Annotated in this window: 45 protein-coding genes and 1 other RNA gene (1 of these 46 cut by a window edge); 23 read left to right on the top strand and 23 right to left on the bottom strand. The window is 33.9% G+C overall.

From position 1 onward, the window contains the following. The 6 genes from ACSV4D_RS14855 to ACSV4D_RS14830 all read right to left on the bottom strand — a co-directional run. Positions 1-890 (bottom strand): hypothetical protein (locus tag ACSV4D_RS14855; RefSeq protein ID WP_439228868.1); only part of this gene is annotated, 890 nt, incomplete at its 3' end. Positions 891-907: 17 nt separating this feature from the next. Next, positions 908-1,126 (bottom strand): PRTRC system protein C, encoded by a 219-nt coding sequence (locus ACSV4D_RS14850; protein WP_439228867.1) that lies wholly within the window; start codon positions 1,124-1,126, stop codon positions 908-910. A gap of 18 nt (positions 1,127-1,144) precedes the next feature. Continuing rightward, on the bottom strand, positions 1,145-1,681 hold the full coding sequence (locus tag ACSV4D_RS14845) for a PRTRC system protein E (protein WP_439228866.1): 537 nt from the start codon (positions 1,679-1,681) through the stop codon (positions 1,145-1,147). 3 nt (positions 1,682-1,684) lie between these two features. Next, positions 1,685-1,888, bottom strand: a complete 204-nt coding sequence (locus ACSV4D_RS14840) for a hypothetical protein (protein ID WP_373390521.1) — start codon at positions 1,886-1,888, stop codon at positions 1,685-1,687. Then, complete coding sequence (locus tag ACSV4D_RS14835) at positions 1,875-2,969, bottom strand: DUF932 domain-containing protein (RefSeq protein WP_439228865.1); 1,095 nt, start codon at positions 2,967-2,969, stop codon at positions 1,875-1,877. The genes ACSV4D_RS14840 and ACSV4D_RS14835 overlap by 14 nt, the downstream gene beginning before the upstream one ends. Before the next feature lie 42 nt (positions 2,970-3,011). Continuing rightward, positions 3,012-3,404, bottom strand: a complete 393-nt coding sequence (locus tag ACSV4D_RS14830) for a single-stranded DNA-binding protein (protein ID WP_439228864.1) — start codon at positions 3,402-3,404, stop codon at positions 3,012-3,014. A gap of 665 nt (positions 3,405-4,069) precedes the next feature. Between ACSV4D_RS14830 and ACSV4D_RS14825 the strand changes: the two genes are divergently transcribed. Next, positions 4,070-4,261 carry a hypothetical protein gene (locus ACSV4D_RS14825; protein WP_439228863.1) on the top strand — a complete coding sequence of 64 codons (192 nt, stop codon included), beginning with the start codon at positions 4,070-4,072 and terminating at the stop codon, positions 4,259-4,261. Then, the gene (locus ACSV4D_RS14820; protein WP_439228862.1) at positions 4,245-5,801 is read left to right on the top strand and encodes a recombinase family protein; all 1,557 of its coding nucleotides are present in this window, start codon (positions 4,245-4,247) and stop codon (positions 5,799-5,801) included. Before ACSV4D_RS14825 ends, ACSV4D_RS14820 begins: the two co-directional genes overlap by 17 nt. Here the strand turns inward: ACSV4D_RS14820 and ssrA are convergent. Together ssrA and ACSV4D_RS14810 are read right to left on the bottom strand one after the other, a co-directional pair. Then, positions 5,756-6,153: a transfer-messenger RNA gene (gene ssrA / locus ACSV4D_RS14815) on the bottom strand. The genes ACSV4D_RS14820 and ssrA overlap by 46 nt on opposite strands. A 94-nt stretch (positions 6,154-6,247) precedes the next feature. Then, positions 6,248-7,456 carry a serine hydrolase domain-containing protein gene (locus tag ACSV4D_RS14810; RefSeq protein WP_439228861.1) on the bottom strand — a complete coding sequence of 403 codons (1,209 nt, stop codon included), beginning with the start codon at positions 7,454-7,456 and terminating at the stop codon, positions 6,248-6,250. Between the two features lie 215 nt (positions 7,457-7,671). Here ACSV4D_RS14810 and ACSV4D_RS14805 point away from each other — a divergent pair, with 215 nt between their 5' ends. Continuing rightward, positions 7,672-8,880 (top strand): NAD(P)-dependent oxidoreductase, encoded by a 1,209-nt coding sequence (locus ACSV4D_RS14805; protein WP_439228860.1) that lies wholly within the window; start codon positions 7,672-7,674, stop codon positions 8,878-8,880. A gap of 120 nt (positions 8,881-9,000) precedes the next feature. Here ACSV4D_RS14805 and fumC read toward each other — a convergent pair whose 3' ends face one another. The 3 genes from fumC to arsC all read right to left on the bottom strand — a co-directional run bounded on the left by fumC (position 9,001) and on the right by arsC (position 13,845). Next, entirely contained in the window at positions 9,001-10,386 is a 1,386-nt protein-coding gene (gene fumC, locus ACSV4D_RS14800; protein ID WP_439228859.1) for a class II fumarate hydratase, read from the bottom strand. A gap of 527 nt (positions 10,387-10,913) precedes the next feature. Then, a complete protein-coding gene (locus ACSV4D_RS14795) occupies positions 10,914-13,409 on the bottom strand; it encodes a TonB-dependent receptor domain-containing protein (protein WP_439228858.1) in 2,496 nt (831 codons plus the stop codon). Positions 13,410-13,485: 76 nt separating this feature from the next. Further along, positions 13,486-13,845, bottom strand: a complete 360-nt coding sequence (gene arsC / locus ACSV4D_RS14790) for an arsenate reductase (glutaredoxin) (protein WP_439228857.1) — start codon at positions 13,843-13,845, stop codon at positions 13,486-13,488. A gap of 97 nt (positions 13,846-13,942) precedes the next feature. Between arsC and ACSV4D_RS14785 the strand changes: the two genes are divergently transcribed. Continuing rightward, positions 13,943-14,866 (top strand): lysostaphin resistance A-like protein, encoded by a 924-nt coding sequence (locus ACSV4D_RS14785; protein WP_439228856.1) that lies wholly within the window; start codon positions 13,943-13,945, stop codon positions 14,864-14,866. A 2-nt stretch (positions 14,867-14,868) separates the two neighbouring features. Beyond that, positions 14,869-15,918: an AMP-binding protein gene (locus tag ACSV4D_RS14780; protein ID WP_439228855.1), complete on the top strand. Its 1,050-nt coding sequence runs from the start codon at positions 14,869-14,871 to the stop codon at positions 15,916-15,918. Positions 15,919-15,920: 2 nt separating this feature from the next. On the opposite strand, the gene ACSV4D_RS14775 is transcribed toward ACSV4D_RS14780, so the two are convergent. From ACSV4D_RS14775 to ACSV4D_RS14755, 5 genes are all read right to left on the bottom strand, one after another. Further along, on the bottom strand, positions 15,921-16,619 hold the full coding sequence (locus ACSV4D_RS14775; protein ID WP_408078926.1) for a Crp/Fnr family transcriptional regulator: 699 nt from the start codon (positions 16,617-16,619) through the stop codon (positions 15,921-15,923). Between the two features lie 190 nt (positions 16,620-16,809). After that, on the bottom strand, positions 16,810-17,364 hold the full coding sequence (locus ACSV4D_RS14770) for a DUF1697 domain-containing protein (protein ID WP_408078928.1): 555 nt from the start codon (positions 17,362-17,364) through the stop codon (positions 16,810-16,812). Positions 17,365-17,382: 18 nt separating this feature from the next. After that, positions 17,383-18,018: an HAD family hydrolase gene (locus ACSV4D_RS14765; protein ID WP_439228854.1), complete on the bottom strand. Its 636-nt coding sequence runs from the start codon at positions 18,016-18,018 to the stop codon at positions 17,383-17,385. Positions 18,019-18,033: 15 nt separating this feature from the next. After that, complete coding sequence (locus tag ACSV4D_RS14760) at positions 18,034-18,681, bottom strand: HAD family hydrolase (protein WP_439228853.1); 648 nt, start codon at positions 18,679-18,681, stop codon at positions 18,034-18,036. Positions 18,682-19,305: 624 nt separating this feature from the next. Then, on the bottom strand, positions 19,306-20,322 hold the full coding sequence (locus ACSV4D_RS14755; protein ID WP_439228852.1) for a M28 family peptidase: 1,017 nt from the start codon (positions 20,320-20,322) through the stop codon (positions 19,306-19,308). A gap of 227 nt (positions 20,323-20,549) precedes the next feature. On the opposite strand from ACSV4D_RS14755, the gene rocD reads away from it, so the two are divergent. The 17 genes from rocD to lepB all read left to right on the top strand — a co-directional run bounded on the left by rocD (position 20,550) and on the right by lepB (position 37,522). Beyond that, positions 20,550-21,800, top strand: coding sequence for an ornithine--oxo-acid transaminase (rocD, locus tag ACSV4D_RS14750; protein WP_439228869.1), 1,251 nt, complete (start codon positions 20,550-20,552; stop codon positions 21,798-21,800). A gap of 7 nt (positions 21,801-21,807) precedes the next feature. After that, on the top strand, positions 21,808-22,770 hold the full coding sequence (locus tag ACSV4D_RS14745) for an arginase (protein WP_408078936.1): 963 nt from the start codon (positions 21,808-21,810) through the stop codon (positions 22,768-22,770). Positions 22,771-22,999: 229 nt separating this feature from the next. Beyond that, the gene (locus tag ACSV4D_RS14740) at positions 23,000-24,172 is read left to right on the top strand and encodes a molybdopterin molybdotransferase MoeA (protein WP_439228851.1); all 1,173 of its coding nucleotides are present in this window, start codon (positions 23,000-23,002) and stop codon (positions 24,170-24,172) included. Positions 24,173-24,179: 7 nt separating this feature from the next. Further along, positions 24,180-24,749, top strand: a complete 570-nt coding sequence (locus ACSV4D_RS14735; RefSeq protein ID WP_439228850.1) for a molybdenum cofactor guanylyltransferase — start codon at positions 24,180-24,182, stop codon at positions 24,747-24,749. Positions 24,750-24,754: 5 nt separating this feature from the next. Further along, positions 24,755-25,555 (top strand): uroporphyrinogen-III C-methyltransferase, encoded by an 801-nt coding sequence (gene cobA, locus ACSV4D_RS14730; protein WP_439228849.1) that lies wholly within the window; start codon positions 24,755-24,757, stop codon positions 25,553-25,555. Continuing rightward, the gene (locus ACSV4D_RS14725) at positions 25,555-25,791 is read left to right on the top strand and encodes a MoaD/ThiS family protein (protein ID WP_439228848.1); all 237 of its coding nucleotides are present in this window, start codon (positions 25,555-25,557) and stop codon (positions 25,789-25,791) included. The genes cobA and ACSV4D_RS14725 overlap by 1 nt, the downstream gene beginning before the upstream one ends. Before the next feature lie 30 nt (positions 25,792-25,821). Next, positions 25,822-26,874: a molybdopterin-synthase adenylyltransferase MoeB gene (gene moeB, locus ACSV4D_RS14720; protein WP_439228847.1), complete on the top strand. Its 1,053-nt coding sequence runs from the start codon at positions 25,822-25,824 to the stop codon at positions 26,872-26,874. 55 nt (positions 26,875-26,929) lie between these two features. Then, the gene (locus ACSV4D_RS14715) at positions 26,930-27,361 is read left to right on the top strand and encodes a molybdenum cofactor biosynthesis protein MoaE (protein WP_439228846.1); all 432 of its coding nucleotides are present in this window, start codon (positions 26,930-26,932) and stop codon (positions 27,359-27,361) included. A gap of 2 nt (positions 27,362-27,363) precedes the next feature. Next, on the top strand, positions 27,364-28,278 hold the full coding sequence (moaCB, locus tag ACSV4D_RS14710) for a bifunctional molybdenum cofactor biosynthesis protein MoaC/MoaB (RefSeq protein WP_439228845.1): 915 nt from the start codon (positions 27,364-27,366) through the stop codon (positions 28,276-28,278). Next, a complete protein-coding gene (gene moaA / locus ACSV4D_RS14705; RefSeq protein ID WP_439228844.1) occupies positions 28,265-29,272 on the top strand; it encodes a GTP 3',8-cyclase MoaA in 1,008 nt (335 codons plus the stop codon). The genes moaCB and moaA overlap by 14 nt, the downstream gene beginning before the upstream one ends. Positions 29,273-29,969: 697 nt before the next feature. Next, positions 29,970-30,800: a 1,4-dihydroxy-2-naphthoyl-CoA synthase gene (locus tag ACSV4D_RS14700; protein WP_439228843.1), complete on the top strand. Its 831-nt coding sequence runs from the start codon at positions 29,970-29,972 to the stop codon at positions 30,798-30,800. A 104-nt stretch (positions 30,801-30,904) separates the two neighbouring features. After that, entirely contained in the window at positions 30,905-31,867 is a 963-nt protein-coding gene (gene menA, locus ACSV4D_RS14695; protein WP_439228842.1) for a 1,4-dihydroxy-2-naphthoate octaprenyltransferase, read from the top strand. Positions 31,868-31,964: 97 nt separating this feature from the next. Further along, positions 31,965-32,642 carry a metal-dependent hydrolase gene (locus ACSV4D_RS14690; protein ID WP_408078957.1) on the top strand — a complete coding sequence of 226 codons (678 nt, stop codon included), beginning with the start codon at positions 31,965-31,967 and terminating at the stop codon, positions 32,640-32,642. 123 nt (positions 32,643-32,765) lie between these two features. Beyond that, positions 32,766-33,965, top strand: a complete 1,200-nt coding sequence (locus ACSV4D_RS14685) for a tetratricopeptide repeat protein (RefSeq protein ID WP_439228841.1) — start codon at positions 32,766-32,768, stop codon at positions 33,963-33,965. 37 nt (positions 33,966-34,002) lie between these two features. Beyond that, entirely contained in the window at positions 34,003-34,416 is a 414-nt protein-coding gene (locus ACSV4D_RS14680; protein ID WP_408078961.1) for a hypothetical protein, read from the top strand. A 74-nt stretch (positions 34,417-34,490) separates the two neighbouring features. Next, positions 34,491-35,534 (top strand): o-succinylbenzoate synthase, encoded by a 1,044-nt coding sequence (locus ACSV4D_RS14675; RefSeq protein ID WP_439228840.1) that lies wholly within the window; start codon positions 34,491-34,493, stop codon positions 35,532-35,534. A gap of 365 nt (positions 35,535-35,899) precedes the next feature. Next, positions 35,900-37,522 (top strand): signal peptidase I, encoded by a 1,623-nt coding sequence (lepB, locus tag ACSV4D_RS14670; protein WP_439228839.1) that lies wholly within the window; start codon positions 35,900-35,902, stop codon positions 37,520-37,522. A 149-nt stretch (positions 37,523-37,671) separates the two neighbouring features. Here the strand turns inward: lepB and ACSV4D_RS14665 are convergent, their stop codons facing one another. The 5 genes from ACSV4D_RS14665 to ACSV4D_RS14645 all read right to left on the bottom strand — a co-directional run bounded on the left by ACSV4D_RS14665 (position 37,672) and on the right by ACSV4D_RS14645 (position 39,763). Beyond that, a complete protein-coding gene (locus ACSV4D_RS14665; protein WP_439228838.1) occupies positions 37,672-37,893 on the bottom strand; it encodes a hypothetical protein in 222 nt (73 codons plus the stop codon). 23 nt (positions 37,894-37,916) lie between these two features. Continuing rightward, a complete protein-coding gene (locus tag ACSV4D_RS14660) occupies positions 37,917-38,297 on the bottom strand; it encodes a DoxX family protein (RefSeq protein ID WP_439228837.1) in 381 nt (126 codons plus the stop codon). Positions 38,298-38,308: 11 nt separating this feature from the next. Continuing rightward, complete coding sequence (locus ACSV4D_RS14655; protein ID WP_439228836.1) at positions 38,309-38,728, bottom strand: VOC family protein; 420 nt, start codon at positions 38,726-38,728, stop codon at positions 38,309-38,311. Positions 38,729-38,821: 93 nt separating this feature from the next. Then, the gene (locus tag ACSV4D_RS14650; RefSeq protein ID WP_408078971.1) at positions 38,822-39,259 is read right to left on the bottom strand and encodes a VOC family protein; all 438 of its coding nucleotides are present in this window, start codon (positions 39,257-39,259) and stop codon (positions 38,822-38,824) included. 234 nt (positions 39,260-39,493) lie between these two features. Beyond that, a complete protein-coding gene (locus ACSV4D_RS14645) occupies positions 39,494-39,763 on the bottom strand; it encodes a hypothetical protein (RefSeq protein ID WP_439228835.1) in 270 nt (89 codons plus the stop codon). Between the two features lie 203 nt (positions 39,764-39,966). Between ACSV4D_RS14645 and ACSV4D_RS14640 the strand changes: the two genes are divergently transcribed. Next, a complete protein-coding gene (locus tag ACSV4D_RS14640; RefSeq protein ID WP_439228834.1) occupies positions 39,967-40,944 on the top strand; it encodes a GlxA family transcriptional regulator in 978 nt (325 codons plus the stop codon). Positions 40,945-40,950: 6 nt separating this feature from the next. Here the strand turns inward: ACSV4D_RS14640 and ACSV4D_RS14635 are convergent, their stop codons facing one another. Next, the gene (locus ACSV4D_RS14635; RefSeq protein ID WP_439228833.1) at positions 40,951-42,183 is read right to left on the bottom strand and encodes a cation:proton antiporter; all 1,233 of its coding nucleotides are present in this window, start codon (positions 42,181-42,183) and stop codon (positions 40,951-40,953) included. Between the two features lie 50 nt (positions 42,184-42,233). Further along, positions 42,234-42,453: the 3' portion of an APC family permease gene (locus tag ACSV4D_RS14630; RefSeq protein ID WP_408078979.1), read on the bottom strand. The gene runs 1,523 nt beyond the window's last position; the window shows 220 of its 1,743 coding nt (coding positions 1,524-1,743); its start codon lies beyond the right edge, outside the window — the gene reads right to left on this strand; its stop codon occupies positions 42,234-42,236.

Raw genomic sequence — 42,453 nt, 5'->3', positions numbered from 1 at the left:
CTTGCATTTCGAAATACATTTTCATTTGGATATTGCTCTAAAAGGGCATAGGCTTCTTGAGCTAATTTTAAACAATCTTGTTCAAAAACGGTCGTACTTTTAAAGCGGTTCAATCGTTTTTTGAAAAAAGTTAAATTGGCAGTATTGAAGATTTTTTGTTCCATTTTGTCGCCAATCGATTCTGCTTGTTCGAATTCACTCAAATAAATGGATGTTTCTTCGGAATCATCATCAGTTAGTTGCCATTCTTTTAACATCTCGTATTGATAATAAAGAAAACTATTTTCCTGTCTATAATAAGGTATGTTGACACTATGATAGAGATAACTACAAACCGATAATAAAAGCTGTGCACTGTGTTTTCGTTTATTGTTTTTTAACAAACGGTAAAGCGGTACTACTGGAATATAATAAAGTGTAGAGTTAGTATTGTATCGTTCTTCACTTGTAAAAAAAGTTTTTTGGTTATCCTGTACGAGTTTGATTTCTTCCCAATCCCTCACCTTATCTTTTAGTTTTTCTTTGGTGTCCCATAAAGCCAAAGCGATATTGTATGGATAACCAAAAGGTTGGGTGTGAATGGGGTTAATATTATAATGTGTTGCAAGTTGGGAAAGAGATTGGTAAAAATCTCTTTCCGTGTTTGCTGTTTTCTTACAAGCTTGTGCAGTTTTCGTTTCTGCCAAAACTGGCAGGAATGAAGTTCTTAAAAAACCATTGGCAACATTGGTACTGGTACGGACTGCTGTTTGTCCTTGCGGATTTCGTTTGCATCCTTTGTTCGTTTCATCCAGTTTGCGAACTCTCCTAATTGACGGTGTAGTTGCTTTTGTTTGGATTCTTTGGGTAGCTGTATCGTACCCGCTATGATATGTGATTGCATAAGTCATTTTTTATAATTTTTGGTTTAACCTTTTGTCCCTATAGTACTTTCAAAGCGGTATTGTACCATATCATCCTTTATTACAGGTGTGCTAATTTTTGCAGTTGTAAGGATGGGATAAGTATTCGAATAAAAGTTTAACACGGCTTGTACACTCCATTTTGGTTCGGGGTCTGTGAGTTTGATTTCTTGTCCTTTATCGTTAAACAGAAATACTCTTTCTAATTGTGTGGCTAATAACATAATGATTCAATTTAGACGTTAAACATTTTCTTGCTCTGCTCCGAAAAGACTAGGCGAAGCGAATTTATCGGATAGTTCTTTTTTACGTTTGTGTATGGCTTCGGCATATTCAGGATAATCGTTAGGATTAGGTACTTTCATCCAGGCATCACGGGGTTTGCCATCGTTGTCCAATTCATCCGCCTTTGCCATAGCTTCTTTGTATTTCTTTTCTTTTTCGTCCTTTGCTTTTTTCTCCTTATCGGTTTTTTCCTTTTCCATTGCCGATTGTTTTTGGGCATTTTCCAATTGCTTCATATAGGCTTCCATATTGACCATTAAACCCGAAGCAGTTTGTAAGGGTACTGCAATACTTTCAAAAAATCCCTCGTCTAGTTCTTCTGCTGTCCCTCTAAGATTAAGAGGTGGGATTAGTTGTTTGGCATTGTCTCCGCATTGTTCGTTTTGCAGTAGAATAGAAACGACAAGTTTGTTTTCTACTGCTCTTGATATAGTTAGCTGTAAATCGCCAGTGATTTCTAATTCTGCTATCTGATTGAAAAAATTAGTATTCATCTTTTAAATTTTTAAAGTGTTGTTTAATCCGTTTTTAATTGCTGTTAACTTTTCGTGCATATCCAGCCAATAGGCTTTTTGTCTTTCATTGAAATCTGAAAAATCGTTACCCTCTTGTTGGTAGTCTTTGTATTCTGCCGTTATTTTGATAGCTTCATCAAGGTCGGTTACCTCAATAGCGTAACCGTTCAAATCAATTACTTCCATTCATCAAAAAATTTATGTTGATAGCGTTCGCACCAATTTTTGCAAATGAGCTACATAGTTCGAATGCTTTTTGGGACTTTATCTGTGCCGTACCACCTAATACAATGGATTGTAATTTGGCTTCATCATCCTTATAATTGCGTACATTTTGGTAGTATCCAGTAACAGCGTTATAAGCTCCAAATAATGTCCCTTTTGTAGTTTCCATCTGTTGGGTCTCATTAGTCATGGCATAAGCAAAAGCACTTTCAACAGTATTTTTGAACACGGTCGATATTTCGTCTTCATTCCCTTTTTTGATATGCTCTAGGGTTTCTTTATTGGGACAAAGTGCCAACTGTATCAATTTTTCAACCTCCTTATCACTTACTTTTACTTTTGCCCAGTCATTGAAGATGTTTTCTAATTGGTTGCTGAACTCGTTTGCCAATCCCATTACTTTGTGGGCATTGTCCAAACGTTGTTTAGCTCCCGAAGTATGGCGAATGCGTACCACGTTACTCATATTGCGAAGTGAAGCGTTAAGTGTATTTTGGCAAACAATTCGAACAGGGGTAAAGGCTGCGGTAATACTTCCGCTACCATCGTGCGAAGTGGTGAGAAAAATATATTTTTCTGTTACATCATCGCCATTACCCACACGGATATAATCAGGCAGTTTTGCAGTTATGAAAATACGCTCTCCATTTCCTAAAGCTCCTGCGGTCTCGTATAAGATTCCGTCAGTTCCTCCAACAATAGCATCAAAAAAACTAAAAGCCTCCCGATTCTGTACGATATGGTAATCTTTGCCCACCACACCCAAAACGGTGTTGTTATCAGTGCGTATAGTAGCAAAATAATTAGGTACGTTTAGTTCGTTGTCTCTAATTTCTATGCTGTTTGTATTTTCAATAATTCCTGAACCTTTAGTGTATAGCGGACTTTTGATTACCTCATAATCCAGTCCTGCATGTTGGATTGCTTCTACACTTGTGGGATAATCTTGTACAATTTGTCCTAAACCGTGCCATGCTTTTTCCTGAACGCTTAAAAAAGAATAACGTCTAGTTTCTTCATTGAAATTTAAATTATGTGCCATGATATTGAGATTTTAAAATTTGAAAAGATTAAATGAATTGTGTTAGAATGGTAAATCGTCTCCAGTCTCCTGATTTGGAGTTTTGGTTTTCTGTTCGTTGGTGCTTGTCTGAACGTTTTCTGTTTTCTTACCGCCTCCATGCAATTTGATAGTTGAAGTATGGAAATTTAAACTTGCTCTTAATTCTCCGTTATTGGCTGTCCACGGTCTTGTACTAACTCTACCTGTAAGTTCTACCAAAGTACCTTTAGTGAGTACCTTCGCCACGTTTGGGCTTATCCAGTAGGAGCAATCAAAATAGGTAGTTTGTTCTATGCGTTCGCCTTGTTTGTTACGATAGCTGTCGTTAGTAGCTACTGAAAAGTTGACTACTTGTTTTTCTTTTGAAGTTGTGCGTACTTCCGCATCCCTTGTCAGTCTTCCGATGATGTTCATAATCTTTACTTTTTAGAGTTAAATTTTATTTTATTTATTCGGTAATGAGAGGAGGAGCTGTTTCGTTTCACTCTATTACCATTTCTAATGCTTTTGTTTTCCATTATTGACATTTTTTTTTATTCGTCTAAAGAGTCGGAGTATGCTTTGTTTCGTTTCAGGAGCATAAAAGGTTAGTGTTTAGCAGGAGCAAGGTTTTGTCAAACAAATACAACCCGGATGGGTGGAGATTTTTTGGCAAACCCGTAGAGCTTGACCTTGTTCCTGCGTTAAGAACACTAGAATACCTTTGCTCTTGAAATAAAATAAAGCATGCAGATTCTTGATTAAAAAAGACGTGGAAGTGATGAAATGATATTGAATGAAATCAAAAAAGTTGTATTGATTAGGTTGGGTTTTTAAATTTTGTGGCTACAAAAGCCATGTAAAAGGATCTTGAAAAATACTGTTTGGGAGAAGATTTGGATTTTTCAAGATGCTTTTATTAGGGATCCGATTAAGCTCTTTTGTGAAGGAGCGGAGCGCATGAATAAATGTGCTTTGAGGATTTGAGTCTATGTCTTATATGCCAGAAGTAGCCAAAATAAGACTTAATAAGCCATGATTTCCTGTTAGATTATGTAACTGTTAAATTTATTTATGAATACATATATAAATAATTAACAATGCAAAATATTTTTTTGCGTGGAAAGATATGGAGGATAAAGATGAGCGAAAATGATAAAGTATTGATAGATGGAAAGATAAAAGAGTTAAAAAAGGATTTTGAAGAGAAAAGGGAACAAAATTTTGTAAATTTACTAATTGAAATTATTGTTGCCATAACATTAAATGAGTTAAATGAAAAGAGCGATTAGATATTTAAGATTTAGTCAGTTGGGACAAAGTAATGGTTCTATTGAAAGACAAGAACTTTATACTGATCAATGGTTGAAATTTAACAATGTTGAATTGGTTGACACCTTTATTGATAGAGGTAGAAGTGCAAAGACATTTGATAGACCAGATTTTATAAAACTTCAAGAGTTTATTTCGAAACATTTTAAAAGTGTTGACTATCTTTTGGTGGATCAGATGGATAGGTTCAGTAGGGATGCTGGTGAGGCAATGAGTATGGTGAAAACACTTCAAAGAAAATACAATATTCAGGTAGTTAGTGTAACTGAAGGAATCACATTTGATTATGATACACCGGGAAGTTTTTTCAGAGCAGGTTTGCAACTTCTGCTTGCTGAAGAGGATAATATTAATAGAAGTATCAAAATTAGAGGAGGGCTTTATACCGCAAGAGCAAAAGAGGGGCGTTATATAGGTATTAAACCTCCGTTTGGATATGTGAAATTAGGAGAAGGAAAAGAACGAAAATTAGTTATTGATGAGACAGAGGCTAAAATTGTAAAATTTATTTACGATGCTTTTTTACATGATACACCACTTTACATAATAAAAGAAAAAGCTCGTGCTCTTGGTTTTCCTAAAAGAGGAAATACGGCTGTCGAAAGAATTTTGGCAAATCCTGTTTATGCAGGAATGTTACAAGTACAAGGTTATAAAGAATATCCTGGAGGAATATTTCCCGCGATTCATGAAGCAATTATAGATACTGCAACTTGGCAGCTTGTACAGAGTAAAATGAAGAAACCAGAAAAGATTAGAACTGTTTTAGATGAAGATCTTCCTCTTAGGGGTATTCTAAAGTGTCATTGTGGTAATTATTTGACAGGAGCTCCGTCAAGAAGTAAATCAGGAAAATATTTTCATTATTACAAATGTAAATTTTCGAAGCATAATAATATTAGTGCAATAAAAGCTCATAAACAGCTTTTAGAAATTTGGGAATTAATGAGTCTTCCCAAAAATAGATTGTTAGAGATAAAACAGTCAACAAATAAAGCTATAGAAGAAAATTTGAAAGCTAGTAAAGACAAAATAATAGAGAAGAAACTTATTCTTGAAGAAACTCAGCAAAAGATGTTTTCGGTTGAAGAGAAATGGATTAAAAATGAAATATCCAAGGATACTTATGACAGGTGGTATTCTTCTTATAGTAATACTATTTTTTCTTGTAAAAGTGCAATTGAACGACTGGGTAAGTTTGAAAGTAATGCTTATACAATTTTACAGAAAAATTTAGATATGCTAGGGGATATGAAAAATATATACTTACAAGCAGATATTATTCAAAAAAGAGAATTTGTAAAACTGGTGTTCGACAGCAATTTATACTATCAGGATGGTATCTATCGAACACCTACAATGATTGATGTATTATCTTGTAATCACTTGTTAATGAAGGAAAAAGGATTGCTTTTGTATGATAAAAAAAGGGATGATTTTCCAATCATCCCATCCAGTGGAGTCGCCGGGAATCGAACCCGGGTCCAAACAAGCAACTAAAGAGCTTTCTACACGCTTATTTCCTGATTGAATTTTCGATAGTTTGCCAGGCCAGAAACAGCCACAAACTACTTAGCTTCTTAATTTTCGAAAACCACCCGAAGCTTATGGAAATCTAGGTCTATTTTTACGGTTCCCCTGTACTGACCGCCATAAACCAAGGCTTTCAAGGAGAATCCAGCTTCCCTACCTTGTAGGGACGTGGCGTAATCGTACTATAATTCGGATTATGCAGCTAAAGCGTAGTTATTTTCGCCGTGTAAAAGTTCGAGATCTTATATTTACGAGCAAGGTCTCAATGCTCGACGTGCTTACTGTTCAATTCGACTTGCTGTCAAAACCAGTCGACCCCAGTTTCTTTTGGACTCAAAAAGAAAAAATTTGAGTGCGCGAATATACAATTTTTATACTAATATCACTATTGATCAGGTTTGTTAATACAAAAATTATTCCTCTTTTTCGTCGTTGCCTAATTTGAATGGATAATCACCAAATAAAGGAGCTAGTTTTCTAACCTGATAAGTTTTTGTAGTGAACTTATTTGAGAGCGCAATGATAGTTACATGTTCTTTTAATAATGTTATATAAGAAGAAGTATTACCATGCCACCATCCGTTATGAAAATAGAAATTTTGTCCGGTTTCCCAATTAATCATTCTAATCCCAAGTCCGTAATTTTTTTCGCCTTTATATTCCTGACTAAAAGGAGTATAAACCAATTTTAATAGTTCAGGACTTAAAAAATCAGGTGAATTTCGGGCAAGGTCAAATTTTAATAAATCTCTTGGTGTTGAATAAATATTTTTATCTCCATAAACAGCATCCAGATAATCTTTACCTATTTCTATTTTATTACCTTTATAGGAAGTCACAGCGGTATCTTTATCTTTTTCATAATCAAAAACATAGGTGTGATTCATTCCCAATGGTTTAAAAATCATGCGTTGCATAGCATTTTTATAACTAAGACCGGTTTTCTTTTCTATAATAAGTGCCAATATGGCATAATTAGTGTTGCAATAACTAAATCTGCTGTCGGTTCTGGACTCTAATCCAATTTTTTTGGTTGCCATTAAATCAAGAATATCCTGATTAGTCAAAATTTTATGTCTGTCCCAGACCCCATCATTTTTATCGGTAAAATAAGCATAGTTGCGCATTCCGCTACGATGATTTAAAAGTGTTTTAATGGTTACTTCCGGAAAAGGAAAAGTAGGCAGGATAGTATTTACTTTCTGATCCAGACTAATTTTTTTAGCATCTATTAATTTTAAAATTGCTGAAGCAGTTAAAATTTTACTCACAGATGCTAAATGAAGCGGGGTAGTAGCTGTTATAGGTCTTTCATCACGAAAATCAGCCATACCATCATATTTTTCAAAAATAATCTGTCCATTTTGAGCCACAAGAAAACTGCCGTTCATACTGTTGTTACGCCAGTTTTTATTGTAAAAATTTTCTATTGCATTTTTTTTAGAATTGGTATATTGTGCCGTTAACTTAGGGAGTTTTTTTGCAGGAGGCTCCATGTGAGGCATGGTGTCTTTTGGCTTTTCATCAGAAAGCACAGCTTCTTTGTTCTTTTGTTTACAAGAATTCAAAATTAAAAGAAGAAGCAGTATTTGTAGTATATTTGTCTTTTTTACAGAAATCATTATTTTAAGGGTATAGGGGCAAATATATAGAATCAAATGCTTTTGTTCTTTGTTTTTTTTAATGTTAACAGAATTTTTTGAAACTTTTTAAATGTCCTTTTTTCTATGTTTTTGGGATTCAGCTTCTAATGTTTTTTTGTTGTTTTTTTGTAAAATAAATCTCCTGCGTAATTAGGAAGTAAAATAATGTCTTGAAATTAAAGGTATAACAGTATATGAAATTTGGAATAATAAAAGAAAGTAAAAATCCTCCTGACAGAAGAGTAGTATTTTCTCCCGATGAATTAGTAAAGATCAAATCACTTTACCCCGAAATTACAATTGTAGTTCAAAGTTCGCCTGTAAGGGTATTTAGTGACTTAGAATATCAAAATGCAGGAATTGAGGTGGTGTCTGATATTAAAGATTGTGATGTGCTATTGGGAGTAAAAGAAGTTCCTGTAGAAAATTTGATTCCCAACAAATCGTATTTCTTTTTTTCGCATACTATCAAAAAACAGGTTCATAACAGAGGATTATTACGAGCCTTATTAGAAAAAAATATTGATTTCTATGACCATGAAACACTTGTAGATGCAAAAAATAATCGCCTTATTGGTTTTGGTCGCTATGCAGGAATGGTAGGTGCTTACAATAGTATTCGCGCTTTTGGGCTAAAATTTGAATTATATAAATTGCCTAAAGTGGAAACTCTTTCCGGGAAAGAAGATTTAATCCGTCATTTAAAAAGAATAGTTTTACCGCCAATAAAATTTGTTGTTACCGGAACGGGAAAAGTAGGAGGAGGAGTAAAAGAGATTTTGGATGCTATAAAAGTAAAACCGGTTACGGTGGATAATTATTTAACTAAGAATTATACGCAGCCTGTTTATGTTCAAATTGATGCTTTAGATTACAATAAAAGAAAAGACGGAGCTGTGTTAGAAATAGCCGATTTTTTTCAAAATCCTAAGGAATATGAAAGTAATTTTGAACGTTTTACAAAGGTTTCGGATATTGTAATTACAGGACATTTTTATGCGAATGAAGCGCCAAAGATTCTGACACAGCAAATGCTGCAATCCAAAGACTGTAAAATAAAAGTTGTTGCTGATATTTCCTGTGATTTAAACGGACCTATAGCCAGTACATTGAGATGCTCTACTATCGAAGAACCTTTTTATGGTTATTTACCCATAGAAAATAAGGAAGTTGATCTGTTTCATCCTGCAGCAATAGTGGTTATGGCAGTGGATAATCTGCCTTGTGCCTTACCTAAAGATGCCAGCGAAGGTTTTGGCGAAATGTTTCTGGAAAAAGTGATGCCTGCTTTTTTTGACGATGACAAAGATGGTGTTTTAGCTCGCGCAAAAGTAACTGAAAACGGTAAATTAACTCCTAGATTTAGTTATTTACAGGACTTTGTTAGTAATGGTGAATTGTAAATTGTAAATTGTTAATTATAAATGAAAAGAGCTTTCTATAAAAATGTAGAAAGCTCTTTTTTATGATAAAAACCTTAGGTGATTTACTTAACAACTAATAATTAATAATTCACCATTAACTCAAACCATATCTTCGGGTTTTACCCAGTTATCAAAATCTTCAGCAGTTACATACCCCAAACGAATGGCTTCTTCTTTAAGAGTGGTTCCGTTTTTATGTGCGGTTTGTGCGATTTCGGCGGCTTTGTAGTAACCAATTTTAGTGTTTAATGCAGTAACTAACATTAGTGAATTGTTTACTAATTCTTTTATACGTTTGTAATTAGGTTCAATCCCTTGGGCACAATGTTCATCAAAAGAACTGCAGGCATCTCCTAATAATCGCGCCGATTCCAGAAAGTTAGCGGCCATCATGGGTTTGAAAACATTCAGTTCATATTGTCCCTGCATACCGCCTACACTTATGGCTATATCATTTCCCATCACCTGAGCACAAACCATTGTTAAAGCTTCGCATTGCGTAGGATTTACTTTTCCCGGCATTATGGAAGAACCAGGTTCGTTTTCAGGAATCAGGATTTCGCCAATTCCAGAGCGTGGTCCCGAAGCCAGCATTCGGATATCATTGGCAATTTTGTTTAGAGAAACTGCCAGTTGTTTCAGTGCGCCATGTGATTCTACAATAGCGTCATGAGCGGCTAAGGCTTCAAATTTATTTTCGGCTGTTATAAATGGCAGTTCTGTAAACTGAGCAATATAATGGGCTACTTTCACATCATAACCTTCGGGTGTGTTTAATCCTGTTCCTACGGCAGTTCCTCCCAAAGCAATTTCCGATAAATGAGCTAAGGTGTTTTTAAGTGCTTTTAAACCGTGATTCAATTGCGCTACATAGCCCGAAAGTTCTTGTCCTAAAGTGAGCGGAGTGGCGTCCATCAAGTGTGTACGTCCTATTTTTACAACGTTTTTAAATTCTTTTGCTTTGGCATCTAATGTATTTCGCAATTTTTCAACTCCCGGAATAGTTGTGTTTACAATTGCTTTGTAAGCGGCAATATGCATGGCAGTAGGGAAGGTGTCATTAGAAGATTGTGATTTATTCACATCGTCATTGGCTTTGATGAATGGTTCTCCTTCGCCAATTTCAAATCCTTTCAGTACTTGTGCTCTGTTAGCAATCACTTCATTTACGTTCATATTGCTTTGTGTTCCGGAACCGGTTTGCCAAATAACCAACGGAAATTGATCGTCTAATTTTCTTTCTAAAATTTCATCGCATACTGTGGCAATGGCATCTCTTTTTTCGGTGCTCAAAACCCCTAAATCACAATTAGTATAAGCTGCGGCTTTTTTTAAATATGCGAAACCCATTATGATTTCCTTTGGCATCGAAGCCGGAGCGCCTATTTTAAAGTTATTTCGGGAACGTTCTGTTTGTGCTCCCCAGTATTTATCGGCTGGGACTTGTACTTCGCTCAGTGTATCTTTTTCAATTCGGAATTTCATAATATTATTTACTTTTAATTTTTTAAAAAAAATTGCTTTTTGAAATGGAGTATCCTAGCCCTGATGGAAACGTCATCCTTTTATGTCTTTCTTTAAGACATAAAAGATACAGTGGACAGCAGGAAACAGCTTCCGGAAATCAAAATAAACCTTAAATGTACGGATAAATGTATTTTTATGAAAATTGAGTGTGGTTTTTATTGCTAAGAAAAAAATTAACTGTTACATTTGTGGCTACATTCAAAATTCCGGAAAACATGTTTGAATTTTCACAGTATTTAGGCTTTTTACTTTTCTTAACCATCCTTACAATGGGATTCTGGTTAATGTTCTTTCTAGTTAGTTTCGTATCCTATTGGGTAGGAGGTGCTACATGGGAAAGATTCAAAGAAAAGAGAGCAAAAAAACAACAGTCACTATAAGTATTGATTGTTAAATAAAAAAGGATTCGCTTTCACGAATCCTTTTTTTATGCAAAGCTGTTTAAAAAAAAAAGACTCGTTTTTGGCGAGTCTTTTTTAGTCGTATTATCCTGGGAATTCTCCGCCTCCGGCATCATCACCATTATTATTTTTAGGCATATTTTTATCTTTGTCTGTTTTCTTCATATTCAGACGATATGTAAACGACAGGTTAATTTGTCTTTTTCTCCATTGAAATTCACTGTATGACATCACACTTTCCAGATTAGTTTGTGATTTCATTCTTCTCGAATTAAAAACATCACTGATATTGAAAGCAATAGTAGCGTTGTCTTTTAAAATGTCTTTGCTAAAAGCAGTGTTCACCACATAATTTCCTAAACTTTTTCCCTGAGCGGTATTTCTTGGACCAAAATACATTCCGGATAATTGCCAGTCAATTTTGAACGGAAGTGTCAAACGAGAGTTTACTCTTGAAAACCAGGAGAAAGTTTCATTGTTTAAGTTTTGCGTTATTTCTTCATTATTTATGTTTGTATAAGTATAATTTCCTGTCGTTTTTGTATTAGCAAGATTGAAACTACTGTTGATTTTCCAAACCTTAAACGGACTGTAATTTAAAGTAAATTCGAAACCGAATTGCTGTTCCTTAGCTAAATTGATTGGGCTGCTTAATATTACCGGATTGTCTCCTACGTAATCTCCTGTTTCAGTACGTACAAAAGAGAATACATCTTTAGTATTTTCAAAATACATAGAAGTACTAAAAGTTACTTTTTCCCATTTTTTTAGATAACCCAAGTCAAATTTATCAGTAAATGATGGATCTAAATCAGGATTTCCTCTAAACAAATTGATATTACTGGAATAGTTAGTCGCAGGATTTAGGAAACGTCCTCTGGGTCTGGACAAACGTTTACTATAGCTTAAGGAAACACTACTTTCATCGGATATTTCATAGTTTACAAAGGCACTAGGGAAAAAATTGTTGTATTTCTTAGTATTGAAATTATTTGTGTCTAATAAATTAACATCGATTTGAGTGTCTTCCCAACGTAAACCAAATAAGTAAGAGAATTTGTTAACTTTAAAACCATATTGTGTATATAAAGCATTGATGCGTTCATTGTATTCTAAGGTGTTCGAAAGAAAACCTTCTATAGGGCTTCCTGTATCATCAGTATTCACGCTGTAATTACTATCCAGGTTGTTAAAGTTTCCTTTGTAACCTGCTTCAAACTGACTGCCTTCACCAATCGGTAATACGTAATCAGCCTGTATCTGATATTGTTTCTGTTTTTGATTGTTTAAAGTTTCATCAAAAGTAGCGGGATTTCCGCTATAAATGGTTTCGTCAGTAATTATTGAACTTTCATTATCTCTGTCAGTTGAATATGAAAAGTCTATCGTTAATTTATGACCTTCATCGTTGAAGTTTTTCAGAAAATTAGAAGCATATTCTAAATCTTTTCCATTGTCATCTCCTTCGCTTAAACGGTAGCGTGTTGATACAAAGTTATTATTTGCATCAAAGGAATTGTAGTTTACTAAATCATTATTTGAACCTCTGCTGTCTCGATAACTGATTGCATTAGTCCAGTAAGTATTAGGAGCCACAGTCCATTCTACTCCTGTTCTTGTAGAAATTCCTTTTCGGATACGTTCTGTATTTTTGTCTTCATAATTGTATCCAATGATTTCCTTAGTTTCTCTGTTTAAATTAGTCGAATTAGTAAAACCTGTTCCTTCACTTGTTCTGTAATCGTACCCTGTAGAAGTAAAGAAATTTAATTTTTCGGTTTTATAATTCAAATTAGCACTTGCCCCATAAGTTTCAGGATTTCCAATTGAAGCAATAAAACTTCCGTTGAAACCAAGGTTTTTTCCTTTTTTCAAAACAATGTTTAGAATTCCAGCACCACCTTCTGCATCATAACGTGCCGATGGATTAGTGATAACTTCAACTTTATCAATAGCGTCAGCCGGAATTTGGCGTAAAGCCTCAGCCATATTTAAAGAGTTAGAAGGACGACCGTCAATAAAAATACGTACGTTTTCGTTTCCACGTAAACTTACGTTTCCTTCCACATCAACAGTTACCGAAGGTACGTTTTCAAGTACATCGCTTACTGTTCCTCCTTTTACAATCATATCCTGACCTACATTGTAGACTTTTTTGTCCAGCTTAATTTCAACCGTTGATTTTTCAGCCCGAATAACTACTTCGTCTAATTGTGCAGCATCTTCAACAAGGGCGATTGTTCCTAAATCGGTATTTTTTTGAAGATCTTTTTGGTTGAATTCAATGGCTTTAAAAGAAATGAATTCTATTTTTATATTGTAAATTCCGGGAGTTACTTCGATAGAAAAATTACCTTTTGAGTTGGTAATTCCGCCAGTAATTGCTTTTGGATTTTTTGAATCTGTAATTGTTACTGTGGCGTATTCAAGAGGTTGTTTGCTTACTTTTTCAATTACAGTCCCTGAAATTTTTACTTTTTCTTTTGCAGGTTCCGTCACAGGATCTCCTGTTGAAGCAAAGCTGCTTAGGCAGGTAAAAAAGAAAGTGAGACTTAAAATGAATCTTAATGGTTGTCGCATTTTTATTTTTTTTTAATGTTTTTTGGTAGGAGTCTAAAAAAGGAAGATGGTTTAAGCTCTATATATTAAAATAATGTTAAAGTAAAGAGCTGTCTTTAAAAAAAGCGTCGATTTTATCAGTCTCGCGAGCTATAATTGCTTCATTTCCTCTGATAATAATCGGTCTTTCAATTAAAATAGGGTAATCAATCATTGCCTGAATAATTGCTTTATCGGTCATTTTGATGTTTTTAAAATTTTCAATCCAGACTTTTTCTTTTTGGCGTACTAACTCAACAGGCTTTAAATGGAGTTTTTTAAGTAAATCTTTAATTTGTTCTGCATCAGGTGTTTCTTCCAGATATTTGATGATTTTATACTCCTGATTTGTATTTTCTAAAAATGCCAGACAGTTTCTTGATTTTCCGCAACGCGGATTATGATAAACTTCAATCATTTGAATAGTTTGTTAAGATTTAAAATAAAAGAGGTATTTTCGAGGTACAAAAATAGCCTTTGAAAGTTTAATAGTATTACTTTAATTCATAAAATAAATGTTTATAGAGCAGGGAATTCATTCGGAAAATAGATTTTGGAAATATTTATTGGGTTCGTTACTCATTATATTTGCTTCTTTTATGGGGCAAATTCCTTTATTACTGGCTGTAATTGCAAAGATTTTTATCAGTGGGGAAAGCTATCCGGCAACGAATGCGGAAATAATGCATTTTTTTGAACCCAATCTCACTTTCTTTTTAATTCTGATTTCATTTGTATTTGCTTTTACAGCAATCTGGTTAGTTGTTAAATTTTTGCATAAGCAAACGTTACTGTCAGTGACTACTTCCAGAAAAAAAGTAGACTGGAACAGAGTCTTCTTTTCTTTTGGGATCTGGGCTGTTTTTTCAGTTGTGTCAACATTTATTTTTTATTTGTTCAATCCCACTTTGTATGTGCTGAATTTTAAACCCATTCCGTTTGCAGTTTTATTGCTGATTGCTGTTGCGCTGGTTCCTGTTCAGACCAGTACAGAGGAATATATTTTCAGAGGTTATTTAATGCAGGGATTTGGTAATCTGGCTAAGAATAAATGGTTTCCTCTAGTGATGACATCATTGATATTTGGTGGGATGCATCTTTTTAATCCTGAAGTTTCAAAAATAGGCAATATCATTTTTGTCTATTATATAGGAACCGGATTGTTTTTAGGAGTTATTACTTTAATGGATGAGGGAATGGAATTAGCCTTGGGGTTTCATGCAGCAAATAATCTCATTGGAGCTTTATTAATCACCTCTGACTGGTCAGCTTTTCAGACCGATTCCATTTTTAAAGATTTATCAGAACCTCAGACCGGCTATGATATTATTTTGCCGGTTGTAGTGGTTTATCCAGTGCTTTTATTTATATTTAGTAGAAAATACCGCTGGTATAACTGGAAAGAAAAACTCACAGGAAGCATCAATGTAAACCAATAATCATGAAAAAAGTTACCTATAAAAACATTCACAATTTTTTTAAATTCAACGGTGTCCATTTAAATAATAAGGAGTTACAAATTGCAGCTTATTACTTGATTAAAGAAGGCACTGAATATGAAAAATCAATGGGTGATTTTTTGCTGGACTGGTTTGATGAAAAATCTTATATTGATTTACAGACTTCCGGAACCACAGGAATTCCTAAACTTATCAGAAAAAATAAGCAGGCATTGGTAAATTCGGCATTAGCAACGGGGGATTTTTTTGGTTTAAAACCCGGAGATACTGCTTTATGTTGTTTACCTGTACAGTTTATAGCCGGAAAAATGATGCTGGTCAGAAGTTTTATTTTAGGATTAGCCATAGATGTGGTAGAACCAACTTCAAATCCGCTGGCAAACCTGAACAAAAATTATGATTTTGCAGCGATGGTACCACTTCAGATTGAAAATTCATTAACCGAACTACATAAAGTAAAAAAACTTATCATTGGCGGAGCTAAACTCAATGATTCTCTGGTAAAAAAGCTAGTAAATACTAATTCAACAGCTTATGAAACCTATGGAATGACCGAAACAATTACTCATATTGCAGCTAAAAAAGTGGGAGAACAGGCGTTTTCTGTCCTGCCTCATGTTAGTATTTATCAAAATGAAAAAGACTGTTTAGTTATTAATGCACCGTTAGTGAGTGAGGAGCATTTGTTTACAAATGATTTGGTAGAACTGCTTAATGAGAGACAATTTGTACTTTTGGGACGTATTGATAATGTGGTAAACAGCGGTGGAATAAAACTTATTCCGGAGCAAATAGAAGATAAACTTGCAGACAAAATTAACTCTGCTTTTTTCATAGGCGGTATTCCTGACGCAGTTTTAGGAGAAAAATTAGTATTAGTTGTCGAGGGAAAAAAACAAGAGATTGCTGAATCTGTGTTTGCTGTTTTAGCTAAATTTGAAAAACCAAAAGAAATATTTTTTGTTCCGGTATTTGAAAAGACAGCCAGCGGAAAAATAAAAAGAAAAGCAATTTTAAAGGCTCTGGAATAATTTTATTTATGTTCTATAATTTCAGATTTTAATTTATCTGCTTGTAGTATTCCAATTTTTTTATTGACAATTTTAATGGCGTTTTCTTTTTTCAGGCTGGACAGAATCCTTGTTACCTGTTCATCAGTAGTTCCGGCAAAATCGGCGATTTCTTTTCTTGAAAGATTGATATTGAGTAAATTGTTTGTATGACCAAATTTTTTAAGTAAGTACAATAAAATGTCAATTACACGTTCGCGAACATTCATTTGGGCAATTTTTTTGACTCTGTTTTCGCTTTTATTTAATTCTTCAGCGTAAAAAAGCATCATGTCATAAGTAAATTCCGGAATTGATTTTAGAATGGCATGCATGATATCATTGCTGAAATTACATAATACCGTATCTTCAATTGCTGAAGCCGCAATCAAGTAGCGGTTACTTGTTCCAAATCCTCTAAATCCTAAAGTATCTCCATCAGTAGTAAGGCGAACTATTTGTTCTTTACCGTAAATTCCCGTTTTTAAAACCTTTACTTTTCCTTTATAAATAAAATACAAGCCTTGAATAGGAGCACCTTCAATCATGAATTGTTGTCCTTTTTTACAGGTATAATTGGTTTTCTCCAATACAAAATCCTGCATTTTTTCCAGATGTAAATGTTTTTTTATAAAACAATTGCTGTTGATGCAACTGCTGCAATCAGTAGTAATTCCTCTCATTTGTGCATTATTTGATGAGTTGAACTCAGGTTTGAATGGAACAAATGTATTTAAAAAATAAGTATTAATACTTATTTTGAAGATTAAATTACTTGGTTTTAAGTGTTTTTATTGATTTGAAAATTGATGAGCTGCTTTTTATCAGAATCTTATTTTTTGGATTAAAAATCAATCATATTATTACTGTTGTTTACAATTGTTCCAACTCTTCATACATTTTTAATAATTGTGTAACCGTATTCCAATTCCGGATTGTAGCAGTAAGATTGAGCTTTTTTTCAATATATTTTTGATCCAGTCTGGTTTTTCCAGCAGAAACCGCATATTTGATGAAGATTTTATTTTGGTCAATATGAACTTCATCAGGTTTAACAGCACTCATTTTGAGGTCGTGAATACGGTCTTTATGCAATTCCATGGATACAAAAGCAACATAAAGTTTCTTAGTATCAGGATTGTTTTCCTGTAGAAAAAGATTGTTTTTTTGACAGGCTTCTAAATCTGATTTGTTAATCACCACAACAGGAACATCATGTCCAAAAGTCTTAAAAATCTCCTGTTTGATTTTGAAACCTACGGCGGCAGGGTTTTCTTCTTCGGTAGTTACAAATACATTTCCTGTTTGGATATAGGTTTTTACATTTGTAAACCCCATATTTTCAAGCATTTTTTGCAAAGCATCCATTTTTATCATGTTGTGCCCGGAAACATTAATCCCGCGAAGTAAAGCCAGATGTGTAGTCATTCTTAATATTTTAAATATTTATTGTAAAAGTAAATCAAGTTGGCTCATATCATCAAATAATGGAATATTCATTTGCTGTAAAGCGTCTAAATTAGCATGATTAGTAAAACCAAAAACGTCAAAACCTCCTGTTAAAGCTGCCTGAACTCCCGCCGGACTGTCTTCTATAACCACGCAGTCTTTAACTTTAAATCCCATAGTTTTAGCTGCATGCAGATAAAGTTCGGGATTGGGTTTCCAGCTGTTAATATCGTAGGCACTAAAAATATTTCCTTCGAACCTATCGATTAATTTAGTTGTTGTTAAGTTCAGTCTTATTTTATCAGCAGGACCATTAGAAGCTACAGCTATTGGAACATCAATTTTGGCTAGCAGTTCATGAATTCCTTTAATTGGTTTCAATTCTTTCTGAAAAGCATTAAAAGTACAGGTTCTGAATTCTTCTTCAAAAGTGTCAGGTAATTTTTTTTTGGCTAATTCAGCAATATAATCAAAACAAAATTGCAGGGATTTTCCTAAGAATAATTGGTGCGCTTCGGTTTCATCCAGGATTGCTCCGTGAATTTTAGCCATGTTTACTAAAGTGCCAATAGAAATGGCTTCGCTGTCTACCAGAACTCCGTCACAATCAAAAATGATACATTTGTATTTCATGTTTTTTTCCTTCAACTATAAAAGTTCAATTAATTCTAATGGGTGACTGATGATGGATTGAGCGCCTTCGGACAATAATTCTTCTTCCGGGCGGTATCCCCAAGTAACCCCTACAGCATACATCTTAGCATTTTTAGCGGTTTGCATGTCAATATCAGAATCACCAACATAAAGAACTTCTTCGGTAGTACATTCTAAATCATGACAGATTCTGATAGCTGCTTCGGGATTTGGTTTCTTGGTAGCCTCACTTTTCAAACCTGCTACGATGTCAAAATAATCAGGAAATAAAGTAAGACCAATTTTTTTAGTCAGTTCGTCAGCTTTATTCGATAAGATAGCCATTTTGATATTTCTGGATTTTAGTTCTTCTAAAAGTTCGACAATTCCTTCATAAACAATCGTTTTATTAGTACAATTGTCTCTATAGTGAAGCATCATGTCTTGAAAAAACTTTTCGATATTTTCTTCATTTCTATGTGATTCCGGAAGCGCTTTGGTGACTAAAACCCGAAGACCACTACCTATAAAATTATTAATCACTTCATAACTATGAGTAGGTAACTGATTTTCCTGAAGCACCTTATTTATAGAATCGGCAATGTCAATTAGAGAGTTTACAAGTGTTCCGTCCAGGTCGAATAGTACTGCTTTAAATTTCATTTTTTATTTAGTATCAATGTGCGTAATGATGCAAAGATAGAAAACAGAAAATAGAAGGCAGAATTTAGAATAAAGAAAGCGATGAATAGAAGCTAGAGAAAAGATTAAAGACTGTTACTTTATGTGAAATAATTCCTAAGACTTTCATTACTAACATTATGGGCTTTTTTTGTTAATAACTACTTTTAGTTATTCTCAATATCGAAATTCTTTTTATTAAATTTGAATATAACAAAGTATGTGATGTTACATATTACTAAACAAATGCATTATGAGCAGTACTAGAAAGACCATAATTAAGTTTACAAGCAAACGAGTTTGTTTCGAATATCTTTCAACGGTTACAAATTCTACAAATTCTAAAGAAATTCTACTTTCTAGCTTAAAAAGAGTAGTGGTGAAATTTCTAAAGTTTCTCTCAATAATTATTATTAAAAATATTCCTCAAATACATTTTTTATGGCTGTTAATTAAAAGCATATTTTTTCTTTTATTAATAGAAGCAATATAATATAACTGTTTGTCAGTTTAATTATTGGATTATCCAACCGTTTTAAGAATTAAACTTAGTGAACCTTTGTCTCTTCTTGGTGAATCTTTGTGTAATGAACTAATCTCGTAAAGTTATTTTTTATCAACCACAATTCGGTTTTCTCTATTGGCTAATTCCCAAATAATAGTAAAAGCAAGTTGGGCTCTCTTAGTTAATGCATCGTATTCGATTTTGTCAGGGGTATCTGTTTTTCGATGATAATCTGCATGAGTGCCGTTGAAAATAAAAACAGCGGGAATACCATTTTTAGCAAAATTATAATGGTCAGAACGGCGGTAAAAATTATTCGGATCGTTTAGTGCATTGTATTTGTAATCTAAATCGAGATGAATATATTTTTCATTTACTGTTTTGCAAATTTCATCCAGTTCACTCGAGAGTCTATCGGCACCAATGAGGTATACATAATTGTTAGAATTAGCATGGGCATCGTCACGGCGACCTATCATGTCAATATTGACATTAGCAACGGTATTTTTTAAAGGAAAAACAGGGTTTTCGCTGTAATATCTCGAACCGTGTAAACCGTGTTCTTCACCCGTAACATGAAGGAATAAAACGGAACGCTTTGGTCCATGTCCGTTTTTTTTAGCTAGTTGAAAGGCTTGTGCAATTTCCAATAAGGCTACGGTTCCGGAACCATCATCATCGGCGCCATTAAAAACAGCCCCGTTTTTAGTTCCCACATGATCGTAATGTGCGGAAATCACAACTACTTCATCTGGTTTTTCTGTTCCTTCAATATAAGCCCAGATATTTTCAGAATCGGGTAGATTTTCGTTTTTCTTCGCATTCAAAAATGCTGCTGGAATGTGTTGGTAATAATTTTTAGCTCCTTTTGGAAATGTAATTTTATCTTTTTGATACTGACTAATGAGATATTTTCCGGCTCTTTTTTGTCCAATAGATCCTGTTTCTCGTCCTTCCATAGAATCATTAGCTATAATGTACAGATGTGTTTTTAATTCATCAGGGGTAATGCTATTCGTGTATTTTGTTGGTTTGTAAATGTTTTTAGAGCTTATTTCTTTTGTTCCCTGGCATGAAGCCAAACAACTAAAGACAAGAAGGAGTAATGTTTTTTTCATGATATAAATGCGAGCCATTAAATCGGTCTTATTACAAATATCTGAAAATTAATTAAATAATGATACGGATTATTTTTCTACTTAAAAAAACTTTAATTTGTTGTTTCAGGATGTTTACAAATTCATGCTTAGCAAAGTAATTTTAGCTGATTTTGCTCTTAGGATAAGGTTTTGATAGGCAATAAAATATGCGTAATTTTGTAGACTTAGAATATAATATACATAACATGGAACAAATGCAACAAATACTATCTTCAAAATCAGAAGCCTTAATCAATAAAGAAAATAATTATGGTGCTCATAATTACCATCCATTACCAGTAGTTCTTGAAAAAGGAGAAGGAGTGTTTGTTTGGGATGTAGACGGGAAAAAATATTATGATTTTTTATCGGCCTATTCCGCAGTGAATCAAGGACATTGTCATCCTAAAATTGTTGGTGCAATGGTGGAGCAGGCGCAAAAGCTAACTTTAACGTCTCGAGCTTTTTATAATGACCAATTGGGAGTTTACGAAGAATATGTTACTAAGTATTTTGGTTTTGATAAAGTTTTGCCAATGAATACTGGTGCAGAAGCTGTTGAAACCGCTTTAAAATTGTGTAGAAAATGGGCTTATGAGGTAAAAGGAATTGCCGAAAATCAAGCTCAGATTATTGTTTGTGAAAATAATTTCCACGGTAGAACAACCACAATTATTTCTTTTTCTAATGATGAAACGGCTCGCAAGAGTTTCGGACCTTTTACCGAAGGTTTTATAAAAATTGAATATGATAATCTGGGTGCTTTAGAAAAAGTATTAGAATCCTCTAAAAATATTGCTGGATTCTTGGTAGAACCGATTCAGGGGGAAGCCGGAGTTTATGTGCCTAGCGAAGGTTTTTTGGCAAAAGCCAAAGCCTTATGCGACAAACACAATGTTTTATTTATTGCCGATGAGGTGCAAACAGGTATTGCACGTACAGGAAAATTATTAGCAGTTCATCATGAAAATGTTCAGCCAGACATCCTCATTTTAGGAAAAGCCTTGTCGGGTGGTGTGTATCCGGTTTCGGCTGTTTTGGCTAATAATAATATTATGAATGTTATTAAACCAGGACAACACGGATCTACTTTTGGAGGAAATCCTGTAGCTGCGGCGGTTGCTATTGCAGCATTACAAGTCATAAAAGAAGAAAAATTAGCCGAAAATGCTGAGCGTTTAGGAGTAATTTTGAGAAAAGGCTTGAACGAAATTGCTGCTAAGAATCCTTTGATAACCTTAGTAAGAGGAAAAGGATTATTGAATGCAATTGTGATTGATTGTGATGAAGAATCGGATTTAGCTTGGGAAATTTGTTTAAAATTCCGCGATTATGGTTTGCTTGCAAAACCAACTCATGGAAACAAAATCCGTTTGGCTCCGCCATTAGTAATCACCGAAAATCAAATACAGGACTGTCTTTCTATAATTGAAAAAGCATTAAACGATTTTAAATAAAAAAATTATGGATCGGGTTGTAAAGTTGATAAAAAACCGTTCGGATATTGGTGGAGGAACGCGTGGTTCTGATTTAGGAGTTGACGCATTAGAAATTGCTGCCATTAATCGGGGCAGCGAGTATTTTAATCAGTTTACTTATGAAGATATAAAAACGCATAACGAAACTATTTATGATAAAACCCGAAATGCATTTGCTAAAAGAATCGAATTTGTTTTAGAGCAATGTACGCGTGTTTCTTATACGATAAAGCGCACTTTGGAAGCTCATTTTTTACCCATTGTTTTGTCTGGAGATCATTCGTCGGCATTGGGAACCATAAGTGGAATAAAAGCGGTTTATCCGCATAAAACTTTAGGAGTTATCTGGATTGATGCTCACGCTGATTTGCATTCACCTTATACCTCTCCATCCGGAAATATTCATGGAATGCCTTTGGCGGCAGCCTTAGCAGTCGATAATTTAAAATGCCAGATTAACGAAGTCATTCCGGAAACCCAACAACATTGGGAAGAGATGAAAAATATAGGTGTTGAAGGAGCTAAGATTGATCCGGAGCATTTAATTTATTTTGGTGTTCGTGATACTGAAGAAGCAGAAGATCAGCAAATGACCGAAATGGCTATAAAGAATTTCAGAGTAGATGAGGTTCGTTATAAAGGTTTGGAGCTTTGTGTTGAAAGAGCTTTGTCACAATTAGCGAATTGTGATATGATTTATATTTCGTTTGATGTGGATTCGCTGGATTGTGACTTAATTTCTAATGGTACCGGAACGCCTGTTTCTAAAGGTTTTGACCAATATGAAGCAATCGCTATCATAAATCAGATTATTGCTTCGAGAAAAGTAATCTGTATTGAATTTTGTGAAATCAATCCACTTTTGGATACCAAAGGAAATAAGATGGCAGAGACTGCTTTTGAAGTTTTAGAACAAATAACATCAAGTTTGATTTTGCCTTTTGAGTAGGGTTTTAGCCGTTTTTGAACCACAAATAATAGTATTTATGTTCTAAGTGCTGTTTTAGTTTTAGTAAATTATAACAAAAAACAGTAAAATATTTGTTTTTTCGCAATTTATACGCTGTTAATCACAAATTGTATATTTCTGTTATTTTAAGTATTAATTTCGATACGTATTTTATATAATTACTTATATTTGCATAAGTATTTATACTTAGTTTTAAAAATTAAGTTTTATGATTCAAGTAGCCGAAGCATTAAAAATAATAGAAGAGAATAGTGTTCAAATGCCCATCTCAAAAATCAAAGTGAGTAAATCACTTGGTTATGTTTTGGCTGAAGCTGTTTATGCTCCCATAAATATGCCTCCTTTCCGTCAGTCGGCGATGGATGGATACGCATTTACTTACAGTGAATTGGCACAATTTGAAGTGGTAAATACGTCCCAAGCAGGCGATTTTTTAGAGGATAAAATCCAAAAAAATCAAGCGGTTCGCATTTTTACAGGCGCTTTTGTTCCTGATGATACAGATACTGTGGTCATGCAGGAGCATACAAGAGTAACCGATAATTTGTTACAAATTGAAAAAATGCCATTGCCTGGTGCTAATGTAAGAGCTAAGGGCGAGCAAATTAAAAAAGGCGAGTTAGTACTTGATGCTAATACCGTAATTACTCCTGCAGCTATTGGTTTTTTAGCCTGTTTGGGGATTAATAAAATCAAAGTATATGAAAAGCCTAAAGTAGCTATTTTGGTTACTGGAAACGAATTGGTTTCAGCCGGAAAAAAATTACCCAAAGGGAAAATTTATGAAAGCAATTCGGTAATGCTGGAAGCGGCTTTAAAAACAATCGGAATTAAAAAGACCACGGTTTTTAAAGTAAAAGATAGTTTGAAAAAGACAAAAATGGTCATTGAAAGTTGTCTTTCTAATTTTGATGTGGTCTTGATTTCGGGAGGAATTTCGGTAGGAGATTACGATTATGTCAAAGAAGCTTTATTGAAAAATGGTGTAACCGAGTTGTTTTATAAAATCAATCAAAAACCAGGGAAACCTTTGTTTTTTGGTCGGAAAGAAAACAAATTAGTGTTTGCTTTACCTGGAAATCCAGCTTCGTCATTGACTTGTTTTTATGTGTATGCTATACCGGCTTTAAAAAAGTTAATGGGATTTGAAGCAGTGCATTTGCCGGAAACAAAAAGAAAAATAAATACAGCTTTTAAGAATACATCCGGAAAGACTTTGTTTTTAAAGGCCTTGTATGATGATGAAAAAGTAACGGTTTTAGAAAGTCAAAGTTCAGCAATGCTAAATACTTTTTCTATTGCCAATGGCTTGATAGTGGTTCCGGAGAATGTAACTGCACTTGAAGCCAATGATGAAGTAACGGTTTTGCCTTTTAATTGATTTAAAAATGGAAAAACTAACCTTATCCATTCTTTGTGGCGGTAAAAGTAGCCGAATGCAATCGGAAAAAGGATTGGTGCTTTTTCAGGAAACGCCATTTATTGAGCATATTATTAAAGCGGCTTTGCCTCTTGTTGATGAAATACAATTAGTGACCAATACATCTCATTATGATTATTTGTCCTATAAAAAAATAAAAGATATTGAATTAGATAAAGGACCGGTTGGCGGAATTTATTCGGCTTTGGTTCATTCAGATTCAGAAAATAATTTAATATTAAGTTGCGATATTCCGCTGATTTCAACGGAATTATTATCCGAATTGGTAATAAAGCATCAATCGAATTTTGAAGTTTCTGTTTTTTCAGATGCCAATAAAATTCACCCTTTAATTGGAATGTATTCGAAAAGAATTATTCCAATTTTGAAAAAGGCTATTGAAGAGAATGATTTAAAAATGATGCACTTGTTAGAAAAAGTAAATCATCAGATAATAAAAGTTGCAGGAGAACGAAATGAGCAGTTTAAAAATGTGAATTCGCTCGCGGAATTAAAGGAATTGAATACCAAAAATTGAAGATTATGAAAAATGCTAACACACCAAGGTTGACAATTGTAGGAGCTGGTCCTGGCGATGTGGAATTGATTACCATAAAAGCCATAAAAGCCATTGGAGATGCTGATGTAATCCTTTATGATGCATTAGTAAATGAGGATTTATTGCAATATGCGGCAGAAGGAACAGAGATTGTTTTTGTAGGAAAGCGTTTTGGTTGTCATGCGTACACTCAGGATCAAATCAATGAATTGATTGTAGTAATGGGTAAAAAGCACGGTCATGTAGTACGATTAAAAGGTGGAGATCCGTTTGTTTTTGGCAGAGGAAGTGAAGAAATTGAATTTGCTCAAAAACACGGTTTGTTAACGGCCATTGTTCCAGGGATTTCTTCTTCTTTAGGAGTTCCTGCTTCTAATGGAATTAGTTTAACACAACGCGGAATTTCAGAAAGTTTTTGGGTGATTACCGGAACTACTTCGGCACATAAATTATCTACAGATGTTAGTTTAGCCGCTCAATCATCTGCAACTGTAGTGATTTTGATGGGGATGCATAAATTAGACGAAATTGTGGCTATCTATCAAAACAACAGAACTGATGATTTGCCGGTAGCTATTATTCAAAACGGGACAAAAGACACACAGAAAAAAGTAATAGGAACAGTAAGTTCTATCAGTAAATTAGTGGCTGAACACCAATTGTCATCACCTGCAATTATTGTAATAGGTGAAGTGGTAAAACACGCTTCTGAATTGGCTGTTTTTACTAAAGAAGGATATAGTGATGACGAATTTATTTTTCAAAATCTAAACGTAACGGAATAATGCTAAATGTAAAATATTTTGGCGCAGTTGCCGAGAAAACGCAAGTTTTAGGAGAAACGCTTCCCTTGTCTAATTTATCCTTGCAGGAATTAGTGGATGAGTTGGAACAAAAATATGATTTGACTTCGCTTTCTTATAGTATTGCAGTCAATCAAAAATTGGTTCAGGACAAAAACAGCTACATGTTAATGAGTAATGATGTTGTGGCTTTGTTGCCTCCATTTGCAGGAGGGTAAAAGGCACAATTTTCTAATTGGGTAACAATTATGCGATACAATAGACAAATTATACTTCCTGAAGTAGGCGAAAAAGGCCAGGAAAAATTAAACCAAGCCAAGGTTTTAATCATTGGTGCTGGTGGTTTGGGCGCGGCAATTTTACCGTATTTAGCAGCAGCCGGAATTGGAGAAATAGGTATTATTGATGATGATACTATTGATATTAGCAATTTACAACGTCAGGTTATTTATAAAAGTACTGCTATTGGAAAATCCAAAGTACTAGAGGCTAAAGCGATGGCGGAATCTTTAAATCCGAGTATTCAAATTAATGCCATTACCGATACTTTAAACGCTAAAAACGCGATTTCTTTATTTGAATATTATGATATTATGGTGGATGCAACTGATAATTTGCACACCAAATATTTAATTAATGACGCTTGTGTGGTAACCAATAAACCATTTGTTTACGGTTCAGTTTATAAGTTCCAAGGACAGGTTTCGGTTTTTAATTATCAAAACGGACCTACGTATCGTTGTCTTTTTCCAAATGAGGCTGCGCACAGTCAAAATTGTGTAGACGCCGGAGTTATGGGGATTTCGGTTGGAATCATTGGGATGTTTCAGGCAAATGAAGTTTTGAAAATGGTTCTGGAAACAGGAAAAGTACTTTCGGGCGAATTGTTGATTTACAATATGCTTAACAACGACCAGCAAAAATTTGATTTGAATAGAACGGAAGTGTCTTCAATCAGTCGATTGGATTTCGAAAAAAAATACGATTCTGTTTTAGAGATTTCAGCCAAAGAAGCTTTAGAACAAATAGATAATCCGGATGTTGTTTTTCTGGATGTTCGCAATGAAACCGAATTGCCAAAAATGAGTTGGGATAGTATCCAAATTCCACTTTCTGATTTAGAAAATAATTTAGAAAAATTAGATTTAAACAAAACGATATTGGTGTATTGCCAATCGGGAATAAGAAGTAAAGCAGCAGTTGAGCTTCTTAAAAAATATGCTTTCCCAAAAGTACAAAGCATTGCAGGTGGAGCATTAAAATTACAAGAAGCTATAGCTAATAGTGCTATTTCAATTTAAAAATCACCAATTATATTGTTTAAAAATCTGCGAATCTGCGGTTAAATATAAAAAAATGAGTAAAAAAGTTTTCATAGAAGGAGCAATTTCTCCGGAATTTATAGCTGATTCCATTGTCAAACATCAGGGCAAGCATAGCATTGGTGCGCATAATATTTTCTTAGGTCAGGTTCGCGCTGATATTCATGAAGAAAATGTAGTTAAAGCAATTGAATATACCGCTTACGAAGAAATGGCTAACGATGCTCTGTCAGTAATTAGAGAAAGAGCTTTTGCTGAATTTGATTTGGTTTGCATGCATATTTATCACAGTTTAGGTGTGGTTAAAGCTGGCGAAATTTGCTTGTTTGTTTTTGTTTCTGCGGGACATAGAACTCAGGTTTATGAGGCTACAGAAGCAATCGTCAACTGGATTAAAACGGAAGTACCTATCTTTGGGAAAGAAATATTTGAGAATGAAGATTTCATTTGGAAACAAAATAAATAATAATGGTTGATATTACCCATAAAATAAGTACGTTACGTTCGGCAACAGCCATGGCAACAGTCAAAGTGAGTTTGCCGGAAACGATTGAAGCTATTGAGAAAAATTTAGTTCCCAAAGGCAATGTGCTTGAAATGGCTAAAACTGCTGGTTTATTTGCAGTTAAAAACACCCATTTATCCATTCCTGATTGTCACCCGTTGCCTATTGAATATACGGCGGTGGATTATGAAATCAAGGATTTAACAATTGATATTTTGTTTACGGTAAAAACCGTTTATAAAACAGGTGTTGAGGTCGAAGCCATGCACGGTGCATCAATTGTAGCTTTGACCATGTATGATATGTTGAAACCGATTGATAAAAATATCGAAATATCAACTATTAAATTAGTAGAGAAAAAAGGTGGAAAATCATCGTATAAAAATAAATTCCGTGATGTATTGCAAGCAGCTGTGTTTGTTTGTTCGGATTCAATTTTTGCTGGAGAAAAAGAAGATCGTTCGGGTAGGGTTATAGTCGAAAAATTGGAATCATACGGAGTTGCAACTTCGCATTACGAAATCATTCCTGACGAAATTGATATTATTCAGGATAGAACTAAGAAATATGCTGCCAATAACCAATTGGTTATTTTTACTGGCGGTACCGGACTTTCGCCAAGAGATGTTACGCCCGAAGCATTAGAGCCTTTACTGGAAAACAGAATTCCGGGTATCGAGGAAGCGATTCGCAATTACGGACAGGATAGAATGCCTTATGCCATGTTATCACGCTCGGTTGTTGGAACTTTGGGAGATACATTAGTGATGGCTTTGCCCGGTTCCGTAAATGGTGCCAAAGAATCTATGGATGCTGTTTTTCCACATGTTCTGCATGTTTTTCACATCCTAAAAGGGAGTAATCATGATACCAAATAACACCATATTAACGGATTATTTTGGACGTAATCACAACTATTTGCGCATTTCTTTAATTGAGAAATGCAATTTACGTTGTACGTATTGCATGCCTGCTGAGGGAATTGCATTATCTCCTAAAAAGGATTTAATGACCGCCGATGAGGTTTTTGTTATTGCCCAAACATTTGTAAATAATGGCGTTAATAAAATTAGATTGACAGGAGGCGAACCACTTTTGCGAAAAGATTTTCCTGAAATTATTGAAAAACTGACTCAATTAGAAACGGAAATTTCCATTACTACAAACGGAATTCTAATTGATCGACATATTGACGTTTTAAAACAATTTAATGTCAAGAAAATCAATTTGAGTTTAGATACTTTAGTTCCAACCAAATTCAATACGATTACGCTTCGCAATCAGTTTGAAAAAGTAATTGATAATTTGCATTTACTTTTAAACAACGAATTTAAGGTGAAAATTAATGTGGTTTTGATTAAAGGATTTAACGATAATGAAATCATTGATTTTATAAATCTAACCCAATTTTTACCGATTTCCATCCGTTTTATAGAATTCATGCCTTTTGCGGGAAACGAGTGGGATAGGAGTAAAATGGTTTCTCAATCAGAAATTCTAGACAAACTTTCGGCTCATTTTTCGGAATCCAATTTAGAGAAATTAGATGATGAAAAAAACTTCACCGCCAGAGAATTCAAGATAAAGGATTATTTGGGAAGCTTTGGCATCATTAGTTCTATTACTAATCCGTTTTGCGATGGCTGTAACAGAATTCGCCTTACGGCAAATGGTAAAATCAAGAATTGCTTGTTTTCCAATTCAGAAACTGATTTATTGACTCCTTTTAGAAATGGTGAAGCGATAGAAAATGTGATTGCTTTAGCTATTAAAAACAAAAAGAAAGTAAGAGCAGGAATGACAACACTTCAGGACGTTGATAATCCTCTTTTAAATCAGGACAATCGCTCTATGATTGCGATAGGGGGCTAAATGTTTATTTGATTTTAATAATAAAAAAGAAAGACTAATCCTGTTGGTTAGTCTTTCTCTTTTATAGCTATTCTTATTTTTGGATTAGCTATAATGTATTTAACAATTGGAAACTACATCAAATAGTTTCACGTTTACTGTTCTTTCTTTATCATTTTTTAACTCTGATTACTGTTTGGAATTTCATTTTGCATTAAAAAAACCGTTGGTATAAAAAGTTTCGTTGGATTTTACGCATTCATTTTAATGATTTTTCCATCTTGTATAGTAATCCAATTTGTTTACCGTTGGTGCTACTTTGAATAAATTCTAACCGGTATCAGTGCTTCCCTTTTGGGCTCTTTTTTTCCGAAGTTTAAATTTAATAACGTACAAAAAAGAGTGATAAAGCTGGTTGTTTGTTTCAATATTCTTTTTTTAAGTTAATAAATCAGTGATGAACTCATAGTTAGTTTTTGCATTGTAAATATTTTACCAATTCCAGAACTAACTTTTCTAAAATTAATAAAAAAAAGTTTTAAGTGATAGAAAAGAAAATGTTTTTTATCAAATTTTAACATTTTGAAGAGATTAACGGGAGAAGGATTACCATGAGGAAGTGGGGTAGGTTTTAAAGATTGTTACTTTAGCCAAGGTATCTTAGAAAATGAAAAAAAAATGCTTTAATTTTACGCTATAATAATTTAAACCCATTAAAATGGATTGGATCACTGCAAAAGAATACGAAGATATCACTTATAAAAAATGCAACGGTGTTGCCAGAATAGCGTTCAACAGACCAAATGTCAGAAACGCTTTCAGACCCAAAACTACCTCAGAACTTTTAGACGCTTTTCATGATGCTCAGGAAGACACTTCAATAGGAGTGGTGTTGCTTTCTGCTGAAGGACCAAGCACAAAAGACGGTATTTGGTCATTTTGTAGTGGTGGTGATCAAAAAGCACGTGGACATCAGGGTTATGTAGGGGAAGATGGTTACCATAGACTGAATATTTTAGATGTGCAGCGAATGATTCGTTTTATGCCTAAAGCAGTTATTGCAGTTGTTCCCGGATGGGCTGTAGGCGGTGGACATAGTTTACATGTAGTTTGCGATATGACGCTGGCCAGTAAAGAACACGCTATTTTTAAACAAACTGATGCTGATGTAACCAGTTTTGACGGTGGTTACGGATCAGCTTATCTGGCTAAAATGGTGGGACAGAAAAAAGCCCGCGAAATTTTTTTTCTGGGACGTAATTATTCCGCTCAGGAAGCTTTTGAAATGGGAATGGTAAACGCAGTTGTTCCTCATGACGAATTAGAAGCTACCGCTTACGAATGGGCTCAGGAAATTTTGGCTAAATCGCCCACATCTATCAAAATGCTGAAATTTGCCATGAACCTTACCGATGATGGTATGGTAGGACAACAGGTTTTTGCCGGAGAAGCGACTCGTTTGGCTTATATGACTGAAGAGGCTAAAGAAGGAAGAAATGCTTTTCTGGAAAAAAGAAAACCTAACTTTGAAAAGAAATGGTTGCCATAATACATGGTAGATTTCTGATTTTAGATATTAGATTTGATATTGAAAAATCTAAAAATCAGAATAAAAATCTAAAATCTACATTCTAAAATCAAAAATAATAAATAATGAAACACTGGATTGAAGCCGCAAGATTGCGCACCTTACCTTTGTCTGTATCAGGAATTATAGTAGGAAGTATGTATGCTCTGGCACATCCTACCGATGAAATATTAACACCAACAGAAGTTTTTAACTGGAGACTTTTTGGTTTTGCTATTCTTACTACTTTAGGATTGCAAATCCTTTCCAATTTTGCCAATGATTATGGAGACGGAATCAAAGGAACTGATAATGAGGATCGCATAGGTCCCAAACGTGCCATTCAAAGTGGCGTGATTACACCTGCCGCGATGAAACGCGCTATTATCATTACCTCATTTTTAACCTTGCTCTCAGCCATTGCATTGATTTATTATGCATTTGGTGATACAAATATATATTACTCCGTTTTTTATCTTATTTTAGGAATCTTAGCTATTTTATCGGCTATTCGATATACAGTGGGGAATACCGCTTATGGTTATCGCGGTTATGGTGATTTGTTTGTATTTGTTTTTTTTGGATTAGTAAGTACTTTAGGAGTAAATTTTTTGTATTCAAAACAAATAGATTTCGAATTGATTTTACCTGCCATGGCAATTGGGTTTTTAAGCGTTGGTGTTTTAAATTTGAACAACATGCGCGATGAAGCTTCCGATAAAAAAGTAGGAAAGAATACCATTGTAGTAAAAATTGGTGGAGAAAAAGCTAAAAAATACCACTATTTTTTAATTGTCAGTGCCATGCTTCTAATATTAGGATTTGCATTAATCAGTAATTTTAAGTTCGATCAATATTTATTTTTACTGGCTTACATTCCTTTAACTAATCATTTAATTATTGTGTCTAAAAATAAAGTTCCCAAGGAATTAGATCCGGAGTTAAAAAAACTGGCACTAAGTACATTCTTGCTTTCAGTTTTATTATCGCTTTGTATGATTTATTTTTTTTCAGATATAGTTGTTAACACGCTTTTAGGCGGAAGATAATTTAGTAGTAACTAGTAAAGAGTAATTCGTGATTAGTCAAAATTTAATTGACGGCTAATTACTTTTTACTAATTACGAATCACTTAAAAAATAAAATATGAAAATAACTTATTATGGTCACGCTGCTTTAGGGATTAAAGTAGGTGGAAAACACATTATTGTAGATCCTTACATTTCAGCTAATCCCTTAGCTGAACACATTAATATTGACGAGTTAAAAGCGGATTATATTTTGCTGACTCACGCTCACGGAGATCATATTGTAGATGTTGAAGCTATTGCAAAACGTACTGGTGCAGTGATTGTTTCTAATGCAGAAATTGCAGGTTATTATGCTGCAAAAGATTTTCAGACACATCCTATGAATCACGGTGGGAGCTGGAATTTCGACTTTGGAAAAGTAAAATACGTCAATGCGATTCATTCCAGTACTTTTCCTGACGGCACTAACGGAGGGAATCCGGGTGGTTTTGTTATTGAAGGGGAACATAAAAATATTTACATTGCCGGAGATACCGCTTTGACTATGGATATGAAGTTAATCCCAATGCGTACCAAACTGGATTTGGCTATTTTCCCAATAGGGGATAATTTCACTATGGATGTTCAAGATGCAATTCTGGCATCTGATTTTGTGGAATGCGATAAGGTTTTAGGGTATCATTACGATACTTTTGGATACATCAAAATTGATCATAAAAAAGCCATTCAGCAGTTTTTTGATAAAGGCAAAGATTTGATGCTGCTGGAAATAGGCGATAGTATTGAATTGTAATTGCGAGGAACGTGGCTGGAGCTATTTCCTGCTATCCACTACAATCTTAGGCAGCGAACCCCGCCACCTAAGGATTTTCGCTACTATCAGGGCTAGTTTCGTATCGTTAATAAACTAACATCAGTGAAAAAAACAATTTTAGTGCTATTTATTAGCATTTTTTACCAGACTATTTCTGCTCAGAAATCTGGCTACTGGGACAAAGAAAGAGCTACTTACAAAGAAGTTATTGTTTCGGCCAGAGACAGAATCATTGTAGAAACCGATGATTTTCCATCAGGAACCACCGAATTGATTTATAGAATCACGCTTTTGGATGATAACCAGCAAATGGCGGGGAGTTTAGTCTCTATTCTTAAATCCATTCCGGATCCTACAGGAATTAGTCAGGGTTCGGCTGGTGCGGTTTTCCTGATGTCTAAAATCTCAGGAGACGACAAATGCAAATACGCTATTTTTTCAACGAATGAATTGGCAAAAGTCTATAGTTTAAAAGGAGAAATGGCTGAGGCTTGTCTGGCTCAGAATACTGCTGTAAGCAAAGATGCGAAACGACTTTCTATCGATAAATCTGCTTGTATAAAATCCAATACTACCAAATTATATTTTGGTTTTGAAAGTTCCAATTGGTTTATGAAGCAAAAAATCATTTTGGAAGTTGTACCTTGGGTGGATGCTAAATTAAGCCGAGGATGGACATTAGAAAACAGGAAAAACATAATTAGCCAATGCAAAACTTCGGCATTGGCAAGAAAAATGGCTAATTCAGATGATTTCTGTGTTTGTATTGGCGAAAAAATCCAGAAACAATATACTTTTCAGGAATTTCAAAAACTGCTGCCTATGGAACAGGCAAAAGCATATAAGGATTTTGGAGCAAACTGTTTTGAAGAAACCGGAATTGCAAACACGGTTTTTAATGATTTAAGAACAAAAGCTTCCGTCGATCTTAAAAAAGGAAATTACAGTCTGGCGATAAAAAGCTATAGCGAAATTGTGAATCAACATAAAGCAACTGCTTTAGATTACGCTAATTTAGGTTATGTTTATCTAATAACCAAACAATACGGAAAAGCCATTAAATCCCTCAAAGAAGGCGAAAAACTGGATGATACCGAGTTGTTGGTTAAATTGAATTTGGCACATGCCTATTTATTAAACGGTGAGTATTCAAAAGCGAAAGTAATTTACAAAGAATACCAAAATCAAAACGTAACCGAAAGTGTAAGTTGGACTCAAAAAATCAAGGCCGATTATCAGGCTTTTGCGAAAGCAGGAATTCAAAATGAGGATTTTGAAAGGGTTTTGAAGTTGGTTAAATAATTTTTTTACCATTAAGAGATTAAGAAAATTAAGTGTCATGGAATCTGAAGATGAGTTAGAAAAGCGAGGAAATGAAATTAGAAAAAATCTATTTTTGGTATTTATTCCCATTGTTATATTAATAATAGGAAAAGGTGTTTATGATTCTAATTCTTTGGAATACAATAAAAAAAGATATTTTGAAGCTAGAGAAGCTAGTTTTAGTGGCAAAATTATCAAAAAGAGACAAGATGGTGATTATCCCAGAGCTGAAAGATATGTTCTTTTAGATAATTATCATAAAGAAAATGTAGAATTTGGTATTTATTATAAATTAAATATTGGTGATTCTGTATACAAGAAAAAAGATAGTGATTCAGTTTATTTTTGCTTGAAAAATGGAGAAATCCTGATAATTGATTGTAATAGATTTTATAGAGAGAAATATAATAAGTTACTTAAAAATAACTAAAAGAAACTCTGTATTCTTTGCGAAAAAATTTGCGCTCTTTGCTGTCAAAAAAAAACTCTTTACGTTAAAAAAAAATGAAAGCTACCTGTCACAAATACATTCTTAATTTCAAACGTCCATCGGGAACTTCCCGTGGTGTGATGACCGAAAAAGAAACCTGGTTTTTGGTCTTAGAAAAAGACGGAAAACAAGGAATAGGAGAGTGCGGAATTTTAAGAGGATTAAGTGCGGATGACAGACCGGATTATGAAGCTAAATTGCAATGGACTTGCGCTAATATTCATTTAGGCAAAGAAGTGCTTTGGGAAGCTTTAATAGAATTTCCGTCAATCCAGTTTGGTGTTGAAATGGCTTTCCAATCTTTAGAGAGTAAAACACCTTTTTTACTCTTTCCTTCTGCTTTTACCGAAGGTGAAAAATCTATTGAAATTAACGGCTTGATTTGGATGGGAGAACCTGCTTTTATGAAACAGCAAATCGAAGAAAAATTAGCACAGGGTTTTCGATGTGTAAAACTCAAGATAGGCGCTATAGATTTCGATAAAGAATTGGAATTATTGCGCTTTATACGGTCACATTTTAGCGCTGAACAAGTAGAAATTAGGGTTGATGCTAACGGTGCTTTTGATTTAAATGAAGCTTTAATTAAATTAAATCAATTATCTGGTTTTGAATTGCATAGTATTGAACAGCCTATTCAAAAAAACAAAACTGACAGGATGGCAGAGTTGTGTGAAACCACTCCTTTTCCAATTGCCTTAGATGAAGAGCTAATTGGAGTCTTTACCTTGGCAGAAAAAGAGGAATTATTGCAAAAAATCAAACCCCAATATATTATTTTAAAACCAAGTTTTGTAGGTGGTTTTAAAGGAACGCAACAGTGGATTTCTTTAGCTGAAAAGCATCAAATTGGTTGGTGGATTACCTCCGCTTTAGAGAGTAATATCGGTCTGAATGCCATTGCACAATGGACGTATTTATTACAAAATCCGATGCCACAAGGTTTAGGTACAGGAGCACTTTATACCAATAATTTTGATTGTCCACTTGAAGTTTCTCAGGGCGAATTATGGTATAAAAAAGAGAAAAATTGGGAGTTTGATTTCAATATGATTTAGAATTTATTTTTCTGCTTCTTAAAACTATTCCTTAAAACTTAAAGTAATTGCTAAGTCGGATGTTTTGATAGAATATTTCCTCACTTCATACTCAAATTCAATATTCCGAAAAATAATTCTAGCACTGGTTATTGTCTTTCAGACATAAGGATATTTCTCTTTGATATTTGCAGTTTTGTTAATCTTATCATAAAAGTAAGAATTGACTTTTATTTTTTAAATGTGTTAATAGTATTTTTATTTAAAATAATGTGACATCTTAGTTAAAAGCTATACATGTATTTTTTCAGATAGTAGTATAATGTAAATCATATTTTTTTAATCTAGTAAATATTTTATAATAATAATTAATAAAAAACAAAAATATGAATACATCAGAATGGCTTGTGTTTATTTTAATAATGTTAATTATCCATGGTGTATCTACTTGGAAACTATATAAAAAAGTTGGTAGAAAACCTTTAGAAGCCTTTATACCAATATTTAATTTGGTGATTTTGATGAAAATTATCAATAGACCTCGTTGGTGGTGTATCTTACTTTTTGTTCCCATTATTAATCTAATAATGATTCCTGTAATTTGGGTGGAAACAATTAGAAGTTTTGGGAAAAACACTATTCAGGATACTTTATTGGTTCTATTCACATTAGGATTTTACATTACATATTTAAATTATACTTCCCAAAACTTAAGCTATATTGAAAATAGGGATCTAGATTCTCAAACAAAAGACGGAGATACAGTAAGCTCGCTTTTATTTGCAGTCATAGTTGCAACATTGGTTCATACCTATGTCATACAACCATTTACTATTCCGTCCTCATCATTAGAAAAGACATTGTTAATAGGAGATTTTTTATTTGTAAGTAAAATAAATTATGGTCCGCGAACTCCAATGACTACCATTGCATTGCCAATGGTTCATGATTCGATTCCTTTCTTAGGAACAAAATCGTATGTTTTTAGTGATGATGTTACAAAGAAAAAGACAAGTTTATGGAACAAATTTCAACTGCCTTATTTTAGGTTTCCCGGAATTGAAAAAATTAGCCGTAATGAAATTGTAGTATTTAACCAGCCTGCAGATACTTTGCGGGATATGGATAATTTTAGACCTAATAGAAATTATTATAAGCCCATAGATAAAAAAACAAATTTGGTAAAAAGATGTGTTGGAATACCTGGTGATTCATTGGAGATTCGCAACGGAGATATTTATATTAATGGGAAATTAAGCATAATGCCGGAAAGTGCGAAGCCTCAATATAATTTTCTGATAGATACTAAAGGAGAGATGATTAGTCAAGAAGCTCTAGTGAAAATATATGGAGCCAGAGAAGGATTGAGATATGAAAATGGAGTTTTTGCTCAAACAGATAAAGGGCAATATTTTTTAACATTAACAGAAAAAGAGGCTGCTTTGATAGTACAAAATCCAGTAGTAAAAAGTGTTACAAAGTATATATCTTCAAAAGGAGGAGGTGTGAGTGAAAATGTTTTTCCGCAAATTCCTTCTTTAGGCTGGAACGGTGATAATTTTGGTCCAATATATATTCCTAAAAAAGGAGTAAGTGTCCAATTGGATATAAAAACACTTCCATTTTACAAACGTATTATTCAAGAATATGAAAAGAATATTTTAGAAGTTAAAGGTAAAGAAATTATAATTAATGGAAAAGTAAGTAATAGTTATACTTTTAAACAGGATTACTATTGGATGATGGGAGATAATCGTCAAAATTCTTTAGATGCACGCTTTTGGGGTTATGTACCATTCGATCACATAGTAGGTAAGCCTATTTTTATTTGGTTCAGTTGGGATAAAGATGGAAATGGATTTAATAAAATAAGATGGAATCGTGTTTTCTCTGTAGTAAATATAAATAGTGAGCCAAAATCTTACTTAATTCATGTATTGGTTTTAGTTGGTATTTCTATTTTAGTTAAAAGAATAATTAAAAAAACAAAAAAGAATAAAGAAACTTAATGTTTTGATAATAAACAATTAAAATAAGTACTGTGTATATACCAATAATTTTGATTGTCCGCTCGTAGTTTCTCAGGGCGAATTATGGTATAAAAAAGAATTAGAATGGTGTTTTGATTTTGGACAATTAGACTAAAAAAAAAACAGTTTTAATTGTCATCTAAAATGCTGATTCGATACCCTGATTCACGAACCAGATTTATAATAGAATCAACATTTAAATGGTGTTTTCTGCTTTCAGCTCTTAAAATATTATCACAGTCTTCCAGATCAAAATTGAAATAACAATTCGTGAAAGTTTCAGACAGCTTTTGTAAAATTAAAGCTGCCTGATTTTTACAAGTAACGTTTGTGCAAAAAACTTCTATCATTTTTAATGTAATTAAAACTTTTTTCAGGAATTCGCAGTATTTATTTTATGATAGTACATATAAGAAACCATCAGCACACCTAATACAATAAACGGGAAGAAAGCTTCAAAACCTATTCCGTCTACTGCATAATGACTGATAGCCGCAAAAATAAAATCAAAAGTAAATCCGGCGTATGCCCATTCTTTTAATCGTTTTGGTATTTTCGGAATGATTAAAGCAATAACGCCCAGAATTTTGAATACTACCAGTGCATTCCCAAAATATACCGGATAACCTAGGTGTCTGATTCCTTCTTTTGCCATTTCAGATTGGGATGTTAATGCGGGCATTACACCTTCGAATAAGAAAATAAGGATCGTGGCTGTCCAAAAGATTATTTTATTCTTTTTTGTTGTTGTCATTTTTTATTTTTTTAAACATTCATTAAAGTTTCAATATCAAATTTAGTCATTTGCATAAAGGCCTGCATTACTCGTGGCGCTTTTTCCGGATCGGTCATTAATTTCCCTAAGACAGCCGGAACTATTTGCCAGGAAACCCCAAACTGATCAGTAAGCCAGCCACATTGACTGTATGTACCGTTACTGCCTAATTTTTCCCAGTAAAAGTCAATCTCTTCCTGAGTTTCGCATTCGATAACATAAGAATTAGCAGGTGAAAACTGATATTGTGGTCCACCGTTTAATCCCATAAACTGAAATCCATTCAGTTCAAAACGAACTACCATCGGGTTTTCGCTTGTAATTTTCGAATTTGGAAAAACAGAACAATAATATTTGGCTGCAATTTCAGCCTGACCATCAAACCACAAACAAGGATATAATGAATTCATAAGTAATAGATTGGTTTTTCTGACTAAAGTTGCGTCGTCTGAAAAATTTTTTTTCAGTTGTTTTTTAGATTTTTTGTAAGCTGTACGTAAATTTTATTTTTCAGGGTGATGATTAAACATCCAGCGGATACCAAAACGGTCCAGACAACAACCCCAGTAATCACCCCAGAACATATCCTGCAATGGCGCAATATCAGAACCACCTTCGGATAACGCATTAAATAAGCGTTCGGTTTCTTCTCGGGTATCAGGCTCCAGATTGATAGTCGTATTATTGCCAATGACTACCTTGTGTCCCATTGATTCCAACATATCGGTTGCCATGATTTGAGTTCCCCCTAAAATAGGTAAACAAACATGCATTACTTTGTTTCCGTCTTCTTCAGAAAGGGGAGGTTGCCCTTCTTGAGCAGGAATATCTTTATTGTACATTATCGAGCCCACAAATTCAGTATTAAATACTTTTTTGTAGAAATTAAAAGCTTCTTCGGTGTTGCCCTGAAAATTAAGATAGATTGATACTTTTGCCATTTTATTTTAATTTAAATGATTACTAATACTACAAAGTTCTCTTATTTTTATATAAAAAAGAATGTGTAATAATGACAACAAATAGGGGATTTACGTCAAATAAATATTTTAAACATAAATAAAAAATCAGGAAACGAAGGTCAGTAGGCACACTACTGTTAATGTGGAAGGATATAGAAAAAGCCAATACATTTTCACTGTATTGGCTTTGTTTTTTGAGTTATTAAAGAAAAATTATTTTTTAATTTCCAGATTAGCACTTCCGTCTCCTACTGTTACATTCGTTTCTTTTTTTCCGTCTTTGGTCTGAATATCCACAACACCTTCGGAACCAACATTAACTGAGGTGCCATCTGCTTCTTTATCCGATTCAGCAGCAGGTACCGGTTCAGCGGGTACTGATTCTGCCTGAGGTGGTGGTGGCGGTGGAGTTTCTTTTTTATCTCTGCAGGAAATAATTGTCAGGACTGTCAACAGGCCTAAAAGCATCGTTAATTTTTTCATTTTGTCGGTTTTATGTTGGTAAATATTAATCTACAAGATAGTAATTTTATTGTTTATAATGAAAGAAACGGTGTTTTTAAATCTTGAAAATACTTTTTACAGGAATGATTATTCTTAAAATATTTGTCGTTTTGATAAATATGAAAAGTAGTATTTAAGTCAAAAAAAAGTATTTTTGATTGTTGAATATAAAATTGAGTCAAATGATGCATGTTAGTATTTTAGTTCCTGAATCTTCTGTTTTACAAGCTATAGCTGATCCTCAGTATTTATTTTCTGCAGTGAATCAGTTTTTAGCTGTAGCCAAATTACAGTCTTTGTTTCAAGTACATTTAGTAGGACTTAAATCTCAGGTTAAACTTAATAATGGTTTATACACGGTAAATCCTACTCACCTGATAGGAGAAATTGAAAAAACAGACTTGATTATTATTCCGGCTCTGTTTGGCGATATGAAGATGGCTATCGATAAAAATGCTGATTTTTTACCCTGGATTAAGGAACACTATGAGAAAGGAACAGAAGTAGCTTCGCTTTGTGTAGGCGCTTTCTTGTTAGCTGCTACAGGATTACTGGATGGGAAAAAATGCTCAACGCACTGGGGGTTTCAAAATGAATTTAGAGCCCTGTTTCCGAAAGTTGAAGTGGTAGAAGGGAGTATTCTCACCGAAGAATCTCGTCTTTATTCCAGTGGTGGAGCTAATTCCTATTGGAACCTTTTGCTGCATCTGGTTGAAAAATATACTGACAGACCTACTGCGATTTTAGCTTCTAAATATTTTGCTATAGATATTGACAGAGAAAGTCAGTCGGCTTTTGCATTATTTCAGGGACAAAAAAATCATACTGACGAAGCTGTCAGGAAAGCGCAGGATTTTATTGAAAAAAATATAGAAGAGCGTATTTCAATTGATGAATTAGCAGAGCATGTGTCATTGGGACGCCGAAGTTTTGAAAGACGTTTTAAATCAGTGACTAATAATTCAGTTTTAGAATATATCAATCGGGTAAAAATTGAATTTGCCAAAAGAAATTTCGAGAATAGCCGAAAAAATATCAACGAAGTCATGTTTGAAATTGGTTATACAGATACCAAATCTTTTCGAACCATTTTTAAAAAAATGACAGGTCTGACTCCTGTTGAATATCGTAATAAATATAATAAGGTAATGATGAATTAGATTTTTTTATGTACTGTATTTTTTAGCTAATTTTCCAATTGTTAATCCCTGAACTAAAATAGAAAAACATACAATCACATACGTAATAGTTACCCAGATCTCTTTGTGATACTCCGGATTTATGGATAAAGCCAATGCAATGGAAATCCCGCCTCTCAAACCTCCCCAGGTTAAGATTAATCTCGTTTTTTGAGTGATTTTTTCTTTGAGACGTACTGAAATCGAGGGAATAAAAATAGAAATATAACGGGTGATAAGTGTAATTCCTAATATAATTATTGCGGCCAAAAGAATTTTCTCGTCCGTTTTTATAACTAATAATTCTAAACCAATTAATACAAAAAGAAGTGCATTGAGAATTTCATCTATTAATTCCCAAAACCCATCCACATATCTTGCTGTTGTGTCTGACATTCCAAGTGCTTTTCCCTGATTGCCCGTTATTAAGCCGGCAACAACCATAGCAAGCGGTCCTGATACATGAATGTAATGTGCTAAGGTATAACCGCCCATAACAATCGCTAAGGTTATTAATATTTCGACATGATAATTATCAATACTGGCTATAAATTTAAATCCGGTAAAACCTATTATCAAGCCTAAAAAAATGCCTCCAATGGCTTCCTGACCAAATAACATCAGGATACTGCCAGTGTCCAGATTTGCCCCCGGAGCTGCTAATTTTAATATTGTGATAAATACAACAACAGCCACACCATCATTAAATAAAGATTCGCCGGCAATTATAGTTTCTAAAGATTTTGAAATTCCGGTACTTTTTAAAATGCTTAATACAGAAATTGGGTCAGTAGGAGAAATTAGGGCTCCAAACAGCATAGCATGTATCAGTGCTATTTTAAAGCCAATGAAAGTTAAAACATAAAAAGACGAAAATCCAATAATAAAAGTACTAATCAGTACACTGATAGTAGAGAATAATAAAATACTTAATTTTTCATTATTTAAATCTTTGAATTTGATATGTATGGCTCCTGCAAAAAGCATAAAACTAAGCATTCCTTCCAGTAATAATTCGCTAAAATTGATGTTGTACATGGTTGTAGTGACATCATTTGTAAAATCAGGAAAATAATTGCCAAAGATTAATATAAATAATGAAAAGACCAATGAAACCAGCATTAAGCCAATAGTATTAGGTAATTTCAGGTAGCGGAAATTAATGTAAGCAAAAACAGCCGATACTACAATCAGAATTGAAAACAGATGAAATAAATCCATTTTAAAGTTTTATTTGGTTTTAAAATATTTCAGCAAAAACTCAGAATGCATCACATGATTAACCGGACACCCCCAAGTTCAGAAATTCGATATGAGAAACGATCTCCGGGGGATCCGATGAACATAAAGTTTTTAGGGATTTTCCACTTTTCAGATAATTCATCAATGATTTCAGGTCCAAAAACGCCTTCTAATTCAATAAATTCAATGTCAATGTCCGGATAAGCTCTGTCTAATACTTTCAGGTCAATAATCAGCGGATCATTGTTA

It is taken from the genome of Flavobacterium sp. ARAG 55.4 (genome assembly GCF_051846875.1).
Classification (GTDB): Bacteria; Bacteroidota; Bacteroidia; order Flavobacteriales; family Flavobacteriaceae; genus Flavobacterium; species Flavobacterium plantiphilum.
This window is presented reverse-complemented; position numbering and strand designations above follow the sequence as displayed.

Bases quoted from the DNA above. Each gene is read 5' to 3' on its own strand.
- ACSV4D_RS14850 (WP_439228867.1), bottom strand. From the start codon at position 1,126: ATGTTATTAGCCACACAATTAGAAAGAGTATTTCTGTTTAACGATAAA.
- ACSV4D_RS14845 (WP_439228866.1), bottom strand. From the start codon at position 1,681: ATGAATACTAATTTTTTCAATCAGATAGCAGAATTAGAAATCACTGGC.
- ACSV4D_RS14840 (WP_373390521.1), bottom strand. From the start codon at position 1,888: ATGGAAGTAATTGATTTGAACGGTTACGCTATTGAGGTAACCGACCTT.
- ACSV4D_RS14835 (WP_439228865.1), bottom strand. From the start codon at position 2,969: ATGGCACATAATTTAAATTTCAATGAAGAAACTAGACGTTATTCTTTT.
- ACSV4D_RS14830 (WP_439228864.1), bottom strand. From the start codon at position 3,404: ATGAACATCATCGGAAGACTGACAAGGGATGCGGAAGTACGCACAACT.
- ACSV4D_RS14825 (WP_439228863.1), top strand. From the start codon at position 4,070: ATGCAAAATATTTTTTTGCGTGGAAAGATATGGAGGATAAAGATGAGC.
- ACSV4D_RS14820 (WP_439228862.1), top strand. From the start codon at position 4,245: ATGAAAAGAGCGATTAGATATTTAAGATTTAGTCAGTTGGGACAAAGT.
- ACSV4D_RS14810 (WP_439228861.1), bottom strand. From the start codon at position 7,456: ATGATTTCTGTAAAAAAGACAAATATACTACAAATACTGCTTCTTCTT.
- ACSV4D_RS14805 (WP_439228860.1), top strand. From the start codon at position 7,672: ATGAAATTTGGAATAATAAAAGAAAGTAAAAATCCTCCTGACAGAAGA.
- fumC (WP_439228859.1), bottom strand. From the start codon at position 10,386: ATGAAATTCCGAATTGAAAAAGATACACTGAGCGAAGTACAAGTCCCA.
- ACSV4D_RS14795 (WP_439228858.1), bottom strand. From the start codon at position 13,409: ATGCGACAACCATTAAGATTCATTTTAAGTCTCACTTTCTTTTTTACC.
- arsC (WP_439228857.1), bottom strand. From the start codon at position 13,845: ATGATTGAAGTTTATCATAATCCGCGTTGCGGAAAATCAAGAAACTGT.
- ACSV4D_RS14785 (WP_439228856.1), top strand. From the start codon at position 13,943: ATGTTTATAGAGCAGGGAATTCATTCGGAAAATAGATTTTGGAAATAT.
- ACSV4D_RS14780 (WP_439228855.1), top strand. From the start codon at position 14,869: ATGAAAAAAGTTACCTATAAAAACATTCACAATTTTTTTAAATTCAAC.
- ACSV4D_RS14775 (WP_408078926.1), bottom strand. From the start codon at position 16,619: ATGAGAGGAATTACTACTGATTGCAGCAGTTGCATCAACAGCAATTGT.
- ACSV4D_RS14770 (WP_408078928.1), bottom strand. From the start codon at position 17,364: ATGACTACACATCTGGCTTTACTTCGCGGGATTAATGTTTCCGGGCAC.
- ACSV4D_RS14765 (WP_439228854.1), bottom strand. From the start codon at position 18,018: ATGAAATACAAATGTATCATTTTTGATTGTGACGGAGTTCTGGTAGAC.
- ACSV4D_RS14760 (WP_439228853.1), bottom strand. From the start codon at position 18,681: ATGAAATTTAAAGCAGTACTATTCGACCTGGACGGAACACTTGTAAAC.
- ACSV4D_RS14755 (WP_439228852.1), bottom strand. From the start codon at position 20,322: ATGAAAAAAACATTACTCCTTCTTGTCTTTAGTTGTTTGGCTTCATGC.
- rocD (WP_439228869.1), top strand. From the start codon at position 20,550: ATGGAACAAATGCAACAAATACTATCTTCAAAATCAGAAGCCTTAATC.
- ACSV4D_RS14745 (WP_408078936.1), top strand. From the start codon at position 21,808: ATGGATCGGGTTGTAAAGTTGATAAAAAACCGTTCGGATATTGGTGGA.
- ACSV4D_RS14740 (WP_439228851.1), top strand. From the start codon at position 23,000: ATGATTCAAGTAGCCGAAGCATTAAAAATAATAGAAGAGAATAGTGTT.
- ACSV4D_RS14735 (WP_439228850.1), top strand. From the start codon at position 24,180: ATGGAAAAACTAACCTTATCCATTCTTTGTGGCGGTAAAAGTAGCCGA.
- cobA (WP_439228849.1), top strand. From the start codon at position 24,755: ATGAAAAATGCTAACACACCAAGGTTGACAATTGTAGGAGCTGGTCCT.
- ACSV4D_RS14725 (WP_439228848.1), top strand. From the start codon at position 25,555: ATGCTAAATGTAAAATATTTTGGCGCAGTTGCCGAGAAAACGCAAGTT.
- moeB (WP_439228847.1), top strand. From the start codon at position 25,822: ATGCGATACAATAGACAAATTATACTTCCTGAAGTAGGCGAAAAAGGC.
- ACSV4D_RS14715 (WP_439228846.1), top strand. From the start codon at position 26,930: ATGAGTAAAAAAGTTTTCATAGAAGGAGCAATTTCTCCGGAATTTATA.
- moaCB (WP_439228845.1), top strand. From the start codon at position 27,364: ATGGTTGATATTACCCATAAAATAAGTACGTTACGTTCGGCAACAGCC.
- moaA (WP_439228844.1), top strand. From the start codon at position 28,265: ATGATACCAAATAACACCATATTAACGGATTATTTTGGACGTAATCAC.
- ACSV4D_RS14700 (WP_439228843.1), top strand. From the start codon at position 29,970: ATGGATTGGATCACTGCAAAAGAATACGAAGATATCACTTATAAAAAA.
- menA (WP_439228842.1), top strand. From the start codon at position 30,905: ATGAAACACTGGATTGAAGCCGCAAGATTGCGCACCTTACCTTTGTCT.
- ACSV4D_RS14690 (WP_408078957.1), top strand. From the start codon at position 31,965: ATGAAAATAACTTATTATGGTCACGCTGCTTTAGGGATTAAAGTAGGT.
- ACSV4D_RS14680 (WP_408078961.1), top strand. From the start codon at position 34,003: ATGGAATCTGAAGATGAGTTAGAAAAGCGAGGAAATGAAATTAGAAAA.
- ACSV4D_RS14675 (WP_439228840.1), top strand. From the start codon at position 34,491: ATGAAAGCTACCTGTCACAAATACATTCTTAATTTCAAACGTCCATCG.
- lepB (WP_439228839.1), top strand. From the start codon at position 35,900: ATGAATACATCAGAATGGCTTGTGTTTATTTTAATAATGTTAATTATC.
- ACSV4D_RS14665 (WP_439228838.1), bottom strand. From the start codon at position 37,893: ATGATAGAAGTTTTTTGCACAAACGTTACTTGTAAAAATCAGGCAGCT.
- ACSV4D_RS14660 (WP_439228837.1), bottom strand. From the start codon at position 38,297: ATGACAACAACAAAAAAGAATAAAATAATCTTTTGGACAGCCACGATC.
- ACSV4D_RS14655 (WP_439228836.1), bottom strand. From the start codon at position 38,728: ATGAATTCATTATATCCTTGTTTGTGGTTTGATGGTCAGGCTGAAATT.
- ACSV4D_RS14650 (WP_408078971.1), bottom strand. From the start codon at position 39,259: ATGGCAAAAGTATCAATCTATCTTAATTTTCAGGGCAACACCGAAGAA.
- ACSV4D_RS14645 (WP_439228835.1), bottom strand. From the start codon at position 39,763: ATGAAAAAATTAACGATGCTTTTAGGCCTGTTGACAGTCCTGACAATT.
- ACSV4D_RS14640 (WP_439228834.1), top strand. From the start codon at position 39,967: ATGATGCATGTTAGTATTTTAGTTCCTGAATCTTCTGTTTTACAAGCT.
- ACSV4D_RS14635 (WP_439228833.1), bottom strand. From the start codon at position 42,183: ATGGATTTATTTCATCTGTTTTCAATTCTGATTGTAGTATCGGCTGTT.